Raw genomic sequence first — 56,547 nt, 5'->3', positions numbered from 1 at the left:
AGTGCCGGCACTCGATCATGTTCGCCCGCGGCGCCCAGAAGCTCGGGGCGCCCGCCTACCGGCCGGCCCGCCACGTGATCGAGGGCGGCCGCGTGTTCAAGGCCGTGGCCACCGGCGAGGCCGCGTACGCGTCGATCCTGGTCGCCGAGGAGGTCCTCGACGTCATGCAGCGCGACTGGATGCGCGACGACCGCGTCGCCCCGTTCGCGCGGACGATCAACAACATCCACGTGGTCGAGGAGGCGCGGCACATGCGCTTCGCCCGCGAGGAGACCCGGGAGCGGCTCGAGGGCGTCGGCCCGGTCCGTCGTCGGGCCCAGGCCCTCCTCGTCGCGTTCGCGGCCTACTTCATCGTCACGAGCATGTGGAGCCGGAAGGTCTACGAGAACGCCGGCCTCGACCCGAAGCGGGCGCTGCGCGAGGCGAAGGCCAACCAGCACCACCGCGCGATGCTGCGCTCGAGCTGCGCGGAGCTGATGGAGTTCCTCGGTTCGGTCGGCCTGCTGACCCGTCCGGCGCGGGCGATCTACCGCGCCGCGCACATCCTGTAAGAGGTCACGCCGTGCCGTTCGCGATCACGCAGTCGTGCTGTGTCGACGCCTCGTGCGTCTCCGCCTGCCCGGTCAACTGCATCCACCCCGCGCCGGGCGAGCCGGACTTCGGGTCGACCGACATGCTCTTCGTCGACCCCCGGGCCTGCATCGACTGCGGCGCGTGCGCCGAGGTCTGCCCGGTCGACGCGGTGTTCCCCGTCGAGAACCTGGTCGGGTCCCTGCGGGAGTACGCCGAGGTCAACGCCGAGTACTACGCCGGACGGGAGGCCCCGGCGGCGCTCGCCGGGTCCCCGCTGTTCCACGCGTGGGACCCGGTGCGCTTCGACCGCGTGCTGCCGGCGGACTTCCCGCGGCTCGACGTCGCGGTGGTGGGGAGCGGCCCGGCCGCGATGTACGCGGTGGAGGACCTGCTCCTGCACACGACCGCCCACGTCACGATCATCGACCGGCTGACCGAGCCGGGCGGGCTGGTGCGCTTCGGCGTCGCCCCCGACCACGCCTCGACCAAGCGGATCGGCGAGCACTTCGCCCGGTACCACGACCACCACCGGGTGCGGATGCGCCTGGGCGTCGAGGTCGGGCGCGACGTCACGGCGGAGGACCTGGGCCGGCAGTACGACGCGGTGATCTACGCGGTCGGCGCCGCCGAGTCCCGCGACCTCGGCCTCCCCGGCGAGGACCTGCCGGGCAACCTCGCCTCGACCACGGTCGTCGGCTGGTACAACGGCCACCCCGAGATCCCGGCCGACGCCGTCGACCTGTCCGCCCCGCGCGTCGTCGTGGTCGGGACCGGCAACGTCTCGCTCGACATCGCGCGCGTCCTGGCGGCCGACCCCGACGCGCTCGCCGGCGTGGCTCCGGGGGCGCTGGCCGCGCTGCGCCGGAGCGCGGTGCGCGAGGTCGTCCTGCTCGGCCGCCGCGGTCCGCGCGAGGCGGCGTGGACCCGGGGCGAGCTGCTCGGGCTGCTGCGCCGCGACGACCTCGAGGTGGTCGTCGACGACCACGACCCGCAGGTGGCGGCGTCGATCGCCGCGGCCGACCCCACGGAGACCGCGAGCCTGTTGCGCGAGGTCCCGCTGCTCTCGTCCGCGCCCGAGCCCTCCCCTTCCCGACGGCGGGTGGTGCTGCGCTTCCACGCCGCGCCCGAGGAGATCGTGGGCTCCGGGCACGTGGAGGGCGTCCGTCTCGTCGGCGGCGACCTGCTCGAGGCCGGCGCGGTGATCCGGGCGATCGGCCACCGCGGCCGGGCCGTGCCCGGGCTGCCCTTCGACCCGTCGTCGGGCAGGGTGCCGCACGTCGAGGGCCGAGTGACCGACCGCCCGGCCACCTACGTCGTCGGGTGGATCAAGCGCGGTGCGTCCGGCGGCATCGGCGCCAACCGGGCCGACGCGGCCGAGACGGTCGCGTCGCTGATCGCGGACGGCGCGGCGGGGGTGCTGGGCGCGGGTGCGACGCGCAACCCGGTCCGCCGGGCGGTGCGGCGGCTCTCGCGTCGGTGAGGGGCCCGCGCTCGGACCACCCAGCGGTGCCGCTGGAGGCCGCGAACGCGTCGTTCGTCCCGGTGATCGCGGCGTATCCGGTCGTATCCCGTCGTATCGCGGCGACGCTAGACGGGCCGAGAGAGTCCGATCAGCGCCCGAGACCGCGCGCCCTCGCCAGCGCGATGGCCGCGTACCGGTCCTCGACCTGCAGCTTCGCGTAGACGGCCGAGAGGTAGTTGCGCACCGTCTTCGTGCTCAGCGAGAGCTCGGCGGCGATCCCGGCGGTGGGTCGGCCCGCCGCGAGCAGGTCGAGCACACGCCGTTCGCGCTCGCTGAGTTCGGGGAACGGCCCGGCCGCGGAGCCGCCGTGGTCGAGGGCGCCGACCGGAACGGCGGGCCCGAGCACCGTGCCACCTGCCACGGCGAGCGCGAGGGCGGCCAGGATCTCCGCCTCGTCCGCGCCCTTCAACAGGTAGCCACGGGCACCGGCGCGCAGGGCGGCCGCCACGGACACGTCCTCCTCGACCATGGTGAGGACCACGACCGCGGGCGGATCCGGTCGGGCGAGGAGCAGGCGGCAGGTCTCGAGTCCGCCGATCCCCGGCATCCGCAGGTCGAGCAGCACCACGTCGACCTCGACCGAGCCCGCCAGGTCCAGGGCCTCCTCCCCCGAGGCGGCCACCCCCGCGCACTCGACGCCGTCGACCCGGTCGATCATCGCGCGCAGGCCCGAGCGGAAGAGCGGGTGGTCGTCCACGACCAGGACGCGCACGGCGCTCACGCGCCCTCGTGCAGCGGCAGGTGCGCGCTCAGGGTCGTGCCGTCGGCAGCGTGGACGACCTCGAGGTCGCCGCCGAGTTCCTCCGCCCGGTGCCGGAGGGAGGTCAACCCGACGCCGGGGACGGCGTCCGGGGCGGCGTGGCCGTCGTCGACGACCGTGACGTGCAGGTGTCCGGCGGCGACCGTCAGCCGCACGGTGCAGGTCGTGGCCCCCGCGTGGCGGGTGACGTTGGTGAGCGCCTCGGTGGCGATCCGGTAGGCGGCGACCTCGACGGCGGCGGGGAGGTCGTCGGGGACGTCCCGGGCCTCGAGTGCGACGGCCGGGTCCCCGGTGGCGACGAGGTCGACGTGCTTGTCGAGGGCCGCGACGAGCCCGACGTCGTCGAGGGCCGGTGGGCGGAGCCCGTGCACGAGGCGGCGGAGGTCGACCAGGGCGTCCTGGAGCGTGCTCTTCAGGGTGGCGGCGCCGGCGGCATCGGCCCGATCCGGCCCGAGCTCGCGGCGCAATCCGTCCAGGGCGAGCACCGAGTGGGAGAGCACCGGGCCGAGGCCGTCGTGGAGATCGCGGTGCAGCCGGCGCCGCTCCTCCTCCCCGGCCAGCACGAGGTGCTCCCGGGCCCGTTGCAGGTCGACGGCCAGGGCCTGGGCGTCGAGCGTGCCGGCGAGCACGCGGGCGAGGGCGTCGACCAGGGCCTCGTCGCGAGGGTCCGGTCCCGTCTCCCCCGGCCGGAGGGCCACCGTCAGGGACCCGAGGAGCCGGCCCCGGGCGCGCAGCGGCACCGTGTGCGTGCGTCGTCCGTCGACGGGCTCCCCGACCGCCGCGACCACGGTCCCGTCCTCGCCCGTGAGAGCGGCGCCCGGGACGTGGAGGACCTCCTGCACGGTGCGCAGGGCCGCCCCGCCGTCTCCCGGGCGGTCCTCGCGGGACGGGTCGTCGAGCCGGGTCCCGAACTCGCGGAGGGCGACGAGCGGGTCCGACCGTCGGCCGTAGAGCAGCCGGTCGACGCCCCGGCCCACGGCCGTCCGGGCGGGCGCGAAGGCCAGGGCGACGGCGGCGATGCCCAGGAAGCCCGCGGCCTCCGGGAGGACGGCGGCGCCGGCGGCCACCACCACGACGTAGAGCAGGTACGTGGCACCCGCGGTGATGGCGTAGACCAGCGACCGGTCCACCACCGTGTCCAGCCCGTGGAGCCCTCCGAGCACGGCGGCGAGGACGGCGGCGGCGACGAGGCTCGTCGCGACGCCGCTGAGCACGTCGTTCAGGGTGGTGGGGATCCCGGGCAGGAACGTGACGCCCACGGCCACGGTGATCGCGAGCGCGAACCAGCGCATCCGGAGCCGATCCGCCCGGTCGGCCCGGACGTAGCGCACGACGAGGCTCGCCAGACACGCGAGCGAGCTGAACACCAGCGCCGTCGTGAGGCCGCGGACCACGTCCATGGGCCACTCCGGCAGGTGTCCGGTCACCGGGCTCGGCGTCCCGTCCTCGAGTCGCGGGTGCAGCAGGCAGGCGACGAGGAGAGCTCCGAAGAGAGCCAGCACGACGACCTGCAACGGGAGCCAGGCGCGGGAGGGGACTCGGCCGGTCGGGAACCACAGTGGGAGCAGGGTGAGCAGCGCGAGGAACGGCAGCCACACGATCTCCGACACCCAGCCGGCGAGGGCTGCGAGCGGGAGCGACCCGGGCGCCGTGTGCAGGCCGAACCCGGACCACTCGGCGAGGAAGAAGCTGAGCGCGAGGCCCGCCGTCGAGAGCAGGACCCACCCGACGCGGTCCCGGGGACGGTGGGCCAGCAGCAGCGCGCCCGCTGCGGGCACGACCGCGCCGGTGATCGCGTCGCCCAGGTAGATGCCCTCGACGCCGGCGAACGCCCCGTTCGCGACCGCCAGTGGTGCCCCCGCCACGGAGAGTGCGCCGGCGAGCCCGGCCACCCCCCACGGCCAGCGTCGACGCTCCGCGGCGGGGGACACGACGACGAGCATGGCGGAGCGACGTCCCGCCGCACCATGGTCGGAATGTCCCGATTCGAGCGGGACATCCGCGCCCTACCGATCGTGGTTCCGGCCGCGCTCTCCTGGGCCTCGTCAGCTGGACGGGTTCGAGGGGGACGGCGATGGATCGGACGAGCTGGATCCGCATCACGGGGACGGCGGGAGTGGTCGGCGCGGTGTGCTGGTCCGTCAAGTGGGTGGCGATCGCGGTGCAGGGCTACTCGGGCGGCGAGCTGGACGTGGTCGCGTTCTTCCTCGGGCTCGCCGGGGTGCTCGTCGGGTCCTGCTCCCTGACGCTGCAGCTGACGGCCGGCCGCAGCCGGGTCACGACGATCGCCGGCTGTCTGGTCGGCGCGGTCGTCGCCCTGCTGGCGGTACCCGGCCTGTCCATCGTCTCGTCCGGACTGTTCGGCGACGAGACGTTCCTGGGCTCGGAGGGAGGCCTGCTCCTGCTGGCCCTGGTCGTCGCGGTGATCGGGGTGACCGGGCTGATGATCCCGGGTCGCTCCCGCGCGCTCGCCTCGTGAGATATCCGGTCGTCTCGCATTCGCGCTAGACGCCCGTAGACGCCGCGATCGGGCCCCGGGCGTCGATGGCGAGCTGCGCGCATCCAGTGGGAGCAGGTCGCCATCGTCGCCGGTCATCGGCTCTCGGCCGGATCGACGATGCGGCGAACCTGCCACTGGATGACAGCAACGACGCTTTCCTGCCACGGGAGCGCGAGCGACTACGACTGCCGCAACGCGTCCAGGCCCGGCCACACCACGGCCATGAGCATGTCGGCGAGGAGGTCGGCCGGCTCCTGGTCGCCGACGACGTGGTCGCCCCCGAGCCACCAGTCGGTGAGCCCCTCCGCCGCGCCGACCAGCGTGTGCGCGATCGGCTCCGCCGCCTCGACCGACCCGCCCAGTTCCGCGGCGAGCATCTCCGCGGCGCGCAGCACGATGCTCCGCCGCGCCGCGTCGACCGGCCCGGCGAACTCGCCCACCGACGCCTGCCGGTAGAGCACGGTCCACCCCTGCCGGTGCGTGGTGACGGCGCCGAAGAAGGCGCGCAGCGCCCGCCGCAGCCGCACGCGCGCACCCGGGTCGCCCGACCCGCCGTCGGGGAGACCCGCCGCCGTCAGTGTCGACACCAGTCGGTCGGCCTCCCGCGCGAGGCACGCGGCGAACAGCTCGTCCTTGGTGCCGCCGTGCGCGTAGACCAGCGGCTTCGAGACGCCGGCGCGCGCGGCGATCGCGTCCATCGACGCGCCGTGCAGCCCCTCCTCGGAGAACACCGCGATGGCCGCGTCAAGCACCTGGCGGCGGCGGACCTCGGGAGCGAGGCGGCGGCGTGTTCCGGCGGTCACGCTTGCATCTTATCTACTGCTGCGTAAAGTAGCGAGCGTCAGCGGGACCGCTGGTACCTGGAAACGCACTCGGAGTGGAGACCGTGGCCGAGAAGATCGACGTCAACGAGCTGGGTCGCAGCGTCGACCTCAAGAAGCTGTCCAACGACGAGCTGGTCGGTGCCCTCCGCGACGCGCTCTCCGAGCCGGAGGGGTCGAAGGGCGTGGACCCGTCGATCTTCGCCCGCCTCGTGAAGGGCGCGAGCAAGTCGCAGCTCGAGGCGATCATGAGTTCCGACGCCCGGCGTCCGGTGATCGACGCGATCTTCGGCCGGATGAGCGAGTTCTACTCGTCGAAGGGCGCGAGCTCGAAGCGCCAGGTCGTGCACTGGCACGTCACGGGCGCGCCCGGCGGCGGCAGCGACGACTACCAGACCGCGATGCAGCACGGCGCCTGCACGGTCTCCACCAGTCTCGACGAGGAACCGCGCACCGAGCTGTTCATGAACGGCACCGAGTTCCTCAAGGTCGTCACGAACAACGCGAACCCGATCACGCTGTTCATGACGCGCAAGCTCAAGGTCTCCGGCGACGTCGGCTTCGCCACCGCCCTGCAGAAGATGTTCACCATCCCCTCCGCCTGAGGTGCGAACCATGTCTTTCTCGATGGAACTGTCCGAGGAGCACACCGACCTCCGGGACTGGGCGCACGGCTTCGCCGCCGACGTCATCCGGCCCGCGGCCGAGGAGTGGGACGAGCGCGAGGCCACCCCGTGGCCCGTCCTGCAGGAGGCCGCGAAGATCGAGCTCTACAACTTCGAGACGCTCGCGTCCTTCTGGGGCGACGAGACCGGCCTGAGCCTGCCGATCGTCAACGAGGAGCTCTTCTGGGGCGACGGCGGCATCGGCATGGCGATCTTCGGCACCACGCTCGCCGTCGCGGGCATCTTCTCCTCGGGCACGCCCGAGCAGATGGTCGAGTGGATCCCGCAGTGCTACGGCGACGTCGACGACGTCAAGGTGGCCGCCTTCTGCTCGTCCGAGCCGGAGTCCGGCTCCGACGTCGGGGCGATGCGCACCAAGGCCGTCTACGACGAGGCCAAGGACCAGTGGACGATCTCCGGCGCCAAGGCGTGGGCCACCAACGGGGGGATCGCGAACATCCACGTCGTCCAGGCCGTGGTCGACCCCTCGCTCGGCACCCGCGGGCAGGCCGGCTTCGTCATTCCGCCGAACACGCCGGGCCTGGAGTCCACGCGCAAGATCAAGAAGATGGGGCTGCGGGCCTCGCACACCGCGGACGTCTTCCTCGACGACGTCGTCGTGCCGGGCTCGTGCCTGCTCGGCGGCAAGGAGAAGCTCGACGAGCGACTGGCCAAGGCCCGTGAGGGTCAGAAGTCCAAGGGCTCGGCGGCCATGCAGACCTTCGAGCTCTCCCGGCCGACGGTCGGCGCGCAGGCCATCGGCATCGCGCGCGCGGCCTACGAGTACGCGCTGGAGTACGCGAAGGGCCGCCAGACCTTCGGGCGCCCGATCATCGACAACCAGTCGATCGCCTTCACCCTCGCGGACATGAAGACCGAGATCGACGCCGCCCGCCTGCTGGTGTGGCGGGCCGCCTGGATGGGGCGCAACGGCGTGCCGTTCGAGGCGGGCGAGGGCTCGATGTCCAAGCTCAAGGCCGGCCGCACCGCCGTGTGGGCCACCGAGCGGGCCATCCAGATCCTCGGAGGCGCGGGCTACTCCCGCGAGCACCCGGTCGAGCGCATGCACCGCGACTCGAAGATCTACGACATCTTCGAGGGCACCGAGCAGATCCAGCAGCTCGTCATCGCCCGGTCGATCAGCGGCCGGCACATCGCCTGAGCCCCCTGCCCGCGCGAGGGGGGCGGGCAGGGTCCCCCGAGAACGCTCCCCCGGCACGGCCCCGGTCGCCCGGCGCGACCGGGGCCGTCGCCGTCCCGGGACCTTCCCGACGTCGGGTCCTGCCGCGGCTCAGTCCCGCCAGCGCGCCACCCCCGGCCCGTCGAGCAGGTCGTACGCGGGCGCGCGGCCGCACGCGCCGGCCACGAGAGCGAGCGCCGGACCGGCCACCACGTCCCCGGAGCCGTGCGCGAGGTCCACGTCCGTGGCCTCCAGGCGGACCCCGTCGAGACGGCCGCGCGGCAGGAACGGGCCGACCGCGCGCGGGGTGGTGAGGAACTCCAGCGAGGGCCGCACGTGGGCGGGGTCGACGTGGTCGACCGAGGCGTACCCGGCGAGCGCCCACAGGACGTCCACCGTGTGCACCAGCACGTCGGTGAGCGACGCCGCGAGCGGCAGACCCGGCGCGTGGAACCGCGACCCCGCGTTCACCTCGAGCACGTCGACCAGCTCCGCGACGTCCCGCTCGGCGAGCGACCGGGCCCAGGCGTCCATCGCCCCGGACGGTCCGCGGTGACGGACCATCGACAGGGCCATCCGCGGCAGGGACACCTCGAACGGCGTGACCATGTGCGCGAGCACCTCGCGGGTCCGCCAGCCCGCGCACAGGCTCGGCCGCTCCCAGTCCTCGCCGTCGAGGGCCCGGAACCGTCGGACCGCGGTGAGACGCTCGGTGCGCAGGATGTCGTCCACGCGCCGGACCGTAGGAGGAATCGCCGTGCAGTGGAATCCACTCCTCGTCGACCAGCTCGAGTTCCAGTGGTCGACGTCCCTGCGGCCGAAGCTCGACGGGCTCACCGACGCCGAGTACCTCTGGGAGCCCGGGCCCGGGGCGTGGACGGTGCGATCGCGCGCGGAGGCGGTCACCCGGCCGTGGGGCGGCGGGGACATGGTGCTGGACCTCGAGGTCCCGGCCCCCGAACCGCCCCCGGTCACCACCATCGCCTGGCGGATGGCCCACGTGATCGTCGGCTGTCTGGGTGTCCGCACCGCGAGCCACTTCGGCGGACCGGCGGACGACGTCGCGACGCACCGGTACGCGGCCACCGCGGACGAGGCGCTCGAGCAGCTCGACGCGGCGCACGACCGCTGGGTGGCCGGCGTGCGCGCGCTCGGCGAGGAGGGCCTCGTCCGGCCGTGCGGCCCGGCCGAGGGCCCGTTCGCGGCCGAGCCGATGGCGGTCCTCGTCCTGCACATCCACCGGGAGGTGATCCACCACGGCGCGGAGATCCTCCTGCTGCGTGACCTGTACCGGGTTTCCCGGGGGTGACGCCGGGCACATAGGTGACACGACCTGTCGTCAGGAAAGGACGTGCCATGGCCGTCGACATCGGACAGTCCCCGGCCGACGGCGGCCTCCAGGCCGACCCGTCCGGCGTGTCCCACCAGCTGACCGAGGCGCTCGGCACCGACTTCTTCTCGGTCCGCCAGCGCTTCACCGCGCAGCAGTGGGAGACGTTCATGGCCGTGCGCCGCTACGTCGACCACGAGGTCCTGCCCGTGGCGGCCGAGGCCTGGGACGCGGCGCAGATGTCGTGGGACGTCATCAACCGGCTCCCGGAGCTCGGGATCCTCGGCGACGACATCGAGGGCAACGGCTGCCCGGGGCTCGACCCCCTGTCCTGCGGCCTGGTGGCGATGGAGCTGGCCCGCGGCGACGGCAGCCTCGCGACCTTCCACGCCGTGCAGTCCGGCCTGGCGATGAAGGCCATCGACATGCTCGGCTCCGACGAGCAGCGGGCCCGGTTCCTGCCGGGGATGGCGCGGCTGGAGACGGTCGGCGCGTTCGGCCTCACCGAGCCCGACCACGGGTCCGACTCGGTGTCGCTGGAGACCACGGCGCGCCGCGACGGCGACGAGTGGGTCCTCGACGGCCGCAAGCGCTGGATCGGCAACGGGTCGGTGGCGCACCGCACCGTGGTGTGGGCGCGCAACACGGAGTCCGGCGACGTCCACGGCTTCGTCGTCGACACCTCGACGCCGGGCTACGCGGCCAGCGTCATCCCGCGCAAGGGCTCGATGCGCTCGGTGTGGCAGGCCGACATCCGGCTCGACGGCGTCCGCGTCCCCGAGTCCGACCGGCTGCCCGGGGCCAGGACCTTCAAGGACACCGGGCGGGTCCTCGCCACCACCCGCGGCACCTGCGCGTGGATCGCCCTCGGCCACGCCACCGCGGGGTACGACGCCGCGCTGCGCTACGCGCTCGAGCGCAAGCAGTTCGGTCAGCCGCTGGCGTCGCTCCAGATCGTCCAGCAACGACTCGTCAAGATGCTCGCCGAGCTCACCGGCATGCAGCTCTACTGCATGCAGATCGCGCAGCTGGCCGAGGTGGGCGACCTGTCGCCCACCATCGCGGGCCTCGCGAAGATGAACAACACCTCGAAGGCCCGCTGGATCCTCTCCGAGGCCCGGGACCTGCTCGGCGGCAACGGCATCCTGCTCGACAACCACGTCATGCGGCACATGGCCGACATCGAGTCGGTGCACACCTTCGAGGGCACCGAGACGATCCAGACGCTGATCGTCGGGCGCGAGATCACCGGGCTGGGCGCCTTCACCTAGGGGCGCTCACCGCCACCACTTCGGGCCCTTCACCTCGACGGACCCGAAGGCCACCTTGCCGGTGACGACGACGTGCGGGCGGCCGGCGGCGGAGCCGTTCCGCCGCTTGTCCTCGATGCTGCCCGCGGTCGCGCTCACACCCTCCAGGGAGGCGCTGGCCGTCTCGGGGAGGCGCAGCTCCACCGAACCGAGGGTCATGTCGACGTCGATCTCGACGACGTCGTGGTCGATCACGGCCTGGGTGAGGTCCAGCTCGGCCGACCCGAGCCAGCCGTCGATCTCCATGCGCCGCGGCACCGCCCACGCGCCGGAGCGCTTCACCGACCCGAGGGTGGCGTGCAACGCGACGGTGCCGCTGGTGTCCCCGCCGGACCAGGCGTCGCGCGGGGTCCGGCGCCGCTCGCGGGACTCGGCCTCGGTGCGGGCCCGGGCCCGGTCGGGGTGGTCGAGCGGCAGGTCGACCACCAGCGAGTTCAGCTCGCGGCGGGTGCGGGCCGTGGTGGCGAGGCCGGAGCGCCGGTCGAACTCGAGGGTGTCGATCAGCCCCCGGCTCACGGCGTCCTGCAGCAGCCCCACGACGTGCTCGCGGTCGTCGTGGTCGACCGGGAGGTCGGCGGGGGACGGCGGCAGGTCGTCGGTCCCGTCCCTGCCGTCCCTGCCGTCCCTGCTGCCCGTTCCCGACGGCGGCTCGGGTGGGGCGGGCGCGGTCGGGTCCTCCGGTGCCGTCGGGGCGACCGGGGCGGCCGGTGCCGGCGCGGTCGGGTCCGGGGTGGTGCGGTCGGTGCGGTCGGTGCCGGTCTGCTCGTCCGTCTGCTCGCTCATGGCGACGACTCTCCCGCCCCGCGGCGTCGTGCACCTCGGGGTCGGACCCTGATCTCGCCGGGGGTCGCACGGCGGCGATCGGGGTGTCTCGGCTCGTATCGGATCGATGCGAGACGGACCGATACGGGCCGAGGGACACGAACCGGTGACGGTTGCGCGCGACCGACTAACGCGGCTCCGGGTGACGACGATGACTCCGGCATGACCCGTTCGGCCCAGCGATGCATCGGGCATCCGGCCGGGTCCGCCCCTCTGAGGAGATCGTCGTGACTGCTCCCGCCCGCGGACCCCGCCGTACCGTCGCCCGGGCGCCGCACGCCGCCGTGCCCGCCGCCCGCCGTCCCGCGGAGGAGGTGCCGCCCGCGTCGCCGGCCGACGTGACCCCGCGCGAGCGCGCGATCCTCATGGCCGTGGCCGCCGGGCGGTGCACGATGAGCCCGGACGGGGCCGACGGCCTGCTCGTCGACGCCCGCCCGTGCGCCGACCAGTTCGCCGGTCACCGCCTGCTGCGCGCGGGCCTCGCGCGGCTCGTCGTGCAGCCGCCGGGGCGGCCCTGCACCGTCGAGCTGACCCCGGCCGGGGTCGCGCTGCTCGGTCTGCCGATCACGCTCTGACGGGCCGGCCGGTCACCACCGGCAGGTGCTCGTACCCGCGCAGGATGCGGGTCCGGCGCCGGACGGGCTCCCCGGCGGACGCCAGGTCCGGGTAGCGCTCGAACAGCGCGCGCAGGGCTACCTCGCCCTCCATCCGGGCCAGGGCGGCCCCCAGGCAGTAGTGGATGCCGTTGGAGAAGGCGACGTGGTCGCGGGCGTTCGCGCGTCCGACGTCGAAGGCGTCCGGGTCGGTGAACACGTCGGGGTCGCGGTTCGCGGCGGCGAGGACGGTCACCACGAGCGACCCGGCGGGGACCTCCTGCCCCGCCACCACGGTGTCCCGCTTCGCCGAGCGGGCGGTCCGGGAGACCGGGGACTCCACCCGGAGCACCTCGTCCACCGCGTTCGCCCACAGGGCGGGGTCCGCGGCGAGCCGGTCCCGTTGGTCGGGGTGGTCGAGGAGCAGCCGGGTGCCGTTGCCGATGAGGTTGACCGTCGTCTCGAACCCGGCCGCGAGTACGAGCAGGGCGGTGCTGGCCAGCTCCGACCCGGTCAGGTGGGAACCGTCGTCATCGGCGGCGGTCACCAGCGAGGAGAGCAGGTCGTCGCCCGGCTCCGCACGCAGCCGGCGCAGGTGCCCACTCATCCAGTCGTGCAGCGCGGCCACGTTGGTCTGCACGCTCGCCCACTGCTCCCGCGGGAGTCCGAGGTCCAGCGAGGCGGCCGCCCCGTCGCCCCACGCGAGGAACTGCTCGCGCATCGAGGTCGGCACGCCGAGCATCTCGGAGATGACGGTGACCGGGAGCAGGCTCGCGTAGCGCGCGACGAGGTCGACCGGGCCGGACCCGTCGTCGAGGGTGTCGAGCAGCTCCCCGGCGATCTCCTCGGTCCGTCCGCGCAGCGCCGCCACCCGCTTCGCGGTGAACGCGCGGGTGACCAGCCGGCGGTAGCGGGTGTGGTCCGGGGCGTCCACCGCCAGCATCGACGGCGGGTCGATCGGGCCCGGGTGCGGCGGCGGGCCGGCGACGCGCAGGGCGAGTCGGACCGGGGCCGGCATCGAGCCGTCGCGGTTCGCCACCCCGAAGTCCTCGCTGCGCAGCACCTCGGTGCACACGTCGTGGTGCACGGTGACCCGCGAGAACGCGCCGTGCGCGAAGGGCCGGCGTGCGCGCAGCCGCTCGTAGTGCGCGAACGGGTCGCCCTGCCGTTCGGGGTCGAGGAGCAGGGCGGCGTCGTCGTTGCCGCGGCGGGCCTGCCGCCGGATGGCCGCGCGCATGATGCCGTGCGTCGCCGCCCACCGGACCGTGTCGCGGATCATGCACCAGGACGGTACGCGAGAGTACCGATCGTGTCGCCCGCGATGTCAGCGGTGGCACACGGCGTGCACCGGACGCCCGCCGTGGGCCACCGCTGACATGCCGGGCGGCCCGACGGGTACACGCCTGCGTGCGCACCACCGTCGCCGCTCGAGGCACCCTGTCCGCCGACCGCGCGTGGGAGCGCTACGCCGACCTCGACGCGTGGCCGCGCTGGGCGCCGCAGATCACCGGCGTGACGGCGCCCGCCCGTCGGCTCGTCCCGGGCCTCGAGGGCGTGGTCCGCGCGGCCGGGGTGGTGCACGTCCCGTTCACGGTGCTCGCGGTCGACGAGGCGGCGCGGACCTGGTCGTGGCGGGTACGCGTCGGACCGGTCCGCCTCGTCCTGCAGCACGGGGTCGAGCCCGACGGCGACGGCTCCCGCACCTGGCTCGTCACCGAGGGCCCCGCGCTCGTCGTCGCGCCGTACACGCCCGTGGCGCTCGTCGCCCTGCACTCCCTGGTCCGGCCGTGACGGGGGACGCGGCGCAGCCCGGCCCGTCCCGGGCGACGGAGCTCGTCCTGGTCTCCGACACGCACGCCCGGTGGATCCCTGACGAGGTGTGGGCGGCGGTCGAGGCCGCGGACCTCGTCGTGCACGCGGGCGACTGGACCGACGTGGCCACCCACGACGCCTTCCTCGCCCGCTCCCGGCACCTGCTCGCCTGCTGGGGCAACAACGACGGCGACGACCTGCGCGCCCGGATGCCCGAGGTGGCCCGCACGACCGTCGGCGGGCTCCGGCTCGCCGTGCTCCACGAGACCGGGGACGCGAAGGGACGCGAGCGTCGCTGTGACGCCTGGTTCGGACCGGACGCCGACGCGCCCGCCGACGTGGTCGTGTTCGGGCACAGCCACATCCCCTGGGACACCACGACACCCGGTGGGGTCCGCCTGCTCAACCCGGGTTCACCCACCGACCGCCGGCGACAGCCGTTCTGTACCTTCATGTCGGGTTCGGTGCGCGACGGAGCGCTCACGATCACCCGGCACGACCTCCCGCCCCGCACCGGACGGCGCTCCTGACGATCACGCATCGTCACACGGACCGTTCGCACACCGGGTGTGAGAACGGTGTACGGCCGCTGCGGGGCACCGATTTCCGCCACCGGGGCAACGTCCCGGCGTCCTCGACCGTCCCCCTTCACGAGCACGGTCAGTGATGCCCGTACCGTTCTCCCGACACCGGGCGTGCGGACCGTGCGCGACCCGACCGCACACGGACGACCAGACGGGAGGACGGCGACCGGCCGGCGGTCCCACGGACCCGCACGCCGAACGCTACGACGACGAGGACTCCAGGAACGCTCCCCAGCTCCACCCCTCCTCGAGCCCCTGCCTTCGAGACGAAACGGCCGATGACGCTTCTAGCCGAGAGACCTGCCGACGAGGTCGACGAGAGTGAACTCGTCGTCGGTCGTCGCATCCAGGAGTTCTCGCAGCTCGCCGGACCCGTCCGGGAGCTGGACGGGGACCCCGCCGACTACCGCGTCTCCTACCGCGGCGTCGACGCCGTGCACGGCAAGGGCCGGGTCTGGCGCTCCCTGCTCGTCGCGGGCCTGAACTTCGCGTTCGAGGCCCTGTTCTTCCTCTGGCTGCTGCACCCCTCGCACCGGCCCCCGGTCGACCAGTACGCCCCGGCGTTCGCGACCTACGCGAACTGGGTGGTCATCGGCTCGATCGGCCTGATGGAGCTCCTGCGGCTCATCAACGTCTTCTCGCTGTCCCTGGCCTCGGTCATCTCCCGCGACCCGGTGCCCGTCCCCCCGGTCGCGAACCAGCGGGTCGCCTTCCTGACGACGATCGTCCCCAGCAAGGAACCGATCGACGTCGTCCGCGGCACCTTGCAGGCCGCGCTGCGCATCCGCTACCAGGGAATCCTCGACGTCTGGATCCTCGACGAGGGCGACGACCCGGCCGTCCGCGCGATGTGCCGCGAGCTCGGCGTCAACCACTTCACCCGCAAGGGCATCGAGAAGTACAACCGCAAGAAGGGCGCGTTCAAGGCCAAGACCAAGCACGGCAACTACAACGCCTGGGTCGCGGAGCACGGGGACTCCTACGAGATCTTCCTGTCCGTCGACCCGGACCACGTGCCGCTGCCGAACTACGCCGAGCGCATCCTGGGCTACTTCCGCGACCCCGACGTCGCCTACGTCGTCGGACCGCAGTGCTACGCGAACGACGAGACCTTCGTGACGCGGGCCGCCGAGTCGCAGCAGTTCCCGTTCCACTCCCTCATCCAGCGCGCGGCCAACCGCTACAACGCGGCGATGCTGGTGGGCACGAACAACGCGATCCGCATCAGCGCGCTCAAGGGCATCGGCGGGCTCTCCGACTCGGTCACCGAGGACATGGCGACCGGCCTGAAGTTCCACGTGCGGCGCAACCCGCAGACGAAGGCGCGGTGGAAGTCGGTCTACACGCCCGACGTCCTCGCGGTGGGCGAGGGCCCGTCGTCGTGGGGTGACTTCTTCAGCCAGCAGATGCGCTGGTCGCGCGGCACGTTCGAGGTGCTGCTCACCGAGTTCTGGCGCCGGCTCCCGATGCTCTCGCCCGGCCGCGCCCTGCACTACATCCTGATCACCACGTTCTACCCGTCGATGGCGATCGGCTGGATCCTCGGCGCGGTCAACGCGGTGCTCTTCCTCGCGCTCGGCGTCCAGGGCGTGGTCGTCCCCGTCCAGCTGTGGCTGGCGCTCTACGTCGACGCCACGGCCTTCCAGCTGTGGGTCTACCTGCGCAACCGGCGCTACAACGTCAGCCCCTACGAGGCCGAGGGCTCCTCGGGCGTCAAGGGCATGCTGATGTCGATCTTCGCCTCGCCGATCTTCGCGGCCTCGCTGATCGCGACGATCCTGCGCCTGCCGGCGAAGTTCGTGGTCACGCCCAAGGGCCTGTCGTCCAGCGCCGACCACGTGCTGACGTTCCGCCGCCACCTCCAGTGGGCCGTCCTGCTGCTCGGCGCGATCATCACGTCGATCTTCATGGGCTACGCGACGCCCGCGGTGCTGCTCTGGCCCTTCGTGGCCCTGTGCGCCTGCCTCGCGCCGCCCGCGCTGTGGATCGTCGAGCGGGTCGTCGGCCGCCAGCCGGTGATCACCGCCGAGCCGTCGCGGACCTCCGACGGCCGCACCGGCATCACCACCGAGTCGCTGCAGCGCGCCGCGCTCGACGCGATGATCGCCGAGGGACCGGCCTCCGCGCCGTTCCGCTCGCCGCTGGTGGGCAAGCTCCCCGAGGGCTGGATCCGCACCGGCGACCGCCGGGTCCCGGCCGGCGTCGGCGCCGGCCCGGAGGCCCCGCGGACCGAGGTCGCGGGCGAGCGGTACCGCCCGCTGCCAGCCGGCTGGGTCCGGCAGGGCGAGCCGGGGGCCGAGTCCCCGGCGGGCCCCGCGCCCGTGTCGCCCGCCGTCGGCACCCCGTCGCCCGGTCCGCGCACCCCGAACCCGGGGCCGCGGCCCGTGCGCCCCGCCGCCGAGGCCGGCCCCGGTGGTCCGCGCCCGCGTCCGGTCCCCGGGCCGACGCCCGGACAGCCGCCGGTGCCGCCGGCCGGTCAGCCGGGCCAGCCCGCCCAGCCGGGTCAGCCCGGTCAGCCCGGGAACGGGCAGGGTCCGCGCCCCGCCGGTCCCGCCCCGCGACCGACCCCCGTCCCGCGGACCACGGGCCCGCGGCCCACACCGCAGCCGGGACGACCCACGCCCGCGCCGCCGGAGCGCCCGGCCGCGGAGCAGCCCCCGGCGCGCCCGACGCCCCGCCCGGACCAGCGGCCCGAGCAGCGCCCCGAGCCGGTCCGCCCGGTCCGTCCCGAGCCGCACCGGCTCCGTCCGGCCGCGGCCGGTCCGGAGGTCCCGGAGACGCCCGAGTCGCCGGCGGCGCCCACGGTGCACCGCAACGGGATCACGCCGATCGAGCGCCGGTCGCGGACCACGGCCGACGGCCGTCCGGCCCGCCCCGCGACGCCCGGGGAGCCCGCGGCCGACGCGACGCCCGCCGTGAACGGCAGCAACGGCACCCACGGCACCAACGGGTCCACGCACGGCACCAACGGCGCGTCGAGCCCCGGCGCGCCGGCGAACGGCACCCCGGTGAACGGTCGGCCCGTGCCGGCGACGAACGGCACGAACGGCGCCGGTCACACCGAGGTCACACCCCGCGGCGGCGAGGATGCCCCCGACGACGGTCTGACGACGAGCGAGCGTGCCCTGCACGCCTCCACGGTGGCGGTGCGCGTGGTCGCCCTCGCGGCGGTGGCGCCGCCGGCGGGCCGCTCGGACGACGCGCGCCGTCGTGTCCGCCAGCCGGAGCAGACGGAGGCGAGCTGACCCGGCCGGGTCCGTCCTCGTGACGGCGATCCGGTCGGGCACGGCACACGAACACGAGGTGGTGCCCCGGGCGTGACCGGGGTGCGAACGGGTCCCGTCAGCGTGGATGGGACTCTGGGCGGCAGGACCCGACCGGTCCGCCGGAGGACGACGACCACGAACGACACCGGGGGTGGCTCGGCAGGATGTCGGCACGACGGAGGCACATCGCCTCGGGCGCGCTCGCGATGATCGCGGCGCTGACGCTGGCCGGGTGCTCCGGCGGGGGCACCTCCGAGGAGCCGGCGCCGCCCCAGACGATCGTCCCGGCCGCGGCCTCGGAGTTCTGGGTGGACCCGGCGTCGACCGCGGCCAAGCAGGTCGAGCAGTGGCGGGACCAGGGCCGGAGCGCGGACGCGACGGAGCTGGAGAAGATCGCCCGGCAGCCGGTCGCCCGCTGGATCGGCAGCGACGGCAACACCGGCGACGAGGTCAGGGGCCTCGTCGGTCAGGCGAAGGCGGCCGGCCGCACCGCGGTGCTCGTCGCCTACAACATCCCGAACCGGGACTGCGGGCTGTACTCCCAGGGCGGGGCGTCCGACGACGGCGCCTACCGCGACTGGGTCTCCCAGTTCGCCTCCGGCCTCGGCGGCACGCGGACGGTCGTCATCCTCGAGCCGGACGCGCTGCCGCAGACGCTCACCAACTGCGAAGGCCAGGGCGAGCAGGAGGGCCGCGAGGCACTGCTGGCCGACGCGGTCCGGACGCTGAGCCAGGCCGGCGGCGAGGTCTACATCGACGCCGGGAACCCCGGCTTCGTCACCGACACCGGCAAGCTCGCCGACGGGCTGCGCAAGTCCGGCGTGGAGCAGGCGGCCGGGTTCGCCCTCAACGTGTCCAACTTCCAGGCCACCGACGACGTCGAGTCCTACGGCAAGAAGGTCTCCGACCAGCTCGGCGGCAAGAAGTTCGTCATCGACACCAGCCGCAACGGCAACGGGTCCTACGACGGTCCGCAGCAGCCGACCTGGTGCAACCCGCCGGGCCGGGCGCTCGGCACCCCGCCGACCCGTGACACCGGCGACTCCCGGGTCGCGGCGTTCCTGTGGATCAAGGAGCCGGGCGACTCCGACGGCGAGTGCCGCGGCGCCCCGAAGGCCGGCGAGTGGATGCCGGACTACGCGCTGGGCCTGGCGAAGGCCGCGAAGAGCTCCTAGGTGGTTGCGCCGCGGGCGCACCGTCCGGGGCCACGGCCCCGGACGGTGCGCACGGGCGCGCGGCGCTCCTAGTAGCCGTGCACGACCGCGGCCATGTCCTCGGCGCCGTGTCCCGCGGCCGAGGCGACCGCGAGCCGGTCGGCCACGGCGTCGGCGAGCGTGGTCGCCGTGCCCGCCTCGGCGAGGGCGTCGCGGATCAGGTCGGTGTCCTTGATGACGCCGTCGAGCTCGAACGAGGGCGTGTAGTCGCCGGTGATCATGGCCTTGCCCTTGAGCTGCACGTAGGGCGCGTCGACGGCCTGACCCTCGACCGCGTCGAGGAACTGCTGCGGGTCGAGGCCGAGCCCGCGCGCCAGCGCGATCGACTGGGCGATGCCGTTGACCATGACGCCGATCCAGGCGTTCACCGCGAGCTTGAGCCTGCTCCCGTCGCCGAGGGTCTCGCTCACCCACTGGGTGCGCGCGCCCATGGCGTCGAAGGCGCCCGCGACCTTCTCGCGCAGCGCCGACGGCCCGGACGCGAGGATCACGAGCTTGCCGTTCTCCGCCGGCGCCTTCGTACCGAGCACCGGGGCGTCGAGCACGTCGATCCCGTGCTCGGCGGCGAACGCCTCGACCCGCCGGGTGCCCTCGATCCCGACGGTGCTCGCCTGCACCCACACCGCGTCGTCGCGCAGCGAGCCGGCGGCGTCGGCCATGACGGCGAGCACGGGCTCGATGTCGAACAGCATCGTGATGACGACGTCGGCGTCCGCGACGGCCTCGGCGGCGGAGCCCGCCACGGTGGCCCCGTCGTCGGCGAGCGGCTTCGCCTTGTCCGCGCTGCGGTTCCAGACGGTGACGTCGAGGCCCTCGCGCAGCAGGCTGCGCGCCATGCCCGCGCCCATGATCCCGGTGCCCAGGACGGCTACTGAAGTCATGGACGGGGACTACCCCTGGCGGCCCATCGCGAAGAACTCGGCATTCGGGCGCAGAGCGGTCAGGTGGGCCAACCGGTTCGACATCGCGAAGAGTGCCGTGATCGACCCGACGTCCCAGATCTCGTCGTCGGACAGACCCGCCTCACGGGCCGCGTCGACGTCGTCGTCGGTGAAGCTCGCGGAGTCCACGGCGAGGCTCAGGGCGAGGTCGACGATCGCCCGCTGCCGACCGGTGAGCTCCGCGCCGTAGGGGTTGGTGCCGACCGCGTCGGCGAGGAACGGGTCCTTGCTGCGCACCCGCAGGATCGCGCCGTGGGCGACGATGCAGTAGGTGCAGTGGTTCGCCCCCGAGGTCGCGACGACGACGAGCTCGCGCTCGGCCTTGGACAGGCCGTCGTCGGAGTCCATCAACGCGTCGTGGTAGTCGAGGAACGCCCGGAGCTCGCGGGGGCGACGCCCGAGCGCGCGGAAGATGTTCGGCACGAACCCGGACTTCTCGGCGATCGCGCCGACCCGCTCCCGCAGGTCGTCGGGGAGGTCGGAGAGCTCCGTGACGCCGAATCGGCTGACCTGGTCCATGGCCGCAGACCCTAGGCGCGCCGCGGGGGACGGAGAAGCACTCACGGGGGCGAGGCCCACCGCACGTGGCACCGCGCCGCGGTGACGTCCTTGATGCGCTGCACGGCCGGCTGCGACCGCGCCTCGAGGTCGGTCAGCCGGGCCCGGTCGATGCGGTTGGGGTCGCCACGGGTGGCGGCGAGTGACCCGAGGGCCTGGTCGGTGAGGTCGGAGACGGTGCGCCAGTCGGCGGCCAGCTCGGGCGGCGCGGTGGCCCGGAGGTCGTCGACCTGCTTGCGCGCCGCCGCGCTCGCGACGGCCACGCCGCCCTGCCCGGCCTGCGGCGAGGTCTGCTCGGCCTGGACCCGCACGACGGTGTCGCAGTACGACCTCACCGCCGGGTCCACCGGCGGCGGCCCGGCGTCCTCCCCCGCCCCGCCGCACCCGGCGAGCAGCAGCGTGCCCGCGAGCACGGCTCCGATCGGCACCCGCCGCAGCATCCGCGTCCCCCGTCCGTGTCGTGACCCGGGCGAGATGGTCTCCCAGCCGGCGGGCGGGCGGCCCGGCGGGGGTGACGGTGGGCGGAGTGCCCTCCCGCCCGGCCGGGTCGTCATGTCACAGTGACCCCTCGAACGTGACGGAGGGCGACGGGGAACGGGGTGAGTGCCGTGCACGTGACCGACGAGCACCGCGCGATCGTCCGCCGGTGGTGCACCGCGCGGGTGCCGGAGACGCAGCGCGACTCGATGCAGATCTCCTACTCGGAGCGCGCCGGCCGGATCACGCTGTCCTGCCGCCGCGCGCCGGTGTTCCCCGAGCTCGCCACCGAGTGGTCCACTGCCCCCATCGCGCAGCTGCGCTACGACGCCGCGGACGGCCGCTGGGTGCTGCTCTGGCCGGACTCCGGCGGCCGCTGGCACCGCTACCCCGACGAGACGAAGGCCTCGTCCCCCGCTCCGCTGCTCGACATCGTCGACGCGGACCCGACCGGCATCTTCTGGGGGTGAGCGGGGCGACGGGGATCGGCCGTCCCGACGCGGCGGCCGTCGCCGCCCGGGTGGGCGCCTTCTCGCACCGTTCCCGACGACGGGTCGACCCGGCCTCGCTGCCCGAGGTCCGGTCCTCCCGGGACGGCTCGATGCGCCCGCCGCGCCGGGCCGCGGTGGCGGTCGTCGTGCTGGACGACCCGCAGCGCGGGCCCGGGGTCCTGCTGACCCGCCGCACCTCGAAGCTCCGGGACCACCCCGGGCAGTTCGCGCTGCCCGGCGGCTCGCTCGACCCCGGCGAGGACGCGGTGACCGCGGGGCTGCGGGAACTCGACGAGGAGCTGGGCCTGCGGCTCGCCCCGTCCGACGTGGCGGGGCTGCTCGACGACTACCCCACGCGCTCGGGCTTCGTCATCACCCCCGTCGTCATGACGACGTCGGCGCCCCTGGACTCCCTGGTGCCCTCACCCGACGAGGTCGCCCGGCTCTACCACGTCACCCTCGACGAGCTCGACGTCGAGCCCTCCTACCTCGAGATCCCCGAGTCCGACCGGCCGGTGGTGCAGCTGCCGATCGTCGGGCACCGGGTGCACGCGCCGACGGCCGCGGTGCTGCTGCAGTTCACCGAGGTGGCGCTGCACGACCGCCCCACGCGGGTCGACGGACTCGAGCAGCCGGTGTTCGCCTGGCGCTGATCCGGCGTCGTCGTCGGGAGCCTTGACCGTTAACGATGCGTGACGAGCGCCCCGTTCCCATGCGTCCCGGGTATCCCCCGTGTATCTGTGGTCAGGCACCCTGACGAAGGAAGCGTGAGCGCTCGTGTGCGGAATCGTTGCTGCGTACGGTGACATCGACCCCGAGAAGTGCGAGCGGATGCTCGCGCGGATCCACCACCGCGGCCCGGACGACTCCGGGCGGGTCCGGTTGGAGAGCGCGTGGCTCGGCCACCAGCGCCTCTCGATCATGGACGTGACCGGCGGCAAGCAGCCGATCGCCGACGAGACCGACTCGGCGTACGTCGTGGGCAACGGCGAGATCTACAACCACGCCGACATCCGCGAGGCGCTCTCGGAGGTCCGGTTCGCCACCGACTCGGACACCGAGTCGGCGTTCCGGCTGGTCCTGCGCGACGGTTCGGCCGCGCTGCACGACCTGCGCGGCATGTACGCGCTCGCCATGGCGCACACCGACGGCCACGGCGTCGTCGCCCGCGACCCGATCGGCATCAAGCCGCTCTACTGGGCGAAGCTGCCGGGCCTCACGCTGTTCGCCTCCGAGCTGCGGGCCTTCGACGAGGCCGACCAGCCGCTGGTCGAGGCGTTCCCGCCCGGGTACGTCTGGAGCCCGGGCCTGCCCGACTCCGGGATCGACGTCGCCGAGGGCACGATGGTCCGGTTCGCCGACGCCGTGCCGGTGCACGTGCGCCCCGCGCGCTACGCCCCGGACAAGCAGTGGGACGACGACGTGCTCGCCCACGTGCGCGGGGTGCTGTCCGACTCGGTGCGCCGGCACATGATGTCCGACGTCCCGGTCGGCGTGTTCCTCTCCGGCGGCCTCGACTCGGCGATCGTGGCGGCCGTGGCCGCGCAGGTCGCCGCGGAGAAGGGCGAGAAGCTGCCGACCTTCGCGGTCGGGACCGAGACCAGTGCCGACCTGCTCGCGGCCCGGGCGGTCGCCGAGTACCTCGGCACCGACCACCACGAGATCGTGCCGACCGCGGAGGACCTCGAGGAGGCCCTCGACGAGGCCGTCACGGTCATCGAGCACTTCGACCCGGCGCTGGTGCGCTCGGCGGTGCCGAACCTGCTGCTGGCCCGGGAGGCGGTGAAGCACGTCAAGGTGGTGCTCACCGGCGAGGGCGCCGACGAGCTGTTCGCCGGCTACTCCTACGTGCACACCGACCCGGCCTTCGCGACCCCGGACGCTCTCCAGGCCGAGCTCGTGCGCTCGATCGAGACGCTGCACGAGCTGAACCTGCAGCGCTGCGACCGCACCACCATGAACTACGGCCTCGAGGCCCGCGTGCCGTTCCTCGACGCCACGGTCATGGAGGAGATGCTCGCGATCCCCGCCGAGTGGAAGCTCATGGGCGAGGGCCGCACCGAGAAGCAGCTGCTGCGCGAGGCGTTCCAGGACATGGTCCTCGACGACATCCTCTGGCGCGGCAAGGAGCAGTTCGGCGACGGCTCCGGCGCCGGCGACGTGCTCGCCAGACTCGTCGAGAAGGAGAAGGCGAAGGAGGGCGCGCAGGGCGCCGAGCCGCCCGTCGTCGAGAACGGCTGGGAACTGCGCAGCGACGAGGAGGTCGCGTACTACCGGACGTGGCACCGGTCGTTCGCGGGAGTGAAGCCCAACGCGACGCTGGGCGCGTTCGCCACGGCCTGAGCGCGGACCCGGGTCCGGCCGTTCCGGACGGCGCGGACCCGGGTATCCGCAGGGCATGACTGACGTCCCCGGCATCGAGCTGAACAGTGGCGCGACGATCCCCCAGCTCGGGTTCGGTGTGTTCCAGATCGACCGGTCCCAGACCGCCGAGACCGTGGCGAAGGCCCTGGAGATCGGCTACCGGCACATCGACACCGCGCAGATGTACGGCAACGAGGCGGAGGTCGGCGAGGCCATCCGCAGCTCGGGGATCGGGCGTGACGAGCTGTTCGTCACCACCAAGTGCAACAACTCCAACCACGGCCGGTTGGACTCCCAGAAGGCGCTCGACGAGAGCCTGGAGAAGCTCGGCCTCGACCACGTGGACCTCTACCTGATCCACTGGCCGCTGCCCGGCAAGGACCTCTACGTCGACACCTGGAAGGGCTTCGAGGAGGCCGCGAAGGACGGCAAGGCGCGGTCCATCGGCGTCTCGAACTTCCAGGACCACCACCTCGAGCGGCTCTTCGCCGAGACCGAGACGGTGCCTGCGGTCAACCAGATCGAGCTGCACCCGCACCTGCAGCAGCTCGCGATGCGCTCCTTCGACGAGCGCCACGGCATCGCGACCGAGGCGTGGAGCCCGATCGGCCAGGGCCAGGGCGTCATCGACGAGCCGACGATCACCGGCATCGCGAAGAAGCACGACAAGACCGGGGCACAGGTGACGCTGCGCTGGCACGTCCAGCTCGGCAACATCGTGTTCCCGAAGTCGGTGACGCCGTCGCGCATCCAGGAGAACTTCGACATCTTCGACTTCGAGCTCTCCGACGAGGAGATGTCCTCGATCGCCGAGCTCGAGCGGGCCGAGCGGCTCGGGCCCGACCCCGACCAGTTCGACCGCTGAGACCCTCCTCCTCGCACTCCCTCGTCGAGGAGGACGCCGGAACGGCCCGGGTACCGCCGTCGCCCCCACGGCGGTGCCCGGGCCGTTCGCCTGCCCGGCCCCCGGGTGGCAGGAAAGCGTCGTTGCCGTCATCCAGCGGGAGGATCGCCGCATCGTCAGACTCGGCGGGTGACCACCAGCGCCGAGCTCCGTGAGCGGCACGCCGAGGTGTGGGACGCGGCCGTCGGCCACCGGTTCGTCGACGAACTCGGGGCGGGCACCGTGGACGACGCCGTGCTGGCCGGCTACCTCGCCCAGGACGCGCTCTTCCTCGACGCGTTCGTCGCCCTGCTCGGCGCGGCGGTCGCGGCGGCCGACCGGCCGGGTCCGCGTCTCGTCCTCGCCCGCCAGCTCGGGCTGGTCGCGGGCGACGAGGACGACTACTTCACGCGCGCCCTCGACCGCCTCGGGGTCCGGGCTCCCGCCGAGCCGGCCCGGCCGACGGCGGCGTTCCTCGCGCTGATGGACGACGCCCGGCGGTCCGCCGACTACGGGCGGGTGCTGACGGTGCTGCTCGTCGCCGAGTGGCTCTACCTGGACTGGGCGCAGCGGCTGGGAGCCGCGCCCGCCGACTGGCTGTACGCGGAGTGGATCGAGCTGCACCGCGGCCCGGCGTTCGCGGCGTGGGTCGGATTCCTGCGCGAGGAGGCGGACCGGGTCGGGGTCGACGAGGCCGCGTTCGCCCGCACCGCGCAGCTCGAACTGGCGTTCTTCGACGCGGCGTACCGCTGAGGCCCGGGACCGCTCAGGCCGCCCGCGCGCCGCGCTTCGCGAGCCGCCGCCGCTGCGCGTCCAGGTGCGGGCGGGCCCGGCGCTGACCGCCGCGTTCGACGATGGCGTCGGCGAGGTCGTCGAGGACCCGCACGAGCCGGTCCACGTCCGGGGCCCAGCCGCGCCGCTCGCACTCCTCCAACCAGTCGACCACGCCGCGGTGCCCGCGCTCGCCGTTGCAGCGGCGGCAGGCGGCGACCTCGTTCTCCAACCACGACGGCCCGCCCTTGACCTTCGGGATGACGTGGTCGGTGGTGGCCGGCGTCCGCGCGTCCAGCGCCCGGCCGCACCACACGCAGCTGGCGCCGTCGCGCGCGTGCGCGGCGTGGAGGCGCTGGAGACGACCGGGTTGCATCGGTCTCCAGGATGCCTCGCACCCGCGAAGATCGCCCGCTCCGACGGGTGGTGCCGGGATCGTCCGCTGCAAGCGCTTGCGGTGCCCCGGTGGTCGGCCCGTACGCTGGGGCAGCGTGACGACCGATGCACTGTGGTGGCGCGACGCCGTCATCTACCAGGTCTACATCCGCAGCTTCGCCGACGCCGACGGCGACGGGATCGGGGATCTCGCCGGCCTCCGCGACCGGCTGCCCTACCTGCGCGACCTCGGGGTCGACGCCCTGTGGATCAACCCCTGGTACGCCTCGCCCCAGGTGGACGCCGGGTACGACGTCGCCGACTACCGGGCCATCGAGCCCGCGTACGGCACGGTCGCCGACGCCGAGAAGCTGATCGCCGAGGCGCACGAGTACGGGCTGCGGATCATCCCGGACATCGTCCCCAACCACCTCTCCGACCACCACGCCTGGTTCGTCGAGGCGCTCGCGGCCGGTCCCGGCTCGCCCGCCCGCGCGCGGTTCGTCTTCCGCGACGGCCGGGGCCCCGACGGGGCGGAGCCGCCCAACAACTGGCTCTCCCACTTCGGCGGCCCGGCGTGGACGCGGGTCGACGACGGGCAGTGGTACCTGCACCTCTTCGCGCCCGGACAGCCGGACGTGAACTGGGAGAACCCCGACGTGGCGGCCGAGTTCGAGGCGGTGCTGCGGTTCTGGTTCGACCGCGGCGTCGACGGGTTCCGCATCGACGTCGCGCACGGCCTCGTCAAGGACCCGGCGCTGCCCGACCTCGTGGACTCGAGCGACTTCATCGGCCTCTCCACCGGCCCGGGCGAGCACCCCTACGTCGACCGCGACGACGTGCTCGCGATCTACGAGTCGTGGCGGCGCGTCGCGGACTCCTACGACGGCGCCCGGATGTTCGTCGCCGAGGCGTGGACGCCGAGCCCGGAGCGCCTCGCCCGCTACGTCGGCGCGGGGCGGCTGCACACGGCGTTCAACTTCGACTACCTCGTGGCGCCCTGGGACCCGGCCGCGCTGCGGGACACCATCGACACGACGACGGGGTTCCTGTCCTCGGTCGGCGCCCCGGCCACCTGGGTGCTGGAGAACCACGACGTGGTCCGCGCCCCGAGCCGCTACGGCCGCCCGACCGTCCGGCGGCACGGCAACGCCACGTTCGACGAGTCCGACCCCGTCGACGTCCCGCTCGGGATCCGGCGCGCCCGCGCGGCGTTCCTGCTCTCCTCCGCCCTGCCCGGCGGCATGTACGTCTACCAGGGGCAGGAGCTCGGGCTGCCGCAGGTCGACGACATCCCCGAGGCCGCGCTGCAGGACCCGACCTGGGAGCGCTCCGGGCGCACCGAGCGGGGCCGCGACGGCTGCCGGGTGCCGATCCCCTGGACGGCGGAGGGGTCGAGCTTCGGGTTCGGTCCCGACGGCGGGTCGTCCCCCTGGCTGCCGCAGCCGGCCTGGTTCGCCGACTACGCGGCCGCGGTCGAGGAGGGGGTGGACGGCTCCTTCCTGGAGCTCGTCCGCGCGGCCCTCGCGACCCGTCGTCGGCACCCGGCGCTGGGCGAGGGCGACCTGGACTGGGTGTCGGCCCCGGGCGACGCGGTGCTGGCGTTCCGGCGTTCACCGGCCTTCCTCGCCGTCGTGAACCTCTCGACGGAGCCCGTGGACCTGCCCGACCACGACGGGGTGCTGCTCGCGAGCGGCCCGCTCGACGGTCGGCGGCTGCCGCCGGACACGGCGGTCTGGCTGGCGGCCCACTAGGTGGCTCCGCCGTGTGAACACTGTCCGTGCTCTGACCACGGACAGTGCTCACAGGGGCTCGCCCACCACCGGCAGGTCCGAGCGCGTGTCGGCCACCAGGGCGCGGGCGGCGGAGTCGGTGGGCGCCTTCTCGGCGAGGGCCTCCAGGGCGGCGTCGGTGCCGACGTCCCCACCGGCCGCCTCGGAGAGCAGCCAGCGGACCTCCAGCAGGTCGCACCAGGCCTGCACCGCGGTCCCGACGTGCCCCACCGCGGCGTGCGCGCGCCGCATCCCGGGGGTGAGCACGTCGTGCAGCCAGCTCGCCGCGGCCTCGTCCTCGGACAGAGCCCGACCCTGGGTGCGGGAGAGCCACCCGCGGTGCGCCTGCAGGTCGCCGAGCAGCACCCGGGCCTGCCCCTCCCCGACGTCGAGCCCGGTCAGCTCCCGTAGGCGCTGCGCGTGGAAGCGGCGGTCGCCGACGCCGACGCGCAGCCGCACCGCGTCGCCCTCGGGCACGAGCGACACCTCGTCGACCACGAACCCCAGGTCCTCGAGGCCGCGGACGGTGGACTCCACGCGGTAGCGGTCGGAGAAGGCGAACCGCGGCTCGGCGTGCAGGGCGTCCCACAGCGCCTGGTAGCGCTCCGGCACGCTCAGCGCCTCCTCCATCAGCCGCGGCTCGATCTCCGGCGGGCGCCCGAGGGAGGCGGCGACGTCGATCAGCCCCGCGGCGACGTTCTCGACGAGGATCTCCAGGTCCCACTGTCGTTGCCCGTCGGAGAGCGACGGGTGGATCTCGGCGGTCTCGGCGTCGACGAGGTGGGCCTGCAACGCCTGCCCGTCGCGCGAGAACAGCGTGTTGGCCAGCGAGCAGTCGCCCCAGAACACGCCGTGGCGGTGCAGCTCGACCAGCAGCCCCGCCATGGCGTCGAGCAGCCGCGCCCGGTGCGCCGCCCGGTCCGGGGGCAGCCGGGCGAACAGGCGCCGGTACTGCCACGAGCCGGTGAGGAACCGGGTCACGAGCACCGCGGAGTCCTCGGCAACGGAGCGGACGACGAGGCCGGCCGCCCGGACCGTCGGCAGGCCCATCGCCTCCATCCGGCGCAGCGCCTCGTACTCCTTGCCGGCGAGCCGCACGGGCAGTTCCTTGAGCGCCCAGAGCACCCCGTCGGCCACGACGAACCGCACGAGGTGGCGGCTCGGCCCGACGGCGAGTGTGCGCAGCGGGACCGTGGCCGGGTCCCACGCCTCCAGCGGCACGTCCCAGGGCAGCGCGAGCAGCTGCGGGGAGGACGTCCGCAGCCGCAGCTCCGGGGCGGTCACGGCGGCGGACCGGTCGTGCCGCGCAGCACCAGGTGCGTGGGGAGGACCCGGGAGGCCACCGCGCCGGGGCCGCCCCCGCCGACCAGCGCCCGCACCATCCGTCCCGCGGCCACCCCCTGCTCGTGCACCGGCTGCGCGACCGTGGTCAGGTCGAGCATCTCGGCGACCGGGTGGTCGTCGATCCCGACCACGGACACGTCGCCGCCGACCCGCAGGCCCGCACGCCGCAGCGTGCGCACCGCCCCGGCGGCGATCTCGTCGGCGGTGGCGAACACCGCGGTCGGCGGGTGCCGCAGGCCCAGCAGCCGCCCCATGCCGTCCGCCCCGCCCGGCCCGCCGAAGGGCACCCGGACGACGAGGTCGTCGTCGACGGGCAGGCCCGCGTCGGCGAGGGCGTCCCGGTAGGCCGCGGACCGCAGGTCCGGCCCGCGGTCGTCGGGGTCCTCCGAGGCCAGCAGGGCGATCCGGCGGTGACCGAGGTGCACGAGGTGGTCCACGGCCTGGCGGCCGGCCCGGTGGTCGTCGACCGTCACCGACGGGAACGGCTCGCGCGGGCCCCCCGCGGACACGATGTGCACCCCGAGGAGCTCCAGGCGCGCCCGCTCGGCCTCGTCGACCTCGAAGCCGACGACGACGGCGGCGTCCACCCGCCGTCGGGCGGGGAGGTGCTCGAAGAAGGCGCGCCGCCCGCCGACGTCCCCGACGAGGAACAGCAGCACGTCCACCGTCGTGCCGCCCTCCTCGCGCAGTCCGGCCTCCAGGCCCTCGAGCAGCCGGCCGAAGAACCAGCGCGAGAGGTGCGGCACCACCACCGCGACCCGGGTGCGCGAGGCCCCGCCGGCCAGCCGCGAGGCCTCCGGGGAGACGACGTAGTCCAGCCCCGCCGCGGCCGTGAGCACCCGCTCCCGGGTCGCCGCGGCGACCTGCGGATGGTTGTTGAGCGCCCGGGAGGCGGTGGACGCGGAGACCCCGGCCAGACGCGCGACGTCGTCCAGGCTGGCCCCGGAGCCCGCCCCCCGGCGCTCCTCCTCCACCACCCGGCGCCCGGCCGGGGCGGAGGGTTCGTGAACCACGTCACTCAGCCTAGGGCACGCCGCAAGCGCTCCCGGCTCGGATGGGCCGTCCGGCGCAGAGCGTGGCCCCTCCCGTCCGTTCGGTGACGGTTCAAGCTCCTTGCGCACCCTCTCGGGTTGACATCTGAGACACAGGTCACCACAGTCTCACCGCAAGCGCTTCCACGACGCCCGACGACAGGCCGGAGGACCCACGCCCATGCGCTTCCCACCCCGGCGGCGGAGACCGGCAGCCCTCGCTCTGGGCGTCACGGTGCTCTCCCTGCTGGCCCTGCTCGCGGGCTGCGCGGGCGGGCCGGCCGGACCGCCCACGCTGACCTGGTACATCAACCCCGACGACGGCGGGCAGGCGGAGATCGCGAAGCGCTGCACCGATGCCGCGGGCGGCGCGTACCGCATCGCGACCTCGACGCTGCCGCGCGAGTCCTCCGACCAGCGCCAGGAGCTCGTGCGCCGGCTGGCGGCCAACGACTCGTCGATCGACATCATGAGCCTCGACCCGCCCTACATCCCGGAGTTCGCCGAGGCCGGCTTCCTGGCCCCGCTGCCGCCCGGGGTGGGCGCGCGGGTGACCGAGGGCGTGGTCCCGTCGGCCATCGAGGGCGCGTCCTGGCAGGGCCAGCTCGTCACCGTCCCGTTCTGGGCCAACACGCAGCTGCTCTGGTACCGCAAGTCGCTCGTCGCCGACATGGGCCTCGACCTGTCGCGGCCGGTCACCTGGGACCAGATCATCGACGCCGCCGTGGCGCGCGGGACGAAGGTCGCCGCGCAGGGCCGCCGGGCCGAGTCGCTCATGGTGTGGACGAACGCGCTGATCCGCTCCGGCGGTGGCCAGATCATCACCAACCCGGGCGAGGCCAACCCGAAGCTGGTCCAGCTCGGCCTGCTCGACCCGCCGGCCGTCGACGCCGCGAGGATCATGCGCAAGCTGGCGACCTCGCCCGCCGCGGTCCCGGCCTTCTCGACCAGCGACGAGGACACGAACTCCGAGTCGCTGCAGAACGGCGAGGCGGCCTTCATGGTCAACTGGCCGTTCGTCTGGTCGAAGGTGACCGGCGCCGCCGAGGAGGGCACCGTCCCGGCGAACGTCCCGCCCGACTACGGCTGGGCGCTCTTCCCGCAGACCCGGGCCGACCTGCCGTCGGCGCCGCCCTACGGCGGGATCAACCTCGGCGTCGGGCACTCGAGCCGCTACCCGGACCTCGCCTACCAGGCGACCGAGTGCATCACGAGCGCCCAGAACACGGCCTACTACTTCGAGTCCAACGGCAACCCGTCGGCGCGCGTCGCGAGCTACTCCGACCCGGCCGTGCTCGCGAAGTACCCGATGGCCCCGGTGATCCTGCAGTCGCTGACGATGGCCAAGCCGCGGCCGCAGACCCCGTACTACGCCGAGGTCTCCGGCGGGCTGCAGCGCACCTTCCACCCGCCGGAGGCGATCGTCCCCGGCCCGACCAACCAGGCGGCCCAGGATCTCATCCTCGGCGTGCTGCGGAAGGAGCGGCTGCTGTGACGACCACCGTCGAGAAGGAGACCGCGACCTCGGCCTCCCCGAGGCACGCGGCGAGCGACAAGTCCCGGTCCGAGGCACGCCTCGGCTGGTTCCTCGCCGGTCCGGCGTTCGCGGTGATGCTGCTGGTCACCGCCTACCCGATCCTGCAGGCCTTCTACGAGTCGCTGTTCGACTACCGGCTCACCGACCCGGCGAACCGCTCGTTCACCGGCCTCACCAACTACGGCGTCATCCTCACCGACTCCGTGTGGTGGGACGCCTTCGGCGTCACCGTGCTCATCACGGTGGTCACCGTGGCCGTCGAGCTGGTGCTCGGGTTCGCCCTGGCGCTGGTCATGGTGCAGGCGCTCAAGGCCCTGCGCCCGGTCCTTCGCGCGGCGATCCTCATCCCCTACGCCGTGATCACGGTGGTCTCGGCGTTCGCGTGGCAGTTCGCGTTCGCGCCGGACTCGGGCTTCGTCAACTCCTGGTTCTCCTTCGCCGGGCTCGCGCCGGACACCGACTGGTTCGGCAGCCCCGGCTCGGCGATCTTCGTGATCTGCCTGGCCGAGATCTGGAAGACCACGCCGTTCATCTCGCTGCTGCTGCTCGCGGGCCTCGCCCAGGTGCCGGAGGTGCTGCAGGAGGCCGCGAAGGTCGACGGGGCCACCTGGTGGCAGCGGATGCGCAAGGTGACGATCCCGAACATGAAGGCGGCCATCATGGTCGCCCTGCTCTTCCGGACCCTCGACGCGTTCCGCGTCTTCGACTCGGTCTACGTCATGACGGCGGGGGCGAACGGCACCGAGGTGCTCTCGTTCCTCGCCTACCGCCAGACGATCGCGCGCCTCGAGATCGGGCTCGGGTCGGCGGTCTCGGTGCTGCTGTTCGTCTCAGTCGTCCTGATCTGCGCCCTGTTCATCAAGGGCTTCAAGGTCGACCTGTCCCAGGCTCGGGGGGAGTGAGCGATGTCGACCCGTGAGAAGGTCGGATGGGGGATCGGCGGGCTGCTGATCATCATCTACTGCCTGTTCCCGATCGCGTGGATCGTGTCCCTGTCGTTCAAGTCGTCCTCGGACATCTCGAACGGCGAGTTCCTGCCGACGTCGGCGACCTCGGAGAACTACGCGACGATCCTCACCGGGGACGCCGCGGAACTGTTCCTGCCGGCCCTGCGCAACTCGTTCGGCATCTGCCTGATCGCCACCGCGCTGGCCTGCCTGCTCGCGATGTTCGCCGCCTACGCGATCGCGCGGCTGGACTTCCCCGGCAAGAAGATCATCCTGTCCACCGCGCTCGCGGTGGCGATCTTCCCGGTGATCTCGATCGTCACGCCGCTGTTCAACCTGTGGCGCGAGATCGGGCTCTACGACACGTGGCCCGGCCTGATCCTGCCCTACCTCTCGCTGACCCTGCCGATCTCGATCTGGACGCTGTCGGCGTTCTTCCGCGAGATCCCGTGGGAGATGGAGCAGGCGGCGCAGGTCGACGGCGCGACGCCGTGGCAGGCGTTCCGCAAGGTGATCGTGCCGCTGGCCGCTCCCGGGGTGTTCACCACCGCGATCATCGCGTTCTTCCTGGCCTGGAACGACTTCGTCTACGGCATCTCGCTGACCTCGACCAGCGCGTCGCGGCCGGTGCCGGCCGCGCTCGGTCTGTTCACCGGCGCGTCGCAGTTCGAGTCGCCGACCGGGCCGATCGCGGCGGCGGCGGTGATCGTGACGATCCCGGTCGTCGTCCTCGTCCTGATCTTCCAACGGCGCATCGTCGCCGGTCTGACCAACGGCGCCGTGAAGGGATAGCAATGGCCGCGATCGAGATGAGCCACATCGTCAAGCGCTACGGCGACGGCTTCCCCGCCGTGAACGACGTCTCGCTCGACATCGCCGACGGGGAGTTCATGATCCTCGTCGGACCGTCCGGGTGCGGGAAGTCGACGCTGCTGCGGATGATCGTGGGGCTGGAGGACATCACCTCCGGCGACATGGTCATCGGCGGCACCCGCGTCAACGACAAGGCGCCGCGCGAGCGGAACCTGTCGATGGTGTTCCAGAACTACGCGCTCTACCCGCACCTGACGGTGTACGAGAACATCGCGTTCCCGCTGCGCCTGGCGAAGGTCCCCGACGCCGAGGTCAAGGCGAAGGTGGAGCAGTCCGCGAACATCCTCGAGCTCCATGAGCACCTGCAGCGCAAGCCCGCGAACCTCTCGGGCGGCCAGCGCCAGCGGGTCGCGATGGGCCGGGCCATCGTCCGCGACGCCGACGCGTTCCTGTTCGACGAGCCGCTGTCCAACCTCGACGCGAAGCTCCGCGGACAGATGCGCGCGGAGATCGCGCGGCTGCAGCGCCGGCTCGGGATCACCACCGTCTACGTCACGCACGACCAGACCGAGGCGATGACCCTGGGCGACCGCGTGTGCGTGCTCAAGAAGGGCGTGATCCAGCAGGTCGCGTCGCCGCGGGAGCTCTACGAACAGCCCACCAACCTGTTCGTCGCGGGCTTCATCGGCTCGCCCCCGATGAACTTCCTCCCGGCGTCGGCGTCGAACGGGAAGCTGGACACCCCCTTCGGGACGATCCAGCTCGACGAGGCCCGCGCGCAGCAGGTGGGCGACCGCGACCTGGTGCTCGTCGGCGTGCGGCCGGAGATGTTCGAGGACGCCTCGCTGGTGGACGAGGCGCTGCGCGACAAGGGCGCCCGCTTCACCGCGCAGGTCGACGTCACGGAGTGGCTGGGCGACTCGCAGTACGCCTACCTGCCCTACGAGTCCTCCCCGGAGGCGGCGGCGAAGCTCAAGGAGCTCGCCCAGGAGCTCGACGGCGACCAGCTGCGCACGCAGGCGATCGTCTCGATCGACTCCACCTCGCGGATCCGGGAGGGCCAGGAGGCGGAGTTCTGGTTCGACACGCGGAAGATCCACGTGTTCGACCCGCAGAGCGGGGACAACCTCACCCGCGACGCCGAGGCCGGCGCCGAGCTCACCCGGCAGGCGACCGAGGACCGCAAGGCCCAGGTCGAGCGGGCGCGGGCGACCGCCTCGGCCTGACGAACCGGTAGGGCGGGTCGCGTCCCCCGGGGACGCGGCCCGCCGTCCGCGCGTCTACAGGGCGAGCAGCGGGAGCACCCCGGCGACGACGGCCGCGGCGCCGACGACGACGCCGGTGGCCGCCAGGGCCCGCCGCGGCCGCTGCCGGCCGAGCCCGAGCGCGGCGGTCGCGGTGCCGAGCAGGGCGACCGCGAGCACGCCGTAGAGCGTCACCGCCGATCCGCCCGGGGCGGGGACGGCCGCCGCCACCACGGTGGCGACCAGGGCCACCACGGACACCGCGCAGCCGAGCACGGCCGGCTGCGGGCCGGTCCCGGGACCGTCGGGCAGGGCGCCCCGGCCGGGCCGGGCCACGAGGTCGGTGACGGCGTCCTCGGCCGGGACCACCGGCGCGGTCGGCTCGCTGCCGGCGGCACCCGTCGTCGGGACGGCGCGGGCCGCGGCGACGCCGGGGGCGGGCGGGACCGTCGCGGGGCGCGCGGCGGCCTCGCGGGCCGCGTCGACACGTTCGAGCGAGCGCGCGGGCAGCCCGGCCGGGCCGGGCGCGGGCTCGTCCGCGGGGTCCCGCCGGGCGCGGCGGTGCCGCGGGGCCCCGACCAGGGACGACGCGGCGAGGACCGGCGCGCCCTCGGCGTCGGGACTGCGGTGCCGGCCCCTCGTCGGCACCTCGTCCGCCCCTCCGGCGCCACCGGCGCTCCCGGGTCGCGCCACCTGGACCGACACCCGCCCGGGGCCGCGACGGTTCGACGGGCGCGACATGGGTGCGGGTTCTCCTCCGGACGGCGGACGCGGCGTGAGGAAGATCGACGCGGGCCGCGGCGGCGTTACCCGGCCGTGACGCGCAGCCGGTGCCAGGCCATCGCGAGCTGGGTGGCGACGGGGCGGATCACGCGGACGTCGTTCCAGTAGAAGGGGTGCACCAGCGGGGTCCAGCCGAGCCACCACGGCCCCACCGCGACCGACCGGTCCTCGACCACGGCCCGGGCGTAGGCGTCGTTGAGCGGGCGGATCGGCGCCGCGATGACGTCGTCGGGGTCCCAGACGTTGACCCACTCGCCGCCGATGCGGGGGTGCAGCCGCCCGAGCTCGGGGTGGGGCACCGTGATGGGCGTGCCGAAGTCGGGGTGGCGCTGGGCGAACAGGGCGAGCGGCGACCCCAGCGTGTAGAGCCAGCCGAGGGTCTCGCCGCGCTCGGCCGCGGTGTCGCCGAGCTCGGCGGCGACCTCCGGGGCGACCCCGGCCGACCCGTCGGGGTGCAGGCCGGCCGCGACCTGCAGGTCGTAGAAGAAGTTGCTCGCGACGACCGAGCCGAGCGAGTGGGCGAGCACGCACAGCGGCGCGTCCGGGCCGGCTTCGGTCGCGAGGTCGTGCAACGAGCGGGCGAGCACCTGGTGCACCCGGTCGTAGAGGGTGCGGTCGACCGCGCCGGCCTGGTAGCTGATGGCGTCGCCCAGGTAGTGCACCACCAGCCACCGCAGCGTCGGGAAGTGGAACTCCGGGCTGCCCGGCAGGTTGCGGACCAGGCCCGAGGCGACCAGCCCGAGCAGCGCGGCGACGGACCCGCGGTCGGTCGCACCGCCCAGCGAGTCGAGCAGGTCGAACACGCCCTCGGCGCGCTCGCCGCCCATCCGTCGCAGCAGCTTGTCCTGGCGACGCTCGTAGACCGGGGCCCAGAACGCCGTCCGCAGGCAGAGCGCCTCGTCGGCGTCCACCCCCGCGATGCGGGTGAACTCCTCGCGCAGCAGGTCCATCGAGGTGTCCGCGAACCGGTCGTCGGCGATCTCCACGCCGTGGACCCACATCACGGCCAACCGCGTCACGCGTTCTCCTTCGTCAGCTCGGAGTAGGGGGTGCGCAGCCCGTCGGAGACCAGCCGCACCAGGGCCTTGCGCTGCCGCACGAACAGCACGATCGCCAGGACCACGTAGACGGCCGAGAGGATGAGCAGCTCGGTCTCCTGCAGCGCGGTCGGGAGGAAGGCGGCGAGCAGGAACTGCGCGACGAACAGGCCGAGGAGGGCGAGCGCGCCCTTCACCGTGATCGAGAGCGTCACCAGCAGCGCCACCGCGAACAGCGACTGCGCGGCGGTGAGGAGCAGCTCCTCGCGCTGGTCGACGTCGATGGGCAGGCCGTTGAGCGACCCGGCGGCGAGGGCGAAGACGAGCGGCAGCGTGCCCACCAGCAGCGACCACTGGTTGACCTTGGACGAGACCAGGGTGGCGAGCGCGTCGGTGGTCTTGAGCCGCCAGGCGTAGAGGCCCGCCACGAGCAGCTCGGGCGCCTCGGAGGCCAGCGGGGCGAGCCACTGGACGAGGAAGAACTGGCTGATGCCGAGCTCGGTGCCGGTCTCGACGAGGGAGTCGGCGAAGTGCTCGGCGCAGGCGATGATGATGGCCGCGGCGAGCACGAACAGGCCGATGTACCAGGCGCGGCGCGGTGTCGTGCCCTTCTCGCCGATCCAGGCGGAGGGACCGATGAGGTCGGGTTCCTCGGCGGGGGCGCGGGCCACGCGGATGCTGTAGGCCACGAAGATGCCGACCAGCACCACCAGGTCGACCAGGGTGATGCTGACGCGCAGCGGCAGGGTCAGCGAGTAGAGCGTGGCCAGGAGCAGGAACATCAGCGGCACGGAGTCGGTGCGCTGCAGCGTCACACGGGTGGCGTGACCCTCCCGGTGCGCGGTGCCGCCGTCGCCGATCTCGCCCGAGCGCCCGGCCGAGGTGCGCAGGCGGACCGCGGCGAGCAGCACGACCAGCGCCCAGCCGACGCCGACCAGGATCCGGTTGGCGCCGGTCATGTTGGCGAGCGCGAGGCCGCACGGGGACTGGTCGGTCGAGCCCGGCGGAAGACACGTCGGCCCGTACTGGGCGTAGGCGTTGCCGCCCTGGATGGTGAAGACGAAGTCCACGGCGTACTCGGGCAGCACCGCGACCAGCGCGAGCAGGGCGATGGCGAGTCCGGCGGAGATGTCCACCTGGGCCGCCTCCGCCGCCCACGAGAGCAGGAAGGCGGCGCCGACGATCGCGAGCCCGTAGAGCAGGGCGTCGACGGGCGGGGAGATCGAGAGCCCGCCGAGGCTCATCGCGACACCGGGGACCGCGACGGCGACGGCGCCCGCCACGAGGAGGGGCGAGCTGGGGGCAGCCATGTCCGAATCCCTACCCGAGTCGGCGGTGCTCCACCCCCCGGAATCGCCGGATCACCCCCGGTGTCCGGCCGCGGATCGCCGTGCGGCACCGTGATCGTGGCCGCCCCCGACCGTTCAGAGCATCCCGATGACCCTGCTGTCCGATCCGTCACGTTCCGCCCGGTCCGTCACCGGGGCGGCACACGCGGGTGCGCATCATCGTCGGGTGGCGGCACGCGGGCGGACCGAGCGGCTCGGGCACCGTGCCGCGCCGGCGCGCCGCCGGGGCCTGCTGCGGCCGTCGCGGACACCCGGGTACGCCCGGTCCCGGCGGGCGCTGCTCGGCACCACCCTGCTGGTGGTCCTCGCCCTCGGCGGGCCGCTGCTCGTCGGGCTGCTCGACCCGCCGGTGGAGACCGAGCAGGTGGCGCCGTCGCCGACGCCGGTGGCGGCGCCCTCCCGCGCCCCGGACCCGGTGCCCGTCCCCGCGCCGGCCCCGCAGTCCTCGCCGGTGCAGGCCGCGGTCGAGGCGGCGGACGCCACCGTCACCCGCCGCGGCGCGGACGTCGGGATCGCCGTGCTGGACCGCACCACCGGGGCGCTCGCGCTGAACGACGAGGCCGACGACGCCATGAACTCGGCGTCGCTGTCCAAGCTCCTCACCGCCGTCGACCTCCTCGACCGGGGCGCGGCGGGCCGGGTGCCGGTGACGGCCGCGGACCGGCGCCTCGTCCGCGCCGCGCTCGGGCCCAGCGACGACCCGGCCATGAACGCCCTCTGGACCCGCTTCGGCGGGCAGTCCGGCATCACGCGGGTCATCGAGCGGCTCGGGCTCGAGGACACCGAGGTGCCCGCCGACCCGTCGCAGTGGGGCGAGGTGCAGCTCTCCGCCCGCGACATGACGACGGTGTTCCGGCACGTCCTCGAGACGATGGCACCCGCCGACCGCGACCTCGTGCTCGGCGCGATGTCCGCCGCCCCGGCGACCGCGTCCGACGGGTTCGACCAGGCGTTCGGCCTGCTCGCCCCGGAGCAGCGCGGGGTCGCGGCGAAGCAGGGCTGGCTGTGCTGCCTGCAGAGCTCGGTCGACCTGCACAGCGCCGGGGTGCTCGACCCGGAGGGCCGCTTCGTCGTGGCCGTGCTCTCGAACCAGCCCTTCGGCTACGCGGCGGCCCGCGCGGTGCTCGACGACGCGGTGGGGGCGCTGCGCGAGGTCCTGGTCTGAGGGGCACCTCCCGGTTCCGGCCATGCGTCACGGCGTCCATCCGGTGACAGGAGAGGCGGCACCGTGGACCGGCACCGACCCGACGTCGGGAACTAGGGTCCTCCGCCGTGGAGAGCCTCGCGCGGGTGGACGACTGGCCGGTCGAGCACGTGGCGGCGGCGGTGGTGACCGCCGGAGACACCGCCACCCACGGCCCCACCGACCGCCGCTTCCGGCTGGCGTCGGTGACGAAGCCGCTCGTGGCGGTGGCGGTGCTCCTCGCGGTCGAGGAGGAGGCGATCTCCCTCGACGACCCGGCCGGGCCCGAGGGCTCGACGGTCCGCCACCTGCTGGCCCACACCTCGGGCCTCGCGTTCAACGAGCAGAAGGCGATGGCCGCACCCGGGACGCGGCGGCTCTACTCCTCGGCGGGCTTCGAGGTGCTGGCCGACCACGTCGCGGCCTCCACCGGCATCGACTTCCCGGACTACCTGCACGAGGCGGTGTGCGAGCCGCTGGGCATGGGGTCGACGACGCTCGAGGGCTCGGCCGGCCACGGCGCCACGTCCACCGTCGACGACCTCGTGCTGCTCGCCCGCGAGCTGCTCACCCCGACGCTGCTCGCACCCGAGACCCTCGCCGAGGCGACGTCGGTGCAGTTCCCCGGCCTCACCGGCGTGCTGCCCGGGCTCGGCCACCAGAAGCCCAACGACTGGGGGCTCGGCTTCGAGCTGCGCGACCACAAGTCGCCGCACTGGACCGGGGTCGACAGCTCACCGGCGACGTTCGGGCACTTCGGGCAGTCCGGCACGTTCCTGTGGGTCGACCCGGACGCCCGCGCCGCCTGCGTGGCGCTCACCGACCGCGACTTCGGCGACTGGTCCAAGGAGGCCTGGCCGCCGTTCACCGACGCCGTCCTCGCGGAGCTGCGTTCCTGAGCGACCCCCGGTGGCAGGAAAGCGTCGTTGCTGTCGTCCTGTGGCAGCAACGACGCTTTCCTGCCACGAAGGGGGAGCCCGTCAGCGCGGCACGACCAGCAGCAGCGACGTCTCGTCGGCCTGCTCCACGCGCAGCCCGGCGTCGGCGAGGACGGCCAGGACGCCGCCGGTGTCCTTCGGGCGACGGCGGGTGGAGGCGAGCAGGCGCGCGGCGCGGCCCTTGAACGACTTGTTCGCGTGGCTGACCGTGCTGCGTGACCCGTCGTCGGCCTCGGAGACCACGTCCAGCGTCGTCGCCCCGGGTGCGGGGGCGAGGGCCATGTAGCCCCCCGAGCGCAGGTCGACCACGTGTTCGTCGAGATCGGCGAGGACGGGGCCGAGCACCGGGCGCCAGACCGTGCGCAGGCCGCCGCGTCCGGGCAGCGCGGAGTCGGCGGAGAGCCGGTAGGCGGGGATCGGGTCGGTCCCCATGACGAGGCCGAACAGCGCCGAGCACACCGCGATCCGGCGGCGGGCACCCGGCGTCAGGGACCCGGCGTCGAGCGCGTCGTAGAGCACGCCGGTGTAGCGGCGCAGCGCCGGCGCGGTGCGGGAGGCGCGGAGCGCGGCGTTGCGCTCGATCTCGTCGTCCTGGCGTTCGCTGACCCCGAGCGCCGCGCGGGCGGCGGGGACGTCGTCGGCGAGCGCGACCACGTCGTCGACCAGGGCGGCGCGGGTGGCGGTGAGCGCGGGGAAGGACAGGGCGTCGAGGTCCAGCGGCGCGCCGCGTCCCCCGGCCGCCTTCGTCTCGGAGGGTGGGAGGACGACGAGCACGCGGGCATGATTCCCCTCGACGACGAGGAGGAGACCGATGGGTCACGTGGTGCGGGTCTCCTCCGAGGACGGTGAACCCGTCGTCGTGCCCGGCGGATCCGTGGAGGTGCGGTTCGCCGCCGAGCTCGCCTGGGCCGACGGGCATGTGCGGCGGACCGGGCCGCCGGACGCGCGCGAGCGGTCGTGGGCGTCGGTGCTGCGCCTCCCCACGGCCGCGGGCCCGGTCTGGCTGAAGGTCACCACCCCGCGGACGCGCGCCGAGGTCGGGCTCTACCGACTGCTCGTCGCGACGGCCCCCGACGCGGTGCTCGTGCCGCTCGCGCACGACGAGGCGCGCGGCCTGCTCCTGCTCCCCGACGGCGGGCCGACGCTCGCCGACGCCCCGCGCCCGCAGCTCGGTCCGGCCCTGGCCGGGGCGCTCGCCCGCTACGGCCGGCTGCAGCGGGCGATGGCGCCGCGGCGGGCCGAGATGCTCGCGCTCGGCGTGCCGGACGCCGCCCCGGAGGCCCTCGACGCACGCTGCGCCGAGGCGGTGGCGGTCACGGGCCTTCCCGACGGCGGGTCCTGCCGGGCCGCCGTCGCCGGGTGGGCCGCCCGGCTGGCGGACGCCCCGGCCGCGGACCTCGTCACGGTCGACCACCAGGACCTGCACCCGGGGAACGTGCTCGCTTCCGGGCGGTTCTACGACTGGGGCGACGCGGTCGTCGCGCACCCCTTCGCGAGCATGCTCGTCGGGCTCGGCGGGCTGGCCCGCACGCTCGGCGTGGAGCCCGACGAGCCCGTGGTCCACACCGCCCGGGACGCCTACCTCGACGTGTTCGCCGACCTCGCCCCGCACGCCGAGCTGGTCGCCACCTGCGAGCTCGCCTGCCGGGCGGCCGTCGTCGCCCGCGCCCTGACCTGGCAGCGCGCCGTCGGCGACGCCGGCCCCGACCACCCGCTCGCCGGCGCGGCCCGCGAGACCCTCGCGCGGTGGGACGACCCGTCGCCCTTCGCGGCGGCCTGAGAGCGGTTCCGTACCCTCCTCCGGGTGGATTCCCCCGCCCGCTGGCAGCCCTCGCGCGCCGGGATCCTGAACGTCTACCAGTACCAGGACGAGGTGCTGGAGTTCGGCGGCGGCCGCCTGCTGCTGCGCGGCGTGAACGGCTCGGGCAAGTCGACGGCGATGAACATGCTGCTGCCGTTCCTGCTCGAGGCCGACGTCCGCAAGATCGACGCGGCCGGGGAGCAGCGCGGCGTGCTGCGCTCCTGGATGCTCTCCGACAACGACGACACGCAGCGCACCGGCTACCTGTGGATCGAGTTCGTCCGCGGGGGCGAGTACCGGACGGTGGGCTGCGGGATCCGGGCCAACCGGTCGACCGACCGCGTCACGACCTGGTGGTTCTCCACCGACCGCCGCGCCCGCCTCGACTTCCGGCTCACCGAGGCCGACGTCCCGTTCTCGGTCGACGCGCTGCGCGCCGAGCTGGGCGTCCGCGGGCAGGTGTTCACCTCCACCGCCGAGTACCGCGCGGAGATCGCCCGCCGCTTCTTCGGCGGCACCGACCCGACGGCGTACTTCCGGCTGCTGCACCAGGTCCGGAACCCGCGCGTCGGCGACCGCATCGACACCGACCTGCCGCGCACCCTGCGCGAGGCGCTGCCGCCGGTGCCCGAGGACGCGGTGAACGACGCCGCCCAGCCGCTGGAGGACCTGGAGGACCACCGCCGCAACGTCACCGACCTGGCGGCGACGGCGACGGCGCTCGACGCGGTCGTCGAGGTCTACACCGACTACGCCCGCCGGGTGCTGATGACGGCCGTGGAGGGCGCGGCGTCGGCCGTCGACGCCGCGCGGACCGCCGAGCGGCGCGTGGAGCGCGACCGGGCCGGGACGCAGCGGGCGGCGACCGCCCGCGACGACGCCGTCCGCGCCGTCGGTGAGCTGGCCGACGAGCACGCCCGTGCCTCCTCGGAGCGGCAGGGCCTGGTGAGCCTGCCGGAGTACGCCGCGCACGCCGACCTCCTGCGCCGCCGCGACGAGCTGGTCCGGGCCGACGAGTCCGCGCGCACCCTGGACGCCGTCCGCGGCCGCGCCCTCGCCCGCGTGACCACCGCCGCCGGCAGCGTGACGGCCGCGCGGGGCCAGGTCGAGTCCGACCTCGCCGGTGTCGCCGACCACCTGCGCGGCGTGGCCACGGCCGCCCGGGCCGCGTCCGCGCCGGTCCGGCTCCCGGACCCGCCCACCCTCGCCACCGAGCCGCGGGACGACGCCGCGAGCGGCACCACCGTGGACGTCCCGGAGGACGACACCGACCCCGTCGACGACCTCCCGCCCGCGCTGCTGGCCGCCGCCGACGGGCTGCGTGCCCACCGGTCGACCGTGCGCGAGCTGCGGGAACGCGCCGCCGCGGCCGACCGGGAGACCGCGGCCGCCGACCGCGCCGGCGTGGAGGCGGCCGAGGCGGGCGAGCGCGCCGCCGAGGCGGCCGAGCAGGCCGACGTCGCCCGCCGGGCCGCCCGCGTCGCCGCCGACGAGCACGTCACGGCCGTCGCGACCTGGCGCGAGCGGCTGGCCGCCCACCTCGCCGCCGTGCCCGCGACCGAGCCGGACGGCCCGACGGGGTGGCTGCCGGTCCCCGGCGGGGAGCCGGACGCCGAGCCGGTCGACGACCTGCGGGCGCACGCGGAGGCCCTCGTCGGTGCCGCCCGCCGGGCGGCCGACGACGCCTCGGGGGCGCTGGCCGCCGCACGTGCCCGGGCCACGGCGCGGGTCGGCGAGGTGGACGACGAGCTGGGCGCGCTGCGCGCCGAGCACGCCCGCGTCGAGGCGGCGGGCGAGCTGCCGCTGCCCCGCGAGCCCTGGCGCACCGACACCGGCGTGGACGACGCGGTGCTGTTCGCGTCGCTCGTCGACTTCGCCGACGACCTGGACGACGCCGGCCGCGCCGGGCTCGAGGCCGCGCTGGAGGCGTCGGGCCTGCTCGCGGCCCGGGTCGAGCCAGACGGCGGGGTCCGCGGCGGCGACGGCGAGCTCCTCCTGACGCCGGGTGCCGCCGGGTCCGGGGCCGGGCCGCGGCTGGTGCCGGTCGACACCGGCGCGGTGCCGGTGGAGGTCGTCGCCGGGGTCCTCGGCAGCATCGGGACGACGCCCGGCGACGCCCTCTGGGTCGCCGAGGACGGGTCGTTCGGGGCGGGCCCGCTGCGGGGCCGGCACACGAAGCCCGCCGCCGAGTACGTCGGCGCGGGCGCGCGGGAGCAGGCCCGGGCGCGCCGGCTGGCCGAGCTCGCGGCGCAGGTCGACGACGCCGAGACCCGCCTCGTGGCCGTCCGCACGGTGGCCGGGGCGCTCGACGCGCACGCCGAGACGCTGCGCCGCCTCGTCCGCGAGCTGCCGGGCACGCGCACCGTCGACGACGCGGTGGTCGCCGCGACCGGCGCCGCCCGGTACGCGCAGGAGGCGCAGGGCCGCTCCGCCGAGCGGGCCGCCGCGGCCGCCGAGGCCCGCCGTCGGGCGGACGACGCCGTGGCCCGCCTGCAGCAGGAGGCGGCGGACGCCGGGCTGTCGACCGACGCCGAGCGGCTCGAGGGCCTGCTGGAGGCGGTCGCCGACGCCGAGCGGGCGCTGTCCGCCGTCGACGCGGCCGTCGAACGGGCCCGCCGCAGCGCGCGGTCCTGGCGCGAGGCGGTCGCGGGCTGGGAGCGGGAGGTCGCCGACCTCGGCGCGGCCATCGCCGACCACCGCGTCGCCGCGGGGCACGCCGCGTCGCTGCGGACCGAGCTCGACACCGCCGAGTCGGCCCTCGGGGAGGAACCGGCGAAGATCGCCGCGCGGGTCGGCGAGCTCGACACGCACCTGCGGGAGACCGCCACCCGGCTCGACGCGGCCCGCGAGGAGCAGACGACCGCGACGGTCGGCCTCCGCGAGGCGGAGCTGCGCGTGGAGTCGGCGCGGGAGACGCTCGCCGAGCGGGAGTCCGCGGCCGTCGGTGGCCGGGGGCGTCTGGTCGAGGCGCTCGACGTGCCGGGGCTGCTCGCCGCGGCGGAGCGGGCCGACGCCTCGACGGGGACGAACGACCCGGTCGTCCCGGAGAGGGAGGACGGCGGGGCCGCGGACGGTCCCGTCGACTGGTCCGAGGAGCCGATCCCGGCCACCCCGGACACCGTCGAGGGCGCCGCGGAGCTGGTCGACGCCCTGCGCGCCCGGCTGGCGGCGCCGCGTCGTCAGGTCACCGAGGACGCGCTGGAGAAGGCCCTGCGCGAGACCCGCGACCACCTGGCGTCGGGTTGGGACATCGAGTCCCGGCGCGGGGCGGACGGCACGCCCCTCGCCGTGCACGTCACCGGGCCGACCCGCGCGGTGCTCGCGCAGATGGTGCACCGCGTCGCGGTCCAGCGGCGGCGCGCGACGAGCCTGCTCTCGGCGCAGCAGGACCAGGCGCTGCGCAACCTCCTGCACGGCAGGATCGCCCGCGAGGTGGCCGACGCGCTGTTCGCGGCGTCCGAGCTCGTGGAGCGGATGAACCGCATCCTGCGCGGCGTGACGTCGAGCCAGGGCATCGGCGTCCGCCTGCAGTGGCGGCCCCGCGGCGACCTGGCGCCCGAGACGGCGACGGCGCTGGCGCTGCTGGGCAAGCACCCCGACCTGCGGTCGCCCGACGAGGACGACCAGGTCCGCGAGGCCGTGAAGAGCCTCGTCGAGCAGGCGCGCACGGCGGACCCGGAGGCGTCGTACCGCTCGGTGATCTCCGAGGTCCTGGACTACCGGACCTGGCACGAGATGCGGATCTACCTGCGCCGCCCGGGGCGCAACGACGAGCTGCTGACGCGCCGGACCACGTTGAGCGAGGGCGAGAAGAAGCTGGTCACGGTGCTGCCGATGGCCAGTGCCGCCGCCGCGAGCGCCGCGGCGCACGACCCGCACGGCGTCGGCGCCCCGCGGCTGGTGCTGCTCGACGACGCGTTCGCGAAGGTCTCCGAGGACAACCACGCGAAGCTGTTCGGCCTGCTCGTGGACCTCGACGTGGACTTCGTCGTGACCTCCGAGCGGCTGTGGGGCACGCACCCGAGCGTCCCGGCGCTCGCCATCACCGAGGTGCTGCGCGACCCGGAGCTGAAGGCGATCGCCCTCGTGCACTACCGCTGGAACGGGTCCGAGCTGTCGGTGGGAGACGCAGCGGAGCGGAGCTCGACCCCGGGCCGGGGCGTATGAGCACGACGATCCGGCCGGTCGTCTTCTCCTACGTCACCGAGTCGCCGGAGTACCGGTGGATCCTCGGCGTCTTCGCGGGCACCTTCTTCGCGGAGCTCACGCCGGGGGAGGTCACCGCGCGGCTGGCGGAGAGCGGGCACGAGCTGGACGAGGCGACCGTGAAGATCCGCCTCGACCAGCTGCGGGTGTGGGGGAACCTGGAGGTCTCGGCCTCGGTCGGGCAGGTCGGGACGGTCGAGGACTACTACCGGCGCCGCGACCGCTACCTGATCACGCGCGTCGGGCAGGAGGTGCACGACCTCGTCGAGGGGGTCCTCGCGCAGGTCGACGACGTCCGCGACGTGTCGCTGGGCCGCCTCGACCAGCTGCGGGCCGCCCTGGAGGACCTGGCCCGGCTCGACGCGGCGACCGCCCCGCCCGGCCGGCTCGCCGCGGCGGTGCGCGCGGTGTTCGACCCGCACGTCGCGTTCTCCGCCGAGATCACGCAGTTCTTCGCCGCGATCAACCAGTGGCAGTCGCGCTTCGACCTCGACGAGGACGAGTTCGCGTTCTTCTCCGAGGTGCTCGTCGGCTACGTCGGCGAGCGGCTGGAGACGCTGCACCGCGCGGCCCGCCCGATCGCGGGCCTGCTCACGGAACTCGCACCCGCCGTCGGGACGATCGTCGACCGGGCCGCCGACGGTCTCGCCGCGCGGGTCGCCGCGGCCGGGCTGTCCACGGTGCGGGTCCGCCGCGAGCCGGGCGCGGCGACGGCGGACTGGGAGAACCTCGCGTCGTGGTTCGTCTCGACGACGGGTCGCCCGAGCCGGGTGCAGACGCTGGAGCGGGACGCGGTCGACGCGGTCCGGACGCTCACCCAGAACCTGACCAGGCTCTCCCGCACCGGCACCGCGGGCTCGTCGCGGCGCGTCGACTTCCTGCGGTTGGCCGGGTTCTTCGCGCACGCCCCGGCCCCGCGCGCGCACGAGCTCGCGGCGGCCGCGTTCGGGCTCTACGGCGCACGGCACCTCGGGGTGGCCGGCGGCGACGACACCGACCCCGTCGACGGCTCCGTCTCGTGGTGGGACGCGCCGGTGGCGACCGTGCCGGTGTCGCTGCGCGAGCGCGGCGACACGACGAGCCGGGGCCGGACGTCCCGCGTGCAGGACCGCACCCAGGAGCGGCGACACCTGCTGGCGCGCAGGGCGGAGGTCGAGAAGCGGGCCGCGGCCGCCCGGGCGGAGCTGCTCGAGGTCGGCGCAGGCGGGTTCACGGCCCGGCTCTCCGAGCCCGCGTTGCGTGAGCTGCAGCGGGTCCTGACCCGCGCGGTCGCGGATCTCGGCCCGGCCTCGTCGTCGGGAACGGGGAGCATCGTCCTCGACGGCGTGCGCTGCGAGGTGCGCCGCGCCCCCGGCACGACGACGAGTGTGCCCACCCACGCGGGGGCCCTGCGGGTCGAGGGGCTGGCGCTGACGGTGGAGCCGGAGACGCAGCGCAGCGGAGCTCGACCATCAGAGGCAGCGCCGTGAGCACGCCCGCCACCGACCCGCAGCGCGACGGCGAGCTCGTCGCGGCGACGCGGGCCCTGCTCGCCCGCCCGTGGCGGACGGTCGAGACGGATCCGGAGCTCGTCGCGTCGATCCGTCGGCACGTCGACGCGCTGGACGCGTGGTTCACCCAGGAACTGAACTACCGGCTCGTCGTCACCGCGGACACGGCGCGCCTGGTGAAGACGGGGCACGTGCCCGCCGATCGGCCGTTGCGGACGGTGTCGGCGTCGCCGCGGCCGTTCACGTCGGCCGAGTACACGGCGCTGGCGCTGGTGCTGGCGGCGACGACGTCGGGGCCCGACCGCACGAGCCTGCGCGACCTGGTCAACGCGGTGCACTCCGCGGCCGCCGAGGCGGGTGTCGTGCTGGACACCGACGCGGCGTCGCGGCGCGCGCTCGTGACGGCGCTGCGCTGGCTGATCGCGCAGGGGATGCTCCGCGAGCTCGACCGGGGCGTCGCGGTCTACGAGCACGACGCGGACGCCGACGCGCTGCTCGAGGTGCGTCAGGACCGGATGGCGCTGCTGCCGACCGGCGCGGTGGTGGGGGCGGAGTCCCCGGAGGAGCTGGTCGACCGCGCCCGCGAGCGGGGGTCGGCGGCGACCGCGGCCCGGCGCCGGCTCGTCGAGGACCCGGTGGTGCTCGCGTCCGACCTCGACCCCGCCCGGTTCGCCGAGCTGCGGCGGCGCGCGGGCGACGAGGGGCGGCGGGTCGAGGCCCGGACGGGGCTGGTGCTGGAGGCGCGCGCCGAGGGGTTCGCCGCGCTCGACGTCGACGGGGGGTGCTCGGACATCGCGTTCCCGTCCGGCGGCACCGTGCCGCACGCGGCGTTGCTGCTGGTCAGCGAGCTGGTGTACCAGTTCCGGCCGGCCGACGACCCGGAGGCGATCCCGTGGGCGTCGGTGCGTGAGGTGCTCGACGAGCTGGTCGCCGAGCACGGGCGGTACTGGTCGAAGGCGGCGTTGGCCGACCGGGACCGCTTCGCCGCGGACGTGCTGGCGCTCCTGACGTCGATGCGGCTGGTGGCGGTGGAGGGCGACGGCGCGGTGCGGGTGCTGCCGCCCGCGGCGCGGTACACGCCGGACGTGACCGTGGTCGAGGGGGAGGACGTCGAGGAGCAGCCGACGCTGCTGTAGTTCTCGCACGTCGCCCACCTCGCCCCACCCCGTTCCCACCCGTGGCAGGAAAGCGTCGTTGCTGTCGTCCAGTGGCAGGAAACCCACGACGTCGACGAGACGACGAGGCGAGGAGGCACCGTGACCGTCCCGGCGGTGCTCCTCGGCGACGAGTTCCTCCCCGTGTGGCAGCGCGTCGCGAGGACGCTCGATCAACGCGGCCTGGACGACCGTCGGGCCGTCGCCCTGCCGCAGGGGTTGCCCGACACGGTGTTCGCCCGGCTCGGCGAGCTGCTCCGGGTCCGGTTCCCCAGCACCCGTCGCCGCCTCGACCTCTCGGCACTCGACGCCGCACTCGAGCGCCACGGCGCCGACCTCCTCGCCCTGCTCGCCGCGGCCGGCTGCCCGCCGACCGGCCGCCGGGAGGCCCGCGACGCCGAGCGCGACCGTCGGGCCCGCCGCGACGAGGCGCTCACGGCCGCAGCCACGGAGGCGCTCGGCCTGCAGCCGTGGGTCGTCGCCTGGGCCGAGGCCGTGCGGCCGGGCCTTCCCGACGACGGGTCGGCGCGGGCCGCCGTCGACGCCGTCGCGCGGGTGCTCGCCGCGGCCGACGAACCGGGGCTGCGCAGCCGCGCGGAGGTCGCCGCCCGGGTGCTGGGGGACGCCCACGCGCTCGACCGTGGTGAGCCGACCCGCCGCCTCGTCGGGACGGCGCTCGCGCTGCGCGCCGGGCGGGGCCACCGGGACGACGCCGAGCTGTGGGCGGACGCGGGCCTGCCCGGCGACCTGGTCGCGACCCCGGTGCCGACGTGGTCGTTGCCGCTGCTCGGGGACGGTGCGGCGGCCGCTGTCCGGGCCGCCACGGCCGCGGGCGCGCCGGGCTACCTCGCCACGCTGACGCTCCGCGAGCCGGCGCTCGAGGTCCCGCCCGGCACGGTGGTGCTCAGCGTCGAGAACCCGCGTCTGCTCGAGGCCGCCGTCCAGCGGGCGCTGCCGGTGCCGATGCTGTGCACCCTCGGCAACCCGACGACCGCGCCCCTCACGCTCGTCCGTGGCCTGCTCGCCGCCGGGGCGGAGGTCCGCCACCACGGCGACCTCGACCCCTCCGGCGTGGCGATCACGGCCCGCCTCGCCCGGCTCGGCGTCGTGCCCTGGCGCATGACCGCCGCCGACTACCGCGCGGCGGTGTCGCCCGACCTGCGCCCGTTCGACGGTCCGGTGCCGCCCACGCCGTGGGACCCCGACCTGCAGCACGCGATGAGCGAGCACGGCCGGGCCGTCGACGAGGAGCGGGTGATGGACGAGCTGCTGGACGCGGCCGTTCGTGAGGGGAGGCGGCGAGCGCTCTAGTGGCGCGCGGGTTCCCCTCGCGCGGGACGGGTCGGCACCCCGGTCGGTTCGCCCTGCAGCTCGCGCGCCACCAACGTCGCCGCGGCGGCACCGATCGGCACCGCCACGATGCCGACGAGCGGGATCAGGCAGAGCAGGTACGTCGGCACGCCCACCGCCCAGCCGAGCAGCCGACGGGACCGCACGACCCGCCGTCGGGCCGCGAGGCCCAGCCCCCGCCGCTCCAGGGCCGGCGCGGTCAGCTCCAGCACCAGCAGGCGCCCGCCCACCAGCGCCGCGACCACCGGCACCACCGTCTGCCCCACCACCGGTACGAACCCGGCCACGAACAGGGGGATCGCCACCAGCACCGAGAGCGCCACGAGCAGCAGTCCGTCCCGGACGGAGCCGAACCACGACCGTCCCGGCCCGTCCGGCACCGACCCGACCGTGTCGTCCACGATCTCCGACAGCTTCTCGTAGAACGGCCCGCCGATCGCGAGCGTCACGGCCACGAACGTCAGGACCGCCACCAGCGCCACCGCGGCCACGAGCGCGGTCCCGACGACGACCTCGGCCAGGTCCCGCGCGCCCGGGGACCACGCGGCGGCGAAGGACGTCAGCAGCCCGACCAGGTCGCCCAGGTACCGCACGAACACCACGAGCGCGCCGACGTAGAGGACCGCGGTCGCCAGCGCGGGCAGCGCCCCGAGGCGCAGCAGCCGCGGCGACCGCAGCACCGTCCCGGCGCCGCGCGCGTAGAGCCGGAGACCGAGCAGCAGGTCGGACACGTCCGGATCGTCCCACCCCGCGACGACCCGGGAAATCCCGCGACGGCCCCGGCGCGACCGTGCTGACATGCACGGCGTGGAGGTCGAGTTCCGGCGGCGCGCCGACGACGGGTCGGTCGCCGAGATCGCCCGCGCCGACGGCGTCCGGCTGCGGATGCGCTCCTACGACGTCACGAACGAGGTCCCGCACGACGCCGTCCACCTGATCGGTGAGCGGGCCCTCGGCATCACCGACGGCTTGTGGGGCTCGATCGCGGCGGGCGCGGTGTTCGCGAGCGTCGAGGTCGTCGGGGGCCGGCAGCGCCACGACCGCCACCGCCGCTCCGCCGAGGTGCGGCGCCGCAACGAGGCGTGGTTGCGGCAGGCCGAGGTCGTGGTCGGGACGCTGCAGCACTGCCTGGATCGCGACGGTGCCGCGACCCACCGGGAGCTCGACCGGGCCTGGGCCGTGACGCACACCGGCCGGAGCCCGTTCACCGTCGAGCAGGCGGAGCGTGCCGTCCGGGAGCTCCGGCGGCTGCGGGCCGACTGGTCGGCCCTGGCCGTCGACGGCCCGGGTCTGCGGTTCACCTGGCCGGTGCCGCGCGGACGCCGTCGCCCCTAACCTCGGGGTATGCGGATCGCGTCGCTGCTGCCCGCCACCACCGAGATCGTCGCCGCGCTCGGCCGCGCGGACGACCTCGTCGCGATCACCTTCGAGTGCGACCACCCGCCCGGCCTCGCCGCACCCGTGGTCGTGCGGTCCGCCCTGGAGCCCGGCATGACGCCGGCGGCGATCGACGCCACCGTGCGCGAGCGCGCCGCCGCGGGCCTGCCGCTGTACGACCTCGACCGGGAGGCGCTGCGCGCCGCCGCCCCCGACGTCGTGCTCACCCAGGACCTCTGCGGGGTCTGCGCGCTGCCCGGCCACACCGTCACCGAGGCGCTCGCCGAGATCGGCCTACCGGACGTGGCGGTGCACTCGTTCGACCCGCACACCCTCGACGAGGTCCTCACCGGGATCGCCGACCTGGCCGCCGCGATCGGCGCGGACGCCGCCCCGATGCTCTCCGACCTGCGTCGACGTCTCGCCGCCGTCGACGACGCCCTCGCCGACGAGGCCCGGCCACGGACCCTCGTGCTCGAGTGGACCGACCCGCCGTTCCTGCCGGGGCACTGGGTGCCCGAGCTCGTCCGCCGCGCGGGAGCCGTCCCGACGGCGGGTGCGGACGGGGGGCGCAGCCGCGCGGTGGCCTGGGAGGACCTGGAGTCCCCGGACGCGGTGGTCGTGACGCCCTGCGGCTACGACCTGGCGGGCGCGGTCGCCCAGGCCGGACCGATCGCGGAGCGGTTCCCCGACGTGCCCGTCATCGCGATCGACTCGGCGGCCTACGTGGTGCGTGCCGGCCCCCGGCTGGTGGACGGGATCGAGGCGCTCGCCCACGCGCTGCACCCGCGGGCGGTGCCGGCGCCGGGGGAGGTGCGCTGCGCGCAGGTGAGCACCAACGGTCGCTATAGCGACCGTTAGTGCTCACCTGCGGAGCACCCTCGGCCCCGGGCCGCCCGCTCCCAGGGTGTCGCCCGGGTTCACCAGCTGGCACCGGTCGATCGACAGGCAGCCGCACCCGATGCAGCCGGTGAAGTCGTCGCGGAGCTGTTCGAGCCGGCGGATGCGGTCGTCGAGCTCCGCGCGCCACGACGCGGAGAGGCGCTCCCAGTCCGCGCGGGTGGGGGTGCGCGCGTCCGGCAGCTCCTCGAGGGCCTCCCGGACCTGCGCCAGCGGGATCCCGACCCGCTGGGCGATCCGGATGAAGGCGATGCGCCGCAGCACGTCCCGCCGGAAGCGGCGTTGGTTGCCCGCGGTGCGGCGGCTGGCGATCAGCCCCTCGCGCTCGTAGAAGTGCAGCGCCGAGACCGCGACCCCGCTGCGCTGCGCGACCTCCCCGACCGACAGCTCGCCCGCGCCTGGCGTCATGTGCCGACCGTGGACGTCGAGCATGGTCGAGGTCAAGGGAGTCCGGACCGGTGACCGGACGCACCACACGTCCGGTCACCGGATCCGGCCCGGGCGGTCGGCGGACCCCCCGGTCCCGCCTGCGCCCGGGTCCGCCGCGTGACGGCGGATGTCCCCCGGTCGTGGGCGGGAGCTCGCCCTCCACCCACAGGCCCCCCAACGGACGGGGCGGTCGGGGAGCACGGGCCGCGACGCGATGTCGCCCGGTCGGGCGAGCGGGAGTGTGCGGAAGACGTGTCCTCAGCCCACCGCGGCCAGGACGCGGACCGTCGCGATCGCGGTCTCCTCGGTCGTCGCCCCGGTCGCCGCCGCCCACGAGGACGCCGCGGCGTCCCCGCCGAGGGCGCCGGCGAGGCCCTCGCCGGATTGCGCCGCGAGGTCGGCGAGCACCGCGTCGCACGCCGCCAGGATCTCGGCCCGACGACGGGCGAGGTGCTCGGCGAGCACCCCGCGCAGCTCGGCCACGGCCTCCTCGCGGCCGGCGGCGACGTCCGCCCCCGCCCGACGGAGCAGGGCCTGCAGGGTCTCCGGCGGCAGCCCGCGCCCGGTGTCGTCCCGGGCGGCCGGCGCCGTGACCCCGCGCTTGGCGTCCCGCTTGCGCTGCTTGGCCGCGCGCCGCTCGCGATTCGACAGGCCCATGCCGCGATGGTGGCACCTACTCCTGCAGCGCCTCCCGGCCCACCCGCAGGCTCGCGGCGTCGGCGGCCTCCCGGCCCGCCGCCCAGCCCGCCGCGTTGCCGACCGTGAACCGCCTGGTGGTGAGACGCGGGAACAGGTCGGCAACCGTCCGCTCCACCACCTCGCCGCGCGCCGCGAGCATCGGCAGGAGCGCCTCGCCGCTCTCCGCCCGGGCCGCCGCCTCCGCCGCCTCGCCCGCCGCGCGGAGGCGTTCCCCGATCCGCGTGGCGTAGGAGAGCAGGAAGGCGTGCCGGAAGGACCGGGTGCGCGACCCGGTCCCCGCGCCGGCCATGGCCCGCCCGGCCTGGACCAGCAGGGACGTGGCGAGCAGCTCGACGGTGTCGAGGTCGGTCGGGTGGCCCACCACGGTGACGAGGTCGAGCGCGTCCAGGCTCACCGCCCGGCACCGGTTGGCGGTGGCGACCTGGTGCACCAGCGACGACTTCGCCGACGTGTAGGGCGCGTCGAGCCAGAGCCGGCGCACACCCGCCGTCGGGACGGCCTCCGGGCCCCCGGTGACCACCGCCGCCGCCAGCGCGTGCCGGGCCATGAGCTCCTGGGCCTTGGCGGAGAGGGCCTCGGCCTCCTCGGCGAACGTCGTCGACTCCGCCTTCGCGAGCAGGCCGCGGACCCGCGCGAGCACCTTCGGGTCGATCCCGGAGACGTCGGGCTCCTCCGCAGGCACCCCCGGCAGGGGTGGCAGGCCGAGCATCGTGCCGACGAGCCGCAGCACGGCGTCGAGGCCGTCCACGCCCGGGCGCCCGCGCCGGTTCGTCAACAGCGGCACCTCCCGGTCCACCGCCTCCACGCCCGCGGTGGACCAGGTGGCGGGCCGGCGTGCCGCGTCGGCGGCGACCACGTCCGCGGCGAGCGACGCCACCCCGGCACCGGTCCGGCGCCGGACGACCTCCACGAGGTCGCGCGGGGTCCACCCGCGCGACCACAGCGGGTCGACCGCGGCCAGCAGGGCCCTCTCGGCCGCGTGGTCGAGCACGGCGGCCGGGACCCGCCGGTCGAGCACCGCCCGGGCCCCGGCGAGGCCCTCGGCGGTGAGCGGACCGCGGGCCAGCTCGGTGATCAGCGCGGCCGCCACCGCGACCTGGTCTCGGGACTCACCAGCAGGCATCGGGCTCCGATCATCGTCGTCACGGGCTCCGACTCCACGACGTCCCCCACGGTTCCCACCGATCCCGCCCCGGATGATGAACTTGGGCCGAACCGCGGACGGCCCTGCGCCGTTGAGCCCGCAGGAGGTGGATCGCAGTGACGGCGATGGCGGAGCGGAGCCGGACGGGGGACGACGTGCCCGGACCGACCGAGACCTCCGGGGCGGAGCTGGCCGCGCCCACCACCGCGGTGCGCCCGAGCGAGCCGCCGCCCCCGCACCGCACCGTGCTCGACCGCCTCGAGGCCGGACCGCTCGTGGTCACCGGCCTCGATGCCGAGCACCGGACCGCGCTGGTCGAGGGCCTGCAGGGCGCCGGCCGCCGGGTCCGGGTGGTCGCCCCGACCCCCGCGCTCGCCCGTCGCTGGCGCACCGCCCTCGGCGAGGAGCCGCTCGGGTCGCACCGGGTCGCGGCCGGCGTCGTCGGGACGGTCGAGGACATCGCCGAGCAGCTCGCCGCGCACCCCGAGGACGCGTGGCTGACCGAGCTGCTCGGCCCCGACGACCCGCTCGACCCGCCGACGGCCACGGGCCCCACGCCGCCCCTCGACGCCGCCGACCTCGCCACCCTGCGCCGACTCCTCGTCGCCGAGCACGGCGTCCCCGGCGGACGCGGGGTCCGCTCGCTCGACCCCGCGCGGCGCCACCAGGTCCTCCCGCCCCCGGCGGAGCTGCCGCCCGAGCCGCACGTCGATCAGCTCGCCGCCGAGCTGCTCGACGTGGTCGGCCCCGCCGGCGCGCCCGCCCGCGAGGCCGCCCGGCCCCTGATCGCCGCGCTCGCGTGCCTCCCGCCCGACGCCGCGGTCGCCCTCGGACCCGCGCTGGTGCGCATCGACGCGGCCGTCGTCGCGCTCGGCCGGGGCGGCGAGGACGCGGCCTGGGCCCGGGCGACGATCGACGCCGTCCTCGACGGTCGCGCCGCGCCGGCCTGGACCCGCGCCGTCGCGGCGCTCGCCGCCGTCGACCGGGTGCCCGAGCTCGACCGCGGCTCCGGCGCCGCCCAGGTCCGCGTCACCGACGAGTCCCTCGACCTCGAGGCGGCCGCCGCGACCTTCGACGCCCTCGCCGGCTTCCTGACGGCGGGTGGCTCGCTGCGGCGCATGTTCAAGTCCGAGGAGCAGCGCGCCGCCGAGGCCCTCCTGCCGTCCCTGGCGATCAACCGGGTGGAGCCCCTGACGGCCGAGGGCGCCACGGCGGTGGCCCACCACCTGCGCCTGCGCCAGGTCGAGACCGGCGTCGCCGCCGCGCTCGTGCCGCTCGGCCGCGTCGTGCGGCCCGCCGAGCAGCGGGCGATCCTCGTGCACCGGCTGCTGTCGCTGCAGGAGGTCGGACGCCGTGTCGCGGACGTCCTCGACGCGGTCGGGGTGCTCCGGGGCCTGCTCGTCGGCCTGCCCGGTGAGGTCCGCCCGGCGACGGACTCGCTGCCCGCCGTCGGCCGCGTCGTCGCCACCGGGCGCCGGCTGACCTCGCGGCCGAGCGCCGACCTGGCCCGGCGCGAGCTCGGCGACGTCGTGGCCCGGCTCCAGGACGGGGCGCTGCCCGCCGAGCAGGCGCCGGAGCTGCGGGCCCTGCTCGCCGCCCTGCTGCGCCTCGACGTCGACGCCTACGCCGCCGCGGCCGACGCGGTGGACGACGCCCGCGCCGAGCAGCGCGACCTGCGTCGCTCCGACCGTCTCGCCGCCCGCCTCGCGGAGTGGCCGGCACTGCTCGAGGCCCTCGACGCCGACACCTCGGACGAGACCTGGGCGCCGCGGGAGAGCCGCTGGTCGCAGGCCTGGTCGTACCGCCGGGCGGTCGCGTGGCTGGCCCGACAGGAGGCGGTCGACTCGGTGGTCACGGTGCCGTCCCTGGTCGGCGACCGCGCCGGGGCCGACCTGCTCGTCGTCGGCCCCCTGCGCGACGAGGTGCCGGCCGGGTTCGACCTCCCCGAGCGCGTCGCGGACCTCCCGGGCTTCCCCGACGACGGGTTGCGCCTGCTCGTGCTGTCGACCGCGCCCCGGGAGGCGTGAGGGGAACCCTCGTGCCGCAGGAGCGCTCGAATCCTCCCCTCACGGCCCGGGGAGCGGCCTACGCGACCGCCGCCGACCTGTCGTCGGGAAGGGCGTACTTCTCGCGCAGGAACCGCTCGGTGTAGAGGTGCTCGGCCGCCTCGAGGACCCGCCCGACCTGGCGGGCGGAGAGCCACACCC

At 75.0% G+C, this 56,547-nt stretch carries 53 protein-coding genes (2 of these 53 cut by a window edge); 32 read left to right on the top strand and 21 right to left on the bottom strand.

Annotated features, from left to right (window positions below; genetic code table 11):
• Both LN037_RS04455 and LN037_RS04450 read left to right on the top strand, forming a co-directional pair.
• A protein-coding gene (locus LN037_RS04455; protein ID WP_230750195.1) for an AurF N-oxygenase family protein crosses the window boundary here: on the top strand, positions 1–551 show its 3' portion. Its footprint begins 355 nt before the window's first position; the window shows 551 of its 906 coding nt (coding positions 356–906); the start codon falls outside the window, past its left edge; it ends in the stop codon at positions 549–551.
• An 11-nt stretch (positions 552–562) separates the two neighbouring features.
• Positions 563–2,053, top strand: a complete 1,491-nt coding sequence (locus LN037_RS04450) for an FAD-dependent oxidoreductase (RefSeq protein WP_230750193.1) — start codon at positions 563–565, stop codon at positions 2,051–2,053.
• A 130-nt stretch (positions 2,054–2,183) separates the two neighbouring features.
• On the opposite strand, the gene LN037_RS04445 is transcribed toward LN037_RS04450, so the two are convergent.
• Together LN037_RS04445 and LN037_RS04440 are read right to left on the bottom strand one after the other, a co-directional pair.
• Positions 2,184–2,816, bottom strand: a complete 633-nt coding sequence (locus tag LN037_RS04445) for a response regulator transcription factor (RefSeq protein WP_230750191.1) — start codon at positions 2,814–2,816, stop codon at positions 2,184–2,186.
• The gene (locus tag LN037_RS04440) at positions 2,813–4,798 is read right to left on the bottom strand and encodes a sensor histidine kinase (RefSeq protein ID WP_230750189.1); all 1,986 of its coding nucleotides are present in this window, start codon (positions 4,796–4,798) and stop codon (positions 2,813–2,815) included. The genes LN037_RS04445 and LN037_RS04440 overlap by 4 nt, the downstream gene beginning before the upstream one ends.
• A 131-nt stretch (positions 4,799–4,929) precedes the next feature.
• Here LN037_RS04440 and LN037_RS04435 point away from each other — a divergent pair, with 131 nt between their 5' ends.
• Positions 4,930–5,334, top strand: a complete 405-nt coding sequence (locus tag LN037_RS04435; RefSeq protein ID WP_230750188.1) for a hypothetical protein — start codon at positions 4,930–4,932, stop codon at positions 5,332–5,334.
• A gap of 200 nt (positions 5,335–5,534) precedes the next feature.
• On the opposite strand, the gene LN037_RS33350 is transcribed toward LN037_RS04435, so the two are convergent.
• Positions 5,535–6,158: a TetR/AcrR family transcriptional regulator gene (locus LN037_RS33350; RefSeq protein WP_230750186.1), complete on the bottom strand. Its 624-nt coding sequence runs from the start codon at positions 6,156–6,158 to the stop codon at positions 5,535–5,537.
• Between the two features lie 83 nt (positions 6,159–6,241).
• Here LN037_RS33350 and LN037_RS04425 point away from each other — a divergent pair, with 83 nt between their 5' ends.
• Positions 6,242–6,781: an SCP2 sterol-binding domain-containing protein gene (locus tag LN037_RS04425; protein ID WP_230750184.1), complete on the top strand. Its 540-nt coding sequence runs from the start codon at positions 6,242–6,244 to the stop codon at positions 6,779–6,781.
• Between the two features lie 10 nt (positions 6,782–6,791).
• On the top strand, positions 6,792–8,003 hold the full coding sequence (locus LN037_RS04420) for an acyl-CoA dehydrogenase family protein (RefSeq protein WP_230750182.1): 1,212 nt from the start codon (positions 6,792–6,794) through the stop codon (positions 8,001–8,003).
• Positions 8,004–8,132: 129 nt separating this feature from the next.
• On the opposite strand, the gene LN037_RS04415 is transcribed toward LN037_RS04420, so the two are convergent.
• Positions 8,133–8,753 (bottom strand): maleylpyruvate isomerase family mycothiol-dependent enzyme, encoded by a 621-nt coding sequence (locus LN037_RS04415; protein ID WP_230750180.1) that lies wholly within the window; start codon positions 8,751–8,753, stop codon positions 8,133–8,135.
• Positions 8,754–8,772: 19 nt separating this feature from the next.
• Here LN037_RS04415 and LN037_RS04410 point away from each other — a divergent pair, with 19 nt between their 5' ends.
• Both LN037_RS04410 and LN037_RS04405 read left to right on the top strand, forming a co-directional pair.
• Positions 8,773–9,330 carry a DinB family protein gene (locus tag LN037_RS04410; RefSeq protein ID WP_230750404.1) on the top strand — a complete coding sequence of 186 codons (558 nt, stop codon included), beginning with the start codon at positions 8,773–8,775 and terminating at the stop codon, positions 9,328–9,330.
• Positions 9,331–9,377: 47 nt separating this feature from the next.
• On the top strand, positions 9,378–10,622 hold the full coding sequence (locus LN037_RS04405) for an acyl-CoA dehydrogenase family protein (RefSeq protein WP_230750178.1): 1,245 nt from the start codon (positions 9,378–9,380) through the stop codon (positions 10,620–10,622).
• 6 nt (positions 10,623–10,628) lie between these two features.
• Here the strand turns inward: LN037_RS04405 and LN037_RS04400 are convergent, their stop codons facing one another.
• Positions 10,629–11,444 carry a DUF1707 SHOCT-like domain-containing protein gene (locus tag LN037_RS04400; RefSeq protein WP_230750176.1) on the bottom strand — a complete coding sequence of 272 codons (816 nt, stop codon included), beginning with the start codon at positions 11,442–11,444 and terminating at the stop codon, positions 10,629–10,631.
• A gap of 266 nt (positions 11,445–11,710) precedes the next feature.
• Between LN037_RS04400 and LN037_RS04395 the strand changes: the two genes are divergently transcribed.
• Positions 11,711–12,058: a hypothetical protein gene (locus tag LN037_RS04395; protein ID WP_230750174.1), complete on the top strand. Its 348-nt coding sequence runs from the start codon at positions 11,711–11,713 to the stop codon at positions 12,056–12,058.
• On the opposite strand, the gene LN037_RS04390 is transcribed toward LN037_RS04395, so the two are convergent.
• A complete protein-coding gene (locus tag LN037_RS04390; protein ID WP_230750172.1) occupies positions 12,048–13,355 on the bottom strand; it encodes a cytochrome P450 in 1,308 nt (435 codons plus the stop codon). The genes LN037_RS04395 and LN037_RS04390 overlap by 11 nt on opposite strands.
• A gap of 128 nt (positions 13,356–13,483) precedes the next feature.
• Between LN037_RS04390 and LN037_RS04385 the strand changes: the two genes are divergently transcribed.
• The 4 genes from LN037_RS04385 (at position 13,484) to LN037_RS04370 (ending at position 18,913) form a co-directional block, all read left to right on the top strand.
• Complete coding sequence (locus LN037_RS04385) at positions 13,484–13,867, top strand: SRPBCC family protein (RefSeq protein WP_230750171.1); 384 nt, start codon at positions 13,484–13,486, stop codon at positions 13,865–13,867.
• On the top strand, positions 13,864–14,418 hold the full coding sequence (locus tag LN037_RS04380) for a metallophosphoesterase family protein (RefSeq protein WP_230750169.1): 555 nt from the start codon (positions 13,864–13,866) through the stop codon (positions 14,416–14,418). The genes LN037_RS04385 and LN037_RS04380 overlap by 4 nt, the downstream gene beginning before the upstream one ends.
• 332 nt (positions 14,419–14,750) lie before the next feature.
• Complete coding sequence (locus tag LN037_RS04375; protein ID WP_230750167.1) at positions 14,751–17,717, top strand: glycosyltransferase family 2 protein; 2,967 nt, start codon at positions 14,751–14,753, stop codon at positions 17,715–17,717.
• Positions 17,718–17,902: 185 nt separating this feature from the next.
• Complete coding sequence (locus LN037_RS04370) at positions 17,903–18,913, top strand: glycoside hydrolase family 6 protein (protein ID WP_230750165.1); 1,011 nt, start codon at positions 17,903–17,905, stop codon at positions 18,911–18,913.
• Positions 18,914–18,981: 68 nt separating this feature from the next.
• On the opposite strand, the gene LN037_RS04365 is transcribed toward LN037_RS04370, so the two are convergent.
• Genes LN037_RS04365 through LN037_RS04355 form a run of 3 tightly spaced genes read right to left on the bottom strand, consistent with a single transcriptional unit; the run spans position 18,982 to position 20,879 of the window.
• Complete coding sequence (locus LN037_RS04365; RefSeq protein ID WP_230750163.1) at positions 18,982–19,833, bottom strand: NAD(P)-dependent oxidoreductase; 852 nt, start codon at positions 19,831–19,833, stop codon at positions 18,982–18,984.
• 9 nt (positions 19,834–19,842) lie between these two features.
• Positions 19,843–20,412, bottom strand: a complete 570-nt coding sequence (locus LN037_RS04360; protein WP_230750161.1) for a peroxidase-related enzyme — start codon at positions 20,410–20,412, stop codon at positions 19,843–19,845.
• Positions 20,413–20,453: 41 nt separating this feature from the next.
• The gene (locus tag LN037_RS04355; protein WP_230750159.1) at positions 20,454–20,879 is read right to left on the bottom strand and encodes a hypothetical protein; all 426 of its coding nucleotides are present in this window, start codon (positions 20,877–20,879) and stop codon (positions 20,454–20,456) included.
• A gap of 180 nt (positions 20,880–21,059) precedes the next feature.
• Here LN037_RS04355 and LN037_RS04350 point away from each other — a divergent pair, with 180 nt between their 5' ends.
• The 5 genes from LN037_RS04350 to LN037_RS04330 all read left to right on the top strand — a co-directional run bounded on the left by LN037_RS04350 (position 21,060) and on the right by LN037_RS04330 (position 25,419).
• Positions 21,060–21,398 (top strand): DUF3024 domain-containing protein, encoded by a 339-nt coding sequence (locus LN037_RS04350; RefSeq protein WP_230750157.1) that lies wholly within the window; start codon positions 21,060–21,062, stop codon positions 21,396–21,398.
• A complete protein-coding gene (locus LN037_RS04345; RefSeq protein WP_230750155.1) occupies positions 21,395–22,072 on the top strand; it encodes an NUDIX hydrolase in 678 nt (225 codons plus the stop codon). The genes LN037_RS04350 and LN037_RS04345 overlap by 4 nt, the downstream gene beginning before the upstream one ends.
• A 124-nt stretch (positions 22,073–22,196) precedes the next feature.
• Complete coding sequence (gene asnB, locus LN037_RS04340; protein ID WP_308286101.1) at positions 22,197–23,762, top strand: asparagine synthase (glutamine-hydrolyzing); 1,566 nt, start codon at positions 22,197–22,199, stop codon at positions 23,760–23,762.
• Positions 23,763–23,817: 55 nt separating this feature from the next.
• A complete protein-coding gene (locus LN037_RS04335; protein ID WP_230750151.1) occupies positions 23,818–24,648 on the top strand; it encodes an aldo/keto reductase in 831 nt (276 codons plus the stop codon).
• Between the two features lie 168 nt (positions 24,649–24,816).
• Complete coding sequence (locus tag LN037_RS04330) at positions 24,817–25,419, top strand: TenA family protein (RefSeq protein WP_230750148.1); 603 nt, start codon at positions 24,817–24,819, stop codon at positions 25,417–25,419.
• A 13-nt stretch (positions 25,420–25,432) separates the two neighbouring features.
• Here the strand turns inward: LN037_RS04330 and LN037_RS04325 are convergent, their stop codons facing one another.
• On the bottom strand, positions 25,433–25,813 hold the full coding sequence (locus tag LN037_RS04325) for an HNH endonuclease (protein WP_230750146.1): 381 nt from the start codon (positions 25,811–25,813) through the stop codon (positions 25,433–25,435).
• A gap of 115 nt (positions 25,814–25,928) precedes the next feature.
• Between LN037_RS04325 and LN037_RS04320 the strand changes: the two genes are divergently transcribed.
• Positions 25,929–27,566 carry a glycoside hydrolase family 13 protein gene (locus tag LN037_RS04320; protein ID WP_230750144.1) on the top strand — a complete coding sequence of 546 codons (1,638 nt, stop codon included), beginning with the start codon at positions 25,929–25,931 and terminating at the stop codon, positions 27,564–27,566.
• A gap of 48 nt (positions 27,567–27,614) precedes the next feature.
• Here the strand turns inward: LN037_RS04320 and LN037_RS04315 are convergent, their stop codons facing one another.
• On the bottom strand, positions 27,615–28,868 hold the full coding sequence (locus LN037_RS04315; protein WP_230750142.1) for a DUF4032 domain-containing protein: 1,254 nt from the start codon (positions 28,866–28,868) through the stop codon (positions 27,615–27,617).
• Entirely contained in the window at positions 28,865–29,941 is a 1,077-nt protein-coding gene (locus tag LN037_RS04310; protein ID WP_230750141.1) for a LacI family DNA-binding transcriptional regulator, read from the bottom strand. The genes LN037_RS04315 and LN037_RS04310 overlap by 4 nt, the downstream gene beginning before the upstream one ends.
• A gap of 199 nt (positions 29,942–30,140) precedes the next feature.
• On the opposite strand from LN037_RS04310, the gene LN037_RS04305 reads away from it, so the two are divergent.
• From LN037_RS04305 to LN037_RS04290, 4 genes are read left to right on the top strand one after another with little or no spacing between them, the layout of a single operon-like run.
• Positions 30,141–31,454, top strand: coding sequence for an extracellular solute-binding protein (locus tag LN037_RS04305; RefSeq protein ID WP_230750139.1), 1,314 nt, complete (start codon positions 30,141–30,143; stop codon positions 31,452–31,454).
• Positions 31,451–32,398 carry a carbohydrate ABC transporter permease gene (locus LN037_RS33345; protein WP_230750137.1) on the top strand — a complete coding sequence of 316 codons (948 nt, stop codon included), beginning with the start codon at positions 31,451–31,453 and terminating at the stop codon, positions 32,396–32,398. The genes LN037_RS04305 and LN037_RS33345 overlap by 4 nt, the downstream gene beginning before the upstream one ends.
• Positions 32,399–32,401: 3 nt before the next feature.
• Positions 32,402–33,235 carry a carbohydrate ABC transporter permease gene (locus LN037_RS04295; RefSeq protein WP_230750135.1) on the top strand — a complete coding sequence of 278 codons (834 nt, stop codon included), beginning with the start codon at positions 32,402–32,404 and terminating at the stop codon, positions 33,233–33,235.
• A gap of 2 nt (positions 33,236–33,237) precedes the next feature.
• Positions 33,238–34,482: an ABC transporter ATP-binding protein gene (locus tag LN037_RS04290; protein ID WP_230750133.1), complete on the top strand. Its 1,245-nt coding sequence runs from the start codon at positions 33,238–33,240 to the stop codon at positions 34,480–34,482.
• Positions 34,483–34,536: 54 nt separating this feature from the next.
• On the opposite strand, the gene LN037_RS04285 is transcribed toward LN037_RS04290, so the two are convergent.
• From LN037_RS04285 to LN037_RS04275, 3 genes are all read right to left on the bottom strand, one after another.
• Positions 34,537–35,241 carry a hypothetical protein gene (locus tag LN037_RS04285; protein ID WP_230750131.1) on the bottom strand — a complete coding sequence of 235 codons (705 nt, stop codon included), beginning with the start codon at positions 35,239–35,241 and terminating at the stop codon, positions 34,537–34,539.
• A gap of 65 nt (positions 35,242–35,306) precedes the next feature.
• Positions 35,307–36,302, bottom strand: coding sequence for a hypothetical protein (locus LN037_RS04280; protein ID WP_230750129.1), 996 nt, complete (start codon positions 36,300–36,302; stop codon positions 35,307–35,309).
• A complete protein-coding gene (locus LN037_RS04275) occupies positions 36,299–37,630 on the bottom strand; it encodes a sodium/calcium exchanger protein (protein WP_230750128.1) in 1,332 nt (443 codons plus the stop codon). Before LN037_RS04275 ends, LN037_RS04280 begins: the two co-directional genes overlap by 4 nt.
• A 205-nt stretch (positions 37,631–37,835) precedes the next feature.
• On the opposite strand from LN037_RS04275, the gene LN037_RS33340 reads away from it, so the two are divergent.
• Together LN037_RS33340 and LN037_RS04265 are read left to right on the top strand one after the other, a co-directional pair.
• The gene (locus tag LN037_RS33340; protein WP_230750126.1) at positions 37,836–38,834 is read left to right on the top strand and encodes a serine hydrolase; all 999 of its coding nucleotides are present in this window, start codon (positions 37,836–37,838) and stop codon (positions 38,832–38,834) included.
• A 107-nt stretch (positions 38,835–38,941) separates the two neighbouring features.
• Complete coding sequence (locus LN037_RS04265) at positions 38,942–39,751, top strand: serine hydrolase domain-containing protein (RefSeq protein ID WP_230750125.1); 810 nt, start codon at positions 38,942–38,944, stop codon at positions 39,749–39,751.
• A gap of 81 nt (positions 39,752–39,832) precedes the next feature.
• Here the strand turns inward: LN037_RS04265 and LN037_RS04260 are convergent, their stop codons facing one another.
• A complete protein-coding gene (locus LN037_RS04260) occupies positions 39,833–40,564 on the bottom strand; it encodes a YaaA family protein (RefSeq protein WP_230750123.1) in 732 nt (243 codons plus the stop codon).
• A 37-nt stretch (positions 40,565–40,601) separates the two neighbouring features.
• Here LN037_RS04260 and LN037_RS04255 point away from each other — a divergent pair, with 37 nt between their 5' ends.
• From LN037_RS04255 to LN037_RS04235, 5 genes are all read left to right on the top strand, one after another.
• Positions 40,602–41,570, top strand: a complete 969-nt coding sequence (locus LN037_RS04255; RefSeq protein ID WP_230750122.1) for an aminoglycoside phosphotransferase family protein — start codon at positions 40,602–40,604, stop codon at positions 41,568–41,570.
• Positions 41,571–41,594: 24 nt separating this feature from the next.
• Positions 41,595–45,758, top strand: a complete 4,164-nt coding sequence (locus LN037_RS04250) for a TIGR02680 family protein (protein ID WP_230750120.1) — start codon at positions 41,595–41,597, stop codon at positions 45,756–45,758.
• On the top strand, positions 45,755–47,266 hold the full coding sequence (locus LN037_RS04245) for a TIGR02677 family protein (protein ID WP_230750118.1): 1,512 nt from the start codon (positions 45,755–45,757) through the stop codon (positions 47,264–47,266). The genes LN037_RS04250 and LN037_RS04245 overlap by 4 nt, the downstream gene beginning before the upstream one ends.
• Positions 47,263–48,423, top strand: coding sequence for a TIGR02678 family protein (locus LN037_RS04240; protein ID WP_230750117.1), 1,161 nt, complete (start codon positions 47,263–47,265; stop codon positions 48,421–48,423). The genes LN037_RS04245 and LN037_RS04240 overlap by 4 nt, the downstream gene beginning before the upstream one ends.
• Before the next feature lie 120 nt (positions 48,424–48,543).
• On the top strand, positions 48,544–49,752 hold the full coding sequence (locus LN037_RS04235; RefSeq protein WP_230750115.1) for a DUF2399 domain-containing protein: 1,209 nt from the start codon (positions 48,544–48,546) through the stop codon (positions 49,750–49,752).
• Here the strand turns inward: LN037_RS04235 and LN037_RS04230 are convergent.
• The gene (locus LN037_RS04230) at positions 49,749–50,522 is read right to left on the bottom strand and encodes an EI24 domain-containing protein (RefSeq protein WP_230750113.1); all 774 of its coding nucleotides are present in this window, start codon (positions 50,520–50,522) and stop codon (positions 49,749–49,751) included. The genes LN037_RS04235 and LN037_RS04230 overlap by 4 nt on opposite strands.
• Positions 50,523–50,589: 67 nt before the next feature.
• Here LN037_RS04230 and LN037_RS04225 point away from each other — a divergent pair, with 67 nt between their 5' ends.
• Together LN037_RS04225 and LN037_RS04220 are read left to right on the top strand one after the other, a co-directional pair.
• Positions 50,590–51,126, top strand: a complete 537-nt coding sequence (locus LN037_RS04225; protein WP_230750111.1) for a hypothetical protein — start codon at positions 50,590–50,592, stop codon at positions 51,124–51,126.
• A 9-nt stretch (positions 51,127–51,135) separates the two neighbouring features.
• On the top strand, positions 51,136–52,029 hold the full coding sequence (locus LN037_RS04220) for a TroA family protein (protein ID WP_230750109.1): 894 nt from the start codon (positions 51,136–51,138) through the stop codon (positions 52,027–52,029).
• 3 nt (positions 52,030–52,032) lie between these two features.
• Here LN037_RS04220 and soxR read toward each other — a convergent pair whose 3' ends face one another.
• The 3 genes from soxR to LN037_RS33130 form a co-directional block, all read right to left on the bottom strand.
• Positions 52,033–52,476 carry a redox-sensitive transcriptional activator SoxR gene (gene soxR / locus LN037_RS04215; RefSeq protein WP_230750108.1) on the bottom strand — a complete coding sequence of 148 codons (444 nt, stop codon included), beginning with the start codon at positions 52,474–52,476 and terminating at the stop codon, positions 52,033–52,035.
• A gap of 279 nt (positions 52,477–52,755) precedes the next feature.
• On the bottom strand, positions 52,756–53,154 hold the full coding sequence (locus tag LN037_RS04210) for a hypothetical protein (RefSeq protein ID WP_230750106.1): 399 nt from the start codon (positions 53,152–53,154) through the stop codon (positions 52,756–52,758).
• 16 nt (positions 53,155–53,170) lie between these two features.
• Positions 53,171–54,319: a DUF2786 domain-containing protein gene (locus tag LN037_RS33130; protein WP_305058208.1), complete on the bottom strand. Its 1,149-nt coding sequence runs from the start codon at positions 54,317–54,319 to the stop codon at positions 53,171–53,173.
• Between the two features lie 137 nt (positions 54,320–54,456).
• Between LN037_RS33130 and LN037_RS04195 the strand changes: the two genes are divergently transcribed.
• Positions 54,457–56,367, top strand: a complete 1,911-nt coding sequence (locus LN037_RS04195; RefSeq protein WP_230750103.1) for a hypothetical protein — start codon at positions 54,457–54,459, stop codon at positions 56,365–56,367.
• A 58-nt stretch (positions 56,368–56,425) separates the two neighbouring features.
• Here the strand turns inward: LN037_RS04195 and LN037_RS04190 are convergent, their stop codons facing one another.
• On the bottom strand, positions 56,426–56,547 hold the final stretch of the coding sequence (locus tag LN037_RS04190; RefSeq protein WP_230750101.1) for a hypothetical protein. Its footprint extends 658 nt past the window's final position; 122 of the gene's 780 nt are visible here — the last part of the coding sequence; the start codon falls outside the window, past its right edge — the gene reads right to left on this strand; its stop codon occupies positions 56,426–56,428.

The organism is Actinomycetospora soli, assembly GCF_021026295.1.
In the GTDB taxonomy this organism is placed as follows: Bacteria; Actinomycetota; Actinomycetes; order Mycobacteriales; family Pseudonocardiaceae; genus Actinomycetospora; species Actinomycetospora soli.
This window is presented reverse-complemented; position numbering and strand designations above follow the sequence as displayed.

What these genes read in the sequence shown, in the direction of transcription:
- LN037_RS04225 (WP_230750111.1), top strand. Translation starts at nt 50,590, where the DNA reads ATGCACGGCGTGGAGGTCGAGTTCCGGCGGCGCGCCGACGACGGGTCG.
- LN037_RS04370 (WP_230750165.1), top strand. Translation starts at nt 17,903, where the DNA reads ATGTCGGCACGACGGAGGCACATCGCCTCGGGCGCGCTCGCGATGATC.
- LN037_RS04290 (WP_230750133.1), top strand. Translation starts at nt 33,238, where the DNA reads ATGGCCGCGATCGAGATGAGCCACATCGTCAAGCGCTACGGCGACGGC.
- LN037_RS04305 (WP_230750139.1), top strand. Translation starts at nt 30,141, where the DNA reads ATGCGCTTCCCACCCCGGCGGCGGAGACCGGCAGCCCTCGCTCTGGGC.
- LN037_RS04325 (WP_230750146.1), bottom strand. Translation starts at nt 25,813, where the DNA reads ATGCAACCCGGTCGTCTCCAGCGCCTCCACGCCGCGCACGCGCGCGAC.
- LN037_RS04390 (WP_230750172.1), bottom strand. Translation starts at nt 13,355, where the DNA reads ATGATCCGCGACACGGTCCGGTGGGCGGCGACGCACGGCATCATGCGC.
- soxR (WP_230750108.1), bottom strand. Translation starts at nt 52,476, where the DNA reads ATGACGCCAGGCGCGGGCGAGCTGTCGGTCGGGGAGGTCGCGCAGCGC.
- LN037_RS04375 (WP_230750167.1), top strand. Translation starts at nt 14,751, where the DNA reads ATGACGCTTCTAGCCGAGAGACCTGCCGACGAGGTCGACGAGAGTGAA.
- LN037_RS04440 (WP_230750189.1), bottom strand. Translation starts at nt 4,798, where the DNA reads ATGCTCGTCGTCGTGTCCCCCGCCGCGGAGCGTCGACGCTGGCCGTGG.
- LN037_RS04435 (WP_230750188.1), top strand. Translation starts at nt 4,930, where the DNA reads ATGGATCGGACGAGCTGGATCCGCATCACGGGGACGGCGGGAGTGGTC.
- LN037_RS04275 (WP_230750128.1), bottom strand. Translation starts at nt 37,630, where the DNA reads ATGGCTGCCCCCAGCTCGCCCCTCCTCGTGGCGGGCGCCGTCGCCGTC.
- LN037_RS04360 (WP_230750161.1), bottom strand. Translation starts at nt 20,412, where the DNA reads ATGGACCAGGTCAGCCGATTCGGCGTCACGGAGCTCTCCGACCTCCCC.
- LN037_RS04335 (WP_230750151.1), top strand. Translation starts at nt 23,818, where the DNA reads ATGACTGACGTCCCCGGCATCGAGCTGAACAGTGGCGCGACGATCCCC.
- LN037_RS04255 (WP_230750122.1), top strand. Translation starts at nt 40,602, where the DNA reads ATGGGTCACGTGGTGCGGGTCTCCTCCGAGGACGGTGAACCCGTCGTC.
- LN037_RS33130 (WP_305058208.1), bottom strand. Translation starts at nt 54,319, where the DNA reads ATGCCTGCTGGTGAGTCCCGAGACCAGGTCGCGGTGGCGGCCGCGCTG.
- LN037_RS04210 (WP_230750106.1), bottom strand. Translation starts at nt 53,154, where the DNA reads ATGGGCCTGTCGAATCGCGAGCGGCGCGCGGCCAAGCAGCGCAAGCGG.
- LN037_RS04295 (WP_230750135.1), top strand. Translation starts at nt 32,402, where the DNA reads ATGTCGACCCGTGAGAAGGTCGGATGGGGGATCGGCGGGCTGCTGATC.
- LN037_RS04285 (WP_230750131.1), bottom strand. Translation starts at nt 35,241, where the DNA reads ATGTCGCGCCCGTCGAACCGTCGCGGCCCCGGGCGGGTGTCGGTCCAG.
- LN037_RS04420 (WP_230750182.1), top strand. Translation starts at nt 6,792, where the DNA reads ATGTCTTTCTCGATGGAACTGTCCGAGGAGCACACCGACCTCCGGGAC.
- LN037_RS04400 (WP_230750176.1), bottom strand. Translation starts at nt 11,444, where the DNA reads ATGAGCGAGCAGACGGACGAGCAGACCGGCACCGACCGCACCGACCGC.
- LN037_RS04365 (WP_230750163.1), bottom strand. Translation starts at nt 19,833, where the DNA reads ATGACTTCAGTAGCCGTCCTGGGCACCGGGATCATGGGCGCGGGCATG.
- LN037_RS04245 (WP_230750118.1), top strand. Translation starts at nt 45,755, where the DNA reads ATGAGCACGACGATCCGGCCGGTCGTCTTCTCCTACGTCACCGAGTCG.
- LN037_RS04405 (WP_230750178.1), top strand. Translation starts at nt 9,378, where the DNA reads ATGGCCGTCGACATCGGACAGTCCCCGGCCGACGGCGGCCTCCAGGCC.
- LN037_RS04220 (WP_230750109.1), top strand. Translation starts at nt 51,136, where the DNA reads ATGCGGATCGCGTCGCTGCTGCCCGCCACCACCGAGATCGTCGCCGCG.